General features: G+C 43.3%; 56 protein-coding genes and 2 tRNA genes (2 of these 58 cut by a window edge). 39 read left to right on the top strand and 19 right to left on the bottom strand.

All coding sequences use genetic code 11. The features are described from left to right. The 7 genes from nsrR to rplI form a co-directional block, all read left to right on the top strand. On the top strand, window positions 1-239 hold the 3' portion of the coding sequence (gene nsrR, locus PR833_RS08570) for a nitric oxide-sensing transcriptional repressor NsrR (protein WP_014657306.1). It extends 184 nt beyond the left edge of the window; only the last 239 of its 423 coding nucleotides appear in the window; the start codon falls outside the window, past its left edge; it ends in the stop codon at window positions 237-239. Between the two features lie 42 nt (window positions 240-281). Beyond that, entirely contained in the window at window positions 282-2,756 is a 2,475-nt protein-coding gene (rnr, locus tag PR833_RS08565; RefSeq protein ID WP_040132542.1) for a ribonuclease R, read from the top strand. Between the two features lie 67 nt (window positions 2,757-2,823). Continuing rightward, the gene (rlmB, locus tag PR833_RS08560; RefSeq protein WP_060561485.1) at window positions 2,824-3,573 is read left to right on the top strand and encodes a 23S rRNA (guanosine(2251)-2'-O)-methyltransferase RlmB; all 750 of its coding nucleotides are present in this window, start codon (window positions 2,824-2,826) and stop codon (window positions 3,571-3,573) included. A 156-nt stretch (window positions 3,574-3,729) separates the two neighbouring features. Then, the gene (gene rpsF / locus PR833_RS08555; protein WP_004915670.1) at window positions 3,730-4,125 is read left to right on the top strand and encodes a 30S ribosomal protein S6; all 396 of its coding nucleotides are present in this window, start codon (window positions 3,730-3,732) and stop codon (window positions 4,123-4,125) included. An 8-nt stretch (window positions 4,126-4,133) separates the two neighbouring features. Then, window positions 4,134-4,451, top strand: a complete 318-nt coding sequence (gene priB / locus PR833_RS08550; RefSeq protein WP_071599631.1) for a primosomal replication protein N — start codon at window positions 4,134-4,136, stop codon at window positions 4,449-4,451. Window positions 4,452-4,455: 4 nt separating this feature from the next. Then, on the top strand, window positions 4,456-4,683 hold the full coding sequence (rpsR, locus tag PR833_RS08545; RefSeq protein ID WP_000135199.1) for a 30S ribosomal protein S18: 228 nt from the start codon (window positions 4,456-4,458) through the stop codon (window positions 4,681-4,683). Window positions 4,684-4,721: 38 nt separating this feature from the next. Then, a complete protein-coding gene (gene rplI, locus PR833_RS08540; RefSeq protein ID WP_004915671.1) occupies window positions 4,722-5,171 on the top strand; it encodes a 50S ribosomal protein L9 in 450 nt (149 codons plus the stop codon). Window positions 5,172-5,574: 403 nt separating this feature from the next. Here the strand turns inward: rplI and PR833_RS08535 are convergent, their stop codons facing one another. After that, entirely contained in the window at window positions 5,575-6,216 is a 642-nt protein-coding gene (locus PR833_RS08535; RefSeq protein ID WP_004915675.1) for a LysM-like peptidoglycan-binding domain-containing protein, read from the bottom strand. Between the two features lie 230 nt (window positions 6,217-6,446). Between PR833_RS08535 and fklB the strand changes: the two genes are divergently transcribed. Continuing rightward, the gene (fklB, locus tag PR833_RS08530; RefSeq protein WP_004915679.1) at window positions 6,447-7,067 is read left to right on the top strand and encodes an FKBP-type peptidyl-prolyl cis-trans isomerase; all 621 of its coding nucleotides are present in this window, start codon (window positions 6,447-6,449) and stop codon (window positions 7,065-7,067) included. A 95-nt stretch (window positions 7,068-7,162) separates the two neighbouring features. On the opposite strand, the gene PR833_RS08525 is transcribed toward fklB, so the two are convergent. After that, window positions 7,163-8,131 (bottom strand): hypothetical protein, encoded by a 969-nt coding sequence (locus PR833_RS08525; RefSeq protein ID WP_272526029.1) that lies wholly within the window; start codon window positions 8,129-8,131, stop codon window positions 7,163-7,165. A 586-nt stretch (window positions 8,132-8,717) separates the two neighbouring features. Here PR833_RS08525 and cysQ point away from each other — a divergent pair. Beyond that, the gene (gene cysQ / locus PR833_RS08520) at window positions 8,718-9,458 is read left to right on the top strand and encodes a 3'(2'),5'-bisphosphate nucleotidase CysQ (protein ID WP_004915686.1); all 741 of its coding nucleotides are present in this window, start codon (window positions 8,718-8,720) and stop codon (window positions 9,456-9,458) included. A gap of 53 nt (window positions 9,459-9,511) precedes the next feature. Here the strand turns inward: cysQ and mqo are convergent, their stop codons facing one another. The 4 genes from mqo to PR833_RS08500 form a co-directional block, all read right to left on the bottom strand. After that, window positions 9,512-11,005 (bottom strand): malate dehydrogenase (quinone), encoded by a 1,494-nt coding sequence (gene mqo, locus PR833_RS08515; protein WP_004915691.1) that lies wholly within the window; start codon window positions 11,003-11,005, stop codon window positions 9,512-9,514. A gap of 10 nt (window positions 11,006-11,015) precedes the next feature. Further along, window positions 11,016-11,405, bottom strand: a complete 390-nt coding sequence (locus tag PR833_RS08510; protein ID WP_014657311.1) for a cupin domain-containing protein — start codon at window positions 11,403-11,405, stop codon at window positions 11,016-11,018. A gap of 422 nt (window positions 11,406-11,827) precedes the next feature. Next, window positions 11,828-12,421 (bottom strand): NUDIX domain-containing protein, encoded by a 594-nt coding sequence (locus tag PR833_RS08505; protein WP_102780876.1) that lies wholly within the window; start codon window positions 12,419-12,421, stop codon window positions 11,828-11,830. A gap of 145 nt (window positions 12,422-12,566) precedes the next feature. Continuing rightward, the gene (locus PR833_RS08500) at window positions 12,567-12,971 is read right to left on the bottom strand and encodes a YgiW/YdeI family stress tolerance OB fold protein (protein ID WP_272526027.1); all 405 of its coding nucleotides are present in this window, start codon (window positions 12,969-12,971) and stop codon (window positions 12,567-12,569) included. Between the two features lie 177 nt (window positions 12,972-13,148). On the opposite strand from PR833_RS08500, the gene qseB reads away from it, so the two are divergent. After that, complete coding sequence (gene qseB / locus PR833_RS08495; protein WP_004915700.1) at window positions 13,149-13,811, top strand: quorum sensing response regulator transcription factor QseB; 663 nt, start codon at window positions 13,149-13,151, stop codon at window positions 13,809-13,811. Beyond that, window positions 13,808-15,154: a quorum sensing histidine kinase QseC gene (gene qseC, locus PR833_RS08490; RefSeq protein ID WP_014657314.1), complete on the top strand. Its 1,347-nt coding sequence runs from the start codon at window positions 13,808-13,810 to the stop codon at window positions 15,152-15,154. The genes qseB and qseC overlap by 4 nt, the downstream gene beginning before the upstream one ends. 159 nt (window positions 15,155-15,313) lie before the next feature. Here qseC and PR833_RS08485 read toward each other — a convergent pair whose 3' ends face one another. Further along, window positions 15,314-15,874 carry a YtfJ family protein gene (locus PR833_RS08485; protein WP_004915703.1) on the bottom strand — a complete coding sequence of 187 codons (561 nt, stop codon included), beginning with the start codon at window positions 15,872-15,874 and terminating at the stop codon, window positions 15,314-15,316. Window positions 15,875-16,181: 307 nt separating this feature from the next. Between PR833_RS08485 and PR833_RS08480 the strand changes: the two genes are divergently transcribed. Continuing rightward, window positions 16,182-16,388: a DUF1107 domain-containing protein gene (locus PR833_RS08480; RefSeq protein ID WP_014657315.1), complete on the top strand. Its 207-nt coding sequence runs from the start codon at window positions 16,182-16,184 to the stop codon at window positions 16,386-16,388. Between the two features lie 95 nt (window positions 16,389-16,483). Here the strand turns inward: PR833_RS08480 and PR833_RS08475 are convergent, their stop codons facing one another. Then, a complete protein-coding gene (locus PR833_RS08475) occupies window positions 16,484-17,851 on the bottom strand; it encodes a hemolysin family protein (RefSeq protein ID WP_014657316.1) in 1,368 nt (455 codons plus the stop codon). A gap of 148 nt (window positions 17,852-17,999) precedes the next feature. Beyond that, window positions 18,000-18,641 carry a peptide-methionine (S)-S-oxide reductase MsrA gene (msrA, locus tag PR833_RS08470; protein ID WP_036942667.1) on the bottom strand — a complete coding sequence of 214 codons (642 nt, stop codon included), beginning with the start codon at window positions 18,639-18,641 and terminating at the stop codon, window positions 18,000-18,002. 132 nt (window positions 18,642-18,773) lie between these two features. On the opposite strand from msrA, the gene tamA reads away from it, so the two are divergent. From tamA to PR833_RS08455, 3 genes are read left to right on the top strand one after another with little or no spacing between them, the layout of a single operon-like run. Beyond that, window positions 18,774-20,516, top strand: coding sequence for an autotransporter assembly complex protein TamA (gene tamA, locus PR833_RS08465; RefSeq protein WP_036944083.1), 1,743 nt, complete (start codon window positions 18,774-18,776; stop codon window positions 20,514-20,516). Continuing rightward, window positions 20,513-24,283, top strand: coding sequence for an autotransporter assembly complex protein TamB (gene tamB, locus PR833_RS08460; protein ID WP_272526026.1), 3,771 nt, complete (start codon window positions 20,513-20,515; stop codon window positions 24,281-24,283). Before tamA ends, tamB begins: the two co-directional genes overlap by 4 nt. 3 nt (window positions 24,284-24,286) lie before the next feature. Further along, complete coding sequence (locus PR833_RS08455; protein WP_004915721.1) at window positions 24,287-24,634, top strand: gamma-glutamylcyclotransferase family protein; 348 nt, start codon at window positions 24,287-24,289, stop codon at window positions 24,632-24,634. A 94-nt stretch (window positions 24,635-24,728) separates the two neighbouring features. Here PR833_RS08455 and ppa read toward each other — a convergent pair whose 3' ends face one another. Both ppa and fbp read right to left on the bottom strand, forming a co-directional pair. Beyond that, the gene (ppa, locus tag PR833_RS08450; RefSeq protein WP_004915724.1) at window positions 24,729-25,259 is read right to left on the bottom strand and encodes an inorganic diphosphatase; all 531 of its coding nucleotides are present in this window, start codon (window positions 25,257-25,259) and stop codon (window positions 24,729-24,731) included. Window positions 25,260-25,471: 212 nt separating this feature from the next. Continuing rightward, window positions 25,472-26,479, bottom strand: a complete 1,008-nt coding sequence (gene fbp, locus PR833_RS08445; RefSeq protein ID WP_004915725.1) for a class 1 fructose-bisphosphatase — start codon at window positions 26,477-26,479, stop codon at window positions 25,472-25,474. A 302-nt stretch (window positions 26,480-26,781) separates the two neighbouring features. Between fbp and mpl the strand changes: the two genes are divergently transcribed. Next, window positions 26,782-28,161 (top strand): UDP-N-acetylmuramate:L-alanyl-gamma-D-glutamyl-meso-diaminopimelate ligase, encoded by a 1,380-nt coding sequence (mpl, locus tag PR833_RS08440; RefSeq protein ID WP_014657320.1) that lies wholly within the window; start codon window positions 26,782-26,784, stop codon window positions 28,159-28,161. A 177-nt stretch (window positions 28,162-28,338) separates the two neighbouring features. On the opposite strand, the gene PR833_RS08435 is transcribed toward mpl, so the two are convergent. Together PR833_RS08435 and argR are read right to left on the bottom strand one after the other, a co-directional pair. Beyond that, a complete protein-coding gene (locus PR833_RS08435) occupies window positions 28,339-28,725 on the bottom strand; it encodes a DUF6122 family protein (RefSeq protein WP_004915730.1) in 387 nt (128 codons plus the stop codon). A gap of 77 nt (window positions 28,726-28,802) precedes the next feature. Then, a complete protein-coding gene (gene argR, locus PR833_RS08430; RefSeq protein ID WP_004915733.1) occupies window positions 28,803-29,273 on the bottom strand; it encodes a transcriptional regulator ArgR in 471 nt (156 codons plus the stop codon). Window positions 29,274-29,822: 549 nt separating this feature from the next. On the opposite strand from argR, the gene mdh reads away from it, so the two are divergent. Then, window positions 29,823-30,761: a malate dehydrogenase gene (mdh, locus tag PR833_RS08425; RefSeq protein WP_004915736.1), complete on the top strand. Its 939-nt coding sequence runs from the start codon at window positions 29,823-29,825 to the stop codon at window positions 30,759-30,761. Window positions 30,762-30,839: 78 nt separating this feature from the next. On the opposite strand, the gene PR833_RS08420 is transcribed toward mdh, so the two are convergent. Then, entirely contained in the window at window positions 30,840-31,112 is a 273-nt protein-coding gene (locus PR833_RS08420; protein WP_004915739.1) for a helix-turn-helix domain-containing protein, read from the bottom strand. 515 nt (window positions 31,113-31,627) lie between these two features. Between PR833_RS08420 and PR833_RS08415 the strand changes: the two genes are divergently transcribed. Further along, window positions 31,628-31,975: a DNA-binding protein gene (locus PR833_RS08415; RefSeq protein WP_004915743.1), complete on the top strand. Its 348-nt coding sequence runs from the start codon at window positions 31,628-31,630 to the stop codon at window positions 31,973-31,975. A gap of 133 nt (window positions 31,976-32,108) precedes the next feature. Further along, window positions 32,109-32,471: a DNA-binding protein gene (locus PR833_RS08410; RefSeq protein ID WP_004915746.1), complete on the top strand. Its 363-nt coding sequence runs from the start codon at window positions 32,109-32,111 to the stop codon at window positions 32,469-32,471. A gap of 41 nt (window positions 32,472-32,512) precedes the next feature. On the opposite strand, the gene ispB is transcribed toward PR833_RS08410, so the two are convergent. Continuing rightward, on the bottom strand, window positions 32,513-33,484 hold the full coding sequence (gene ispB / locus PR833_RS08405) for an octaprenyl diphosphate synthase (RefSeq protein ID WP_004915749.1): 972 nt from the start codon (window positions 33,482-33,484) through the stop codon (window positions 32,513-32,515). Between the two features lie 334 nt (window positions 33,485-33,818). On the opposite strand from ispB, the gene rplU reads away from it, so the two are divergent. The 3 genes from rplU (at window position 33,819) to cgtA (ending at window position 35,707) form a co-directional block, all read left to right on the top strand. Next, window positions 33,819-34,127: a 50S ribosomal protein L21 gene (gene rplU / locus PR833_RS08400; RefSeq protein WP_004915752.1), complete on the top strand. Its 309-nt coding sequence runs from the start codon at window positions 33,819-33,821 to the stop codon at window positions 34,125-34,127. A gap of 19 nt (window positions 34,128-34,146) precedes the next feature. Next, a complete protein-coding gene (gene rpmA / locus PR833_RS08395; RefSeq protein ID WP_004915755.1) occupies window positions 34,147-34,404 on the top strand; it encodes a 50S ribosomal protein L27 in 258 nt (85 codons plus the stop codon). Window positions 34,405-34,534: 130 nt separating this feature from the next. After that, complete coding sequence (gene cgtA, locus PR833_RS08390; RefSeq protein WP_272526025.1) at window positions 34,535-35,707, top strand: Obg family GTPase CgtA; 1,173 nt, start codon at window positions 34,535-34,537, stop codon at window positions 35,705-35,707. A gap of 81 nt (window positions 35,708-35,788) precedes the next feature. On the opposite strand, the gene dacB is transcribed toward cgtA, so the two are convergent. Next, window positions 35,789-37,237, bottom strand: coding sequence for a serine-type D-Ala-D-Ala carboxypeptidase (gene dacB, locus PR833_RS08385; RefSeq protein WP_004915760.1), 1,449 nt, complete (start codon window positions 37,235-37,237; stop codon window positions 35,789-35,791). 261 nt (window positions 37,238-37,498) lie between these two features. Here dacB and greA point away from each other — a divergent pair, with 261 nt between their 5' ends. Continuing rightward, complete coding sequence (gene greA / locus PR833_RS08380) at window positions 37,499-37,975, top strand: transcription elongation factor GreA (protein ID WP_004915763.1); 477 nt, start codon at window positions 37,499-37,501, stop codon at window positions 37,973-37,975. A gap of 118 nt (window positions 37,976-38,093) precedes the next feature. On the opposite strand, the gene yhbY is transcribed toward greA, so the two are convergent. Continuing rightward, on the bottom strand, window positions 38,094-38,387 hold the full coding sequence (yhbY, locus tag PR833_RS08375) for a ribosome assembly RNA-binding protein YhbY (RefSeq protein WP_014657324.1): 294 nt from the start codon (window positions 38,385-38,387) through the stop codon (window positions 38,094-38,096). 206 nt (window positions 38,388-38,593) lie between these two features. Here yhbY and rlmE point away from each other — a divergent pair, with 206 nt between their 5' ends. The 16 genes from rlmE to PR833_RS08295 all read left to right on the top strand — a co-directional run bounded on the left by rlmE (window position 38,594) and on the right by PR833_RS08295 (window position 56,656). Further along, window positions 38,594-39,223 (top strand): 23S rRNA (uridine(2552)-2'-O)-methyltransferase RlmE, encoded by a 630-nt coding sequence (gene rlmE / locus PR833_RS08370; protein ID WP_004915770.1) that lies wholly within the window; start codon window positions 38,594-38,596, stop codon window positions 39,221-39,223. Between the two features lie 48 nt (window positions 39,224-39,271). Then, window positions 39,272-41,251: an ATP-dependent zinc metalloprotease FtsH gene (ftsH, locus tag PR833_RS08365; protein WP_127891335.1), complete on the top strand. Its 1,980-nt coding sequence runs from the start codon at window positions 39,272-39,274 to the stop codon at window positions 41,249-41,251. A 66-nt stretch (window positions 41,252-41,317) separates the two neighbouring features. After that, window positions 41,318-42,166 carry a dihydropteroate synthase gene (gene folP / locus PR833_RS08360; RefSeq protein ID WP_004915787.1) on the top strand — a complete coding sequence of 283 codons (849 nt, stop codon included), beginning with the start codon at window positions 41,318-41,320 and terminating at the stop codon, window positions 42,164-42,166. Then, window positions 42,159-43,496, top strand: a complete 1,338-nt coding sequence (gene glmM / locus PR833_RS08355) for a phosphoglucosamine mutase (RefSeq protein WP_004915791.1) — start codon at window positions 42,159-42,161, stop codon at window positions 43,494-43,496. Before folP ends, glmM begins: the two co-directional genes overlap by 8 nt. Before the next feature lie 260 nt (window positions 43,497-43,756). Further along, entirely contained in the window at window positions 43,757-44,095 is a 339-nt protein-coding gene (secG, locus tag PR833_RS08350; RefSeq protein ID WP_004915793.1) for a preprotein translocase subunit SecG, read from the top strand. A 100-nt stretch (window positions 44,096-44,195) separates the two neighbouring features. Further along, window positions 44,196-44,285: transfer RNA gene (locus PR833_RS08345), tRNA-Leu, on the top strand. A gap of 59 nt (window positions 44,286-44,344) precedes the next feature. Further along, window positions 44,345-44,421: transfer RNA gene (locus PR833_RS08340), tRNA-Met, on the top strand. 206 nt (window positions 44,422-44,627) lie between these two features. Continuing rightward, entirely contained in the window at window positions 44,628-45,080 is a 453-nt protein-coding gene (rimP, locus tag PR833_RS08335; RefSeq protein WP_014657325.1) for a ribosome maturation factor RimP, read from the top strand. 23 nt (window positions 45,081-45,103) lie between these two features. Next, a complete protein-coding gene (nusA, locus tag PR833_RS08330) occupies window positions 45,104-46,612 on the top strand; it encodes a transcription termination factor NusA (protein WP_004915799.1) in 1,509 nt (502 codons plus the stop codon). Between the two features lie 23 nt (window positions 46,613-46,635). Next, entirely contained in the window at window positions 46,636-49,368 is a 2,733-nt protein-coding gene (gene infB, locus PR833_RS08325; RefSeq protein WP_004915802.1) for a translation initiation factor IF-2, read from the top strand. 103 nt (window positions 49,369-49,471) lie between these two features. After that, on the top strand, window positions 49,472-49,882 hold the full coding sequence (gene rbfA / locus PR833_RS08320) for a 30S ribosome-binding factor RbfA (protein WP_014657326.1): 411 nt from the start codon (window positions 49,472-49,474) through the stop codon (window positions 49,880-49,882). Continuing rightward, window positions 49,882-50,826, top strand: a complete 945-nt coding sequence (gene truB / locus PR833_RS08315) for a tRNA pseudouridine(55) synthase TruB (protein ID WP_014657327.1) — start codon at window positions 49,882-49,884, stop codon at window positions 50,824-50,826. Before rbfA ends, truB begins: the two co-directional genes overlap by 1 nt. A 122-nt stretch (window positions 50,827-50,948) precedes the next feature. After that, complete coding sequence (gene rpsO / locus PR833_RS08310; RefSeq protein WP_004915813.1) at window positions 50,949-51,218, top strand: 30S ribosomal protein S15; 270 nt, start codon at window positions 50,949-50,951, stop codon at window positions 51,216-51,218. 280 nt (window positions 51,219-51,498) lie between these two features. After that, complete coding sequence (pnp, locus tag PR833_RS08305) at window positions 51,499-53,622, top strand: polyribonucleotide nucleotidyltransferase (protein WP_014657328.1); 2,124 nt, start codon at window positions 51,499-51,501, stop codon at window positions 53,620-53,622. A 78-nt stretch (window positions 53,623-53,700) separates the two neighbouring features. Next, complete coding sequence (nlpI, locus tag PR833_RS08300) at window positions 53,701-54,618, top strand: lipoprotein NlpI (protein WP_004915819.1); 918 nt, start codon at window positions 53,701-53,703, stop codon at window positions 54,616-54,618. A 169-nt stretch (window positions 54,619-54,787) separates the two neighbouring features. Continuing rightward, complete coding sequence (locus PR833_RS08295) at window positions 54,788-56,656, top strand: DEAD/DEAH family ATP-dependent RNA helicase (RefSeq protein WP_272526024.1); 1,869 nt, start codon at window positions 54,788-54,790, stop codon at window positions 56,654-56,656. Between the two features lie 115 nt (window positions 56,657-56,771). On the opposite strand, the gene PR833_RS08290 is transcribed toward PR833_RS08295, so the two are convergent. Next, window positions 56,772-57,146: a YjaA family stress response protein gene (locus PR833_RS08290; RefSeq protein WP_004915826.1), complete on the bottom strand. Its 375-nt coding sequence runs from the start codon at window positions 57,144-57,146 to the stop codon at window positions 56,772-56,774. A 95-nt stretch (window positions 57,147-57,241) separates the two neighbouring features. After that, a protein-coding gene (gene btsR, locus PR833_RS08285) for a two-component system response regulator BtsR (protein ID WP_014657331.1) crosses the window boundary here: on the bottom strand, window positions 57,242-57,671 show its 3' portion. The gene runs 287 nt beyond the window's last position; only the last 430 of its 717 coding nucleotides appear in the window; its start codon lies beyond the right edge, outside the window; its stop codon occupies window positions 57,242-57,244.

Here is a 57,671-nt window from a genome sequence, read left to right as displayed (position 1 = left end):
ATGGCGGGATCACCCTAGGCCAACCCGCGGAAACGATCCGTGTTGGGGATGTAGTAAGAGCTCTGGAACCTCTGACACTGGTGAACTGTAGTGGTGAATTTTGTCATATTACGCCAGCCTGCCGTTTGAAGGGTGTGCTTCATCAGGCAATACAACAATTTTTAAAAGAACTCGATAAACATACGCTGGCTGATATGGTGAAAGACAACAGCCCGCTTTATCAATTACTGCTTGATTAAATGATGCGGTAATTACAAATTCTGATGACAACGGAGGTAACGATGTCACGCGATCCTTTTCAGGAAAGAGAAGCAGAAAAATACGACTCCCCAATTCCTAGCAGAGAATTCATTCTCGAACTCCTCACTAAGCGCTCGGCTCCAGCAAAACGTGAAGAAATTGCACAATTATTAAACCTCTCTTCTGAAGAAGAGTTAGAAGCATTACGCCGTCGCCTGCGTGCAATGGAGCGTGATGGTCAATTGGTGTTTACCCGCCGTCAATGTTACGCACTACCTGAGCGTTTAGACCTCCTCAAAGGAAAAGTAATAGGTCACCGTGATGGTTATGGCTTCTTGCGAGTTGAAGGTAAAAAAGAAGATTACTATTTGTCACAAGACGAAATGAAACGTGCATTGCACGGTGATGTTATTTTAGCACAAGCTTATGGTCAGGACCGTAAAGGGCGTACAGAAGTACGTGTGGTCCGTGTCCTTGAGCCTCGTAATAACCAAATTGTTGGTCGCTATTTTATTGAGTCAGGTATGGGGTTTGTTGTGCCTGATGATAGCCGCTTAAGCTTCGATATTTTGATCCCTAAAGACCAAATTAATGGCGCGCGAATGGGGAACGTGGTGGTGGTTGAATTAATCACGAGACCACAGCGTCGCTCTCAGGCGGTAGGTCATATTATTGAAGTATTAGGGGAAAGTATGGGAACGGGAATGGCAGTCGAAATTGCCTTGCGTACCCATGAAATCCCACATACATGGCCCCCTCAAGTGGAAAAGCAGGTCGCTGACTTAAATGAACAAGTACCAGAGTCTGCTAAAAAAGGCCGCGTCGATTTACGTGATTTGCCACTCGTGACTATCGATGGTGAAGATGCTCGTGACTTTGATGATGCAGTACACTGTGCGCCGAAAAAAGGCGGTGGCTGGCGCTTGTGGGTTGCGATAGCTGATGTTAGCTATTATGTTCGTCAACAAACCGCCCTTGATGATGAGGCGCGTAGCCGCGGTAACTCGGTCTATTTCCCATCACAAGTTGTTCCGATGTTACCGGAAGTGTTATCGAACGGCCTGTGTTCACTGAATCCAGGTGTCGATCGCTTGTGTATGGTATGCGAAATGACCGTGTCGGCATCTGGTCGCTTATCATCATATAAATTCTATGAAGCGGTGATGAACTCTCACGCAAGATTAACCTACACTAAAGTATGGAAAATCTTGCAAGGTGATGAAGAGTTACGCGAACACTACAAAGCATTAGTGCCTCATATTGAACAGCTTCATGCTCTGTATAAAACGTTAGATAATGCACGTATTGACCGCGGGGCCATTTCTTTTGAATCTGAAGAAGCGAAGTTTATCTTTAATGCTGAACGTCGTATTGAGCGTATTGAGCCTGTAGAGCGTAATGATGCTCATAAACTGATTGAAGAGTGTATGATCTTAGCCAACATTGCGGCGGCTCGTTTTGTTGAAAAACATGAAGAGCCTGCATTGTATCGTGTGCATGATCGCCCGAAAGAAGAGAGCGTGATGAATTTACGTTCTGTATTTAGTGAGTTAGGGTTAACCTTGCCGGGTGGAATGAAACCGGAGCCGAAAGATTATGCACAGGTCATGAATGAAGTGGCTGACCGTCCTGATCATGAGTTGCTGCAAACCATGATCTTGCGGTCAATGAAGCAAGCCATTTATGATCCAGAAAACCGAGGTCACTTTGGGCTTGCTTTAAAATCCTACGCTCACTTTACATCGCCAATTCGTCGTTATCCTGATCTAACGTTGCATAGAGGTATCAAGTACTTACTGGCTAAAGAGCAGGGGCATACCGATCATCGTTGGACGCCAACAGGTGGCTGGCACTACGATATGGATAGCATGTTGCAGTTAGGTGAACATTGCTCAATGACTGAGCGCCGTGCCGATGAGGCGACTCGCGATGTGGCGGATTGGTTAAAATGTGACTTTATGCAAGACCAAGTTGGTCAAGTGTTTACTGGGTTGATTACCAGTGTGACAGGCTTTGGCTTCTTTGTACGCCTTAATGATTTGTTCATTGATGGCTTAGTGCATGTTTCGACGCTGGATAACGATTACTATCGCTATGATGCGGTGGGCCAACGTTTAATTGGTGAATCATCGGGAACCACATATCGACTTGGTGATGAAGTTGAAATTCGTGTTGAAGCTGTGCATATGGATGAGCGTACGATAGATTTCGCGTTGATTTCAACGACACGTAAAGCTAAAAATCCGGGTAAAACAGCCCGTGATAAAATGAAAAAAGAAGTCAAAAATGCCACTAAATCCGCGCGTGGTAAACGCGATGTAAGCCGAGATAAAAACTTCGAGCCTGATTCAGCATTCCGTCGCTCAGACAAAAATGGCAAGAAAACGGATAAAAAAGCGGGTAAGAAGGCAGAGACAAAGGCGAAAGGTAAAAAAGCCTCTGACAAAACGAAGAAAATCAGTGCAAAATTAAAAGCAAAACGTGCAGCGAAAAAAGCCCAGAAGCAAGAAGGGTAATTGATCCTGCTGAATCAAATAAGGTGGCGTAATGCCACCTTGAATTCTATCAACAAAAAAGATATTTATGAGCGAAATTATTTACGGCATTCATGCGGTGAAAGCCTTACTTGATCGTGACGCATCACGGTTCAAAGAAGTCTATATTTTAAAAGGGCGTGAAGATCGCCGTCTAATGCCGATTATCCAGGAAATCGAGTCACTGGGTATTGTTGTACAAGTGGCGAATCGTCAATGGATGGATGCACAAACAGAAGGCGCGGTTCATCAAGGGATCATTGCGAAAGTGTTGCCGGGTAAACAGTACCAAGAGGGTGATTTACCTGATTTTCTTGAAAGTACAGACACGCCTTTTTTATTAGTTTTAGATGGTGTTACTGATCCTCATAACTTAGGGGCATGCTTGCGTAGTGCTGATGCCGCCGGTGTTCATGCGGTGATTGTGCCAAAAGATAAGTCTGCACAGTTAAATGCGACAGCAAAAAAAGTGGCATGCGGTGCGGCTGAAAGTGTTCCGCTATTCCGTGTGACAAACTTAGCCAGAACATTGCGTCTGTTAAAAGAGTACAATGTGTGGATTGTTGGTACTGCTGGTGAAGCCGATCATACGCTTTATCAAAGTAAGCTCACAGGGCCAATGGCATTGGTGATGGGAGCGGAAGGTGAAGGTATGCGCCGTTTGACTCGTGAACATTGTGATGAGTTGATCAGCATTCCTATGGCGGGTACGGTTTCGTCACTGAATGTCTCTGTTGCAACAGGGATTTGTTTGTTTGAAGCGGTTCGTCAACGTGCCGAGAAGTCAGCCGTAGAATAAATATTCTCTGATATTTGTCTCCATCCCTTGAGTTTTTTCTCAGGGATGGGTATAGTTACGCGTCAATTTTTTAGCCGCACTCAACAAGTTCCTTGCCTCCGCGGGCCGCGGTTAACCCTGACAGGAGGCTGAATAATCCGTAAGGAGCAACTACTAATGCGTCATTACGAAATCGTTTTTATGGTCCATCCTGACCAAAGCGAACAGGTTCCGGGCATGATCGAGCGTTACAGTGCGACAATCACTAACGCACAAGGTCAGATCCACCGTCTGGAAGACTGGGGCCGTCGTCAACTGGCTTACCCAATCAATAAACTGCACAAAGCTCACTATGTTCTGATGAACGTAGAAGCTCCACAGGAAGCGATTGATGAGCTGGAAACTAACTTCCGCTTCAACGATGCCGTTATCCGCAGCATGGTTATGCGCGTTAAACACGCGGTGACAGAAGCTTCTCCAATGGTTAAAGCTAAAGACGAACGTCGTAGCCGTGACCTGGCTGATGAATATCAGGATGAAGAAGCTGAAGAAGCTGGGGATTCTGAAGAGTAATTGCGCAGGTGTTCACTAATCGTTTGGTGCTCACAGGCACGGTCTGTAAAGCATTAATTCGAAAAGTGAGTCCGTCGGGTATTCCTCACTGCCAGTTTGTTTTAGAACATCGTTCACAACAACAGGAAGCGGGATTGACTCGGCAAGCATGGTGCAGAATGCCCATCATTGTTAGCGGACAAGCCTTACAAGCCCATACTCACAGTATAACGGTCGGCAGTCGAATTACAGTGACAGGTTTTATTAGTACCCATCAAGGGCGCAATGGACTGAGTAAACTGGTTCTTCATGCCGAGCAGATTGATTTGATAGATTCTGGAGACTAGCCATATGGCACGTTATTTCCGTCGTCGCAAGTTCTGCCGTTTCACAGCGGAAGGCGTTCAAGAGATCGACTATAAAGATATCGCAACGCTGAAAAACTATATCACTGAAAGTGGTAAAATTGTACCAAGCCGTATCACCGGTACTCGTGCAAAATATCAGCGTCAGCTCGCTCGTGCTATCAAGCGCGCTCGCTACCTGTCTCTGTTGCCATATACTGATCGTCATCAGTAATTGGTACAGTCCATTAACGACTTTAAGAGGATAAGGTAATGCAAGTTATTCTGCTTGATAAAGTAGCTAACCTAGGTAGCCTGGGTGATCAGGTTAACGTTAAATCGGGCTATGCTCGTAACTACTTAGTTCCACAGGGCAAAGCTGTTCCTGCAACTAAGAAAAACATCGAATTCTTCGAAGCTCGCCGTGCTGAACTAGAAGCTAAATTGGCTGAAGTTCTGGCAGCAGCTCAAGCTCGTGCAGAAGCTGTTAATGCACTGGGCTCTGTGACTATTGCTTCTAAAGCAGGTGACGAAGGTAAACTGTTTGGTTCTATCGGTACTCGTGATATCGCTGATGCAGTCACTGCAGCAGGCGTTGCAATCGCGAAAAGCGAAGTTCGCCTACCAAACGGCGTTCTGCGTACTACTGGTGACCACGAAGTTCACTTCCAGTTACACAGCGATGTTTTTGCTGAGCTGAACGTTATCATCGTTGCTGAGTAATCAAAAATGATGGTAGTACTATCGGACTTATTCGATGGTACAAAAAAACACCGGCTTGTCCGGTGTTTTTTATTGCCTAAAAACCGTTATTTTTACTTAAAAGTCGTGAGCGTTTTACCTATCCTGCTGCTTTCCACGAAATAACCTTATTCACACCACTCCATCCTATATCGAGTACAGTGATACCACTGATTTGCGACTTTGATAGAAAATGGCAATAGCCTAATTTTCTCAAGTGTGAGTTAGAGTCGGAGCAATCGAGCTAAATGCGATTGCGTAATAGCAAATTTACCGCGTAAGGTTGATTGACAGTATGTGGCATAAAGCGAAATGGGATTTTTTGTATAAACATTAATGCCCCAGCTATTGCCTGATAGTGGAGCGTTAATGTTTTAACGAATAACTAAGGTGTACGGTAGTAACTACCATCACTTAAACGGGCAAAACTAACCGTTTTACCTTCCGCAGTTGTCACTTCTAAAAGCTGTACTTCACCTTTGGCATTCGCTTTCAAACGAATTTTCTGCCCTTGGCGCAAGTTACTCAATGGTTTTTCTGGGCCTTCAACGCGTGCCATGATAAATGCATCGTTGGCTTGCAGATGATTATCACGAAATAACTGAGCCAGTGTTTTTCCTTTTTGGACTTGATAATTTTGCCAATTATTAGTGGAAGGACGCGTAGCTGGACGCTTCTCTTGCTCTGTTGGTGTGGTCTGTTTTGGCTCTGATGGTGTGACCGGTTGCTTAGGTTGCTCGACAGTGGTAGGTGGAACGGTTTCAACGGGAGGCTCTTGAATAATTTCAGGCTCATTAGGTAAACGCGTTTGTGTGTCGTCTGTTCCACTACTGATGGTTGGCTCCTCCGAAGGGGCTTGGGTCACAATTTCCGGTGCTGTGGGTGGTGGAACTACAATAGGTTGTGGCTGATTTTGTGCTATTTGCTGATCGCTGTTTTTGTCATCGACAGGTATAAAAAACGCCGCGATGATAATGATCGTTAAAACAGCAATACCAATACGATGAAATATTGAAAGTTTAAACATGACTCCTCCTTGATTGAGGAAACCCTAACAACAGGCAAAATAACTTGTGATAACAAGAATACTAGCACTGATTTGTAGTAATTTGATTACCCTAAGTTATTTTTCAGAGAACACTGAGCGGGATCAAGCCGTCCGAAAGGCTTTTATTCTTGATAGGCATTGTTTAGGTTTACCCATAAGAGAGGGGCTGTTATCCTTGGTTTTTTATCAAAAACCATACAGGTATTTTCATGGCAAACCAAAATTTTGATTCAGTAGAAGCTCAAGCAAGCTACGGTATTGGCCTGCAAGTTGGTCAACAACTATTAGAGTCTGGCTTAGAAGGCCTAGAGCCGGCAGCTATCTTAGCGGGTCTTACTGACGCATTAGAAGGTAATATGCCTTCAGTTCCCGTCGAAGCGCTACATAAAGCGTTACGTGAAATCCATGAGCGTGCAGATGCTGTTCGTGTAGCTCGCCAAGAAGCGATGGCTGCAGAAGGCCGTGCATTCCTTGAAGAAAACCAAAAACGTGAAGGTGTCTCAACCACTGAGTCTGGTTTGCAATTTTCTGTCATTAACCAAGGCGAAGGCGCAATTCCTACACGTACAGACCGTGTTCGCGTACATTATACTGGTCGCTTGATTGATGGTACTGTATTTGACAGCTCAGTGCAGCGCGGTCAACCCGCAGAGTTCCCTGTTAGCGGCGTTATTCAAGGTTGGATTGAAGCATTAACACTGATGCCTGTCGGTTCTAAATGGGAACTTTATATCCCTTCCGAGCTTGCTTATGGCGAACGTGGTGCAGGCGCATCTATTCCGCCATTCAGCACGCTAGTCTTTGAAGTTGAGTTACTCGAAATTCTGTAATCTTGGCGGTCAGTATAACTGACTAAGCTACTATCAGGGCTTTGCAGGTCAGCCTTTTTATTATGAAGGCGAGGCCGCAAAGCCCTTTTTATGTTTTAAGCGGTAGGCGTAATTGTGGGTGAATCTTTTTTCGTTCTAAACACCCGTTTATTTATAAGACGTGCAATGATAATAAAAATCACAATACCAACGATGACGAAGAACTTATCTAAAGTGGCGATTTGTTGATTGGCCTTTATTGATAAATAGAGTAAGAATGCTAACAGGCTCATTATCGCCAGTAGTATAATGGTATTAATGAACGAAAGAAGCATTAAACGTTTTACCTTGAGTTGACTTCCTTGGAAAGGAATTGATCTATATATACTTAAAAGGAAGATAACGATAGCAGCTGCTGTTGCAGGAAATAACATGTCAGACGCTTGGTAACTCAGAAGCAAGAAACCTTTTAATATCAGTTGATTCTCCTTGAATAATGCAATGCTATATACTGTGATAAAGGTAATAACAAGCGTAAAACATAACATGGTTATGGTATAGAGTGCATTGTAAATTAACCCATGATTTTTTTCTGTTAATACGAAATCATGACGCGCTTTTTTACAAAAAAATATTCTTGGTATAAATAGCAAAATAAGTATCAAGACGTTGATAATGCTAACTATAATGGAAAACCTGTAGGCATACACTAAGCTGGGGCGATGATATAATCCTATCCCTCCAAATGTCTTGTTCATGACTATGCCACTTAAGTGTTGCGTAAATTTGAGAATAAAAAAGTAGACAATGGCAATACCCGCAACAATAAGGATATTTTTAAGGTTAGCTTGGTTCAATTTGGTGTAGTAAAAGATAAGGCAAGTGGAAAGTAGGAAGATAAAAATCTTAATGAACCACTCTACCCTTATGCCATATATAATCGAATTTAAATAATGCGGTGGCGCGTATAATAATGGTTGGATTGTCACGCTATAAAACCACAAATATTCAGTGAGGATCCAAACACTCACAAATATGGCGGGTAATCTAAAAAAAGAGAGTTTGGCTGCATTTGATTGACTCATTTTTATTCCTAAATTTTAGAGAATCACATAATTGATAGCGGTGATATATAAATAGAAAATTACATTCCCGTTCAAAAATGCTATCAAGCTTACTGTCATTTTTACTTATTGTTCTGTATGGCATTAAATCATAATGCGTTGTTGCTACTCGAGAATGGATCATAACGTTTGCTATCTTAATGTTGCCATCGGGCATAAATATAGGAATTTTTCTTAGTAGCGTGAGAGCTAAAAACCTAAACTAACTTCGGATATATATTCACAATCTATAATTGCTTTTATTTAAAAGAAGCTCACGGCTCTCGCTTATTTGTTTCTTACGCATACAAAACAATGGATTAAGCAATATCACTATTGCAAATGTCGAGTAATAAATCAAACTTAAAGCAAAATATAAAGCACTATTCTGATATAACGCAACATTTCCCCAAGAACACTATTCTTTTCATTAATTGAAACTACTTAGAAAGAAAATAATGTAGATTGATAAGGTAAGTGTGAACGGTTTCTGTGGCTTCAATTAGCGTGCACTTACTATCTATGGCTGTTAATCTTAAGGTAAAGAGTGATGGAAAAGAGGTGAATCATGCTAAAACAAATTTGTGAACTGGCTATCGATGCAGGCTCTGCCATTATGGAGATCTATCATGCTCAAGAACCGCTACAAGTTGAGCAAAAAAGCGATAAATCTCCGGTGACGGCTGCGGATATTGCCGCTCATCAAATTATTACAGCGGGTTTGACTCGCATTGCACCGGATATTCCTCAGTTATCTGAAGAAGACCCCCCTTCATGGAATGAACGCAAAGGTTGGCAACGGTATTGGTTGGTTGATCCACTTGATGGCACAAAAGAATTTATTCATCGTAATGGGGATTTTACCGTTAACATTGCCTTGATTGAAAAGGGTATGCCCGTTATGGGGGTTATTTATGCGCCCGCCAAAGGCTTGCTCTATTATGCGGAGGGTAATCAAGCGTGGAAAGAAGAGGGTGGGCATAAACAGTCAATCCATGTTAAAGATATAACACCTCCAATCATAGCGATTAGCCGCTCTCATCAAGACGCTGAATTACGTGATTACCTTGCACAATTGGGGAACCATGACACGGTAGAAATTGGCTCATCATTAAAATTTTGCTTGGTAGCGGAAGGGAAAGCGCAGCTCTATCCTCGCTTTGGGCCAACTAACATTTGGGATACAGCAGCAGGGCATGCAATCGCAATGGCAGCTGGGGCTAAGGTGCTTGATTGGAATGGCAAAACATTAGATTACACACCACGTGAATCCTTTTTAAACCCAGGTTTTCGCGTAACGTTATTTTAAACTATGGTGAAATAATGTCGGGTAAATAACTTTATTTACCCGACAGCGCTGAATTAATTATCCAGTTTGAGCACTTTTGCCGTTGCCGCACGGATATCAGAGCAAGCTTTTGCATCGACTTTTAAGTCAATACCATAAGTTGGAATGATCTCTTTTAAGCGTGCTTCCCAGCCATCTGCACTAAGCTGCTCGGCAAAACAAGTTTTCAAAACGTTTAGCGCGATAAAGGCCGCAGTAGAAGCGCCCGGTGATGCTCCCATTAATACGGTGAAGGACTTATCTGCACTGGTAATTAGCTCCGTGCCGAATTCCAAGACCCCTTTCTTATCATGATCTGGCTTAATGATTTGTACACGTTGACCCGCGACAACTTCTTTCCAGTCTTCATGTTGTGCTTCAGGGTAGAACTCTTGTAGCATCGCAAACTGATGTGCTGATGTTTGTAATACTTGTCCAACTAAGTATTCCGCCAGCGACCAGTTATCTTTAGCAACTGCCAGCATCGGTTCGATGTTATTTAAGCGCACAGATTCAAACAAGTCTAAATAAGAGCCATGTTTAAGGAACTTACTGGAAAAACCCGCGTAAGGTCCGAATAGAAGTGAACGTTTGCCGCCAATGATACGTGTATCTAAGTGAGGCACTGACATCGGAGGGGAGCCTTTGCTTGCTTTACCATAAACTTTTGCATGATGGCGATTAGCAATCTCTTCGTTGTCGCAACGTAGCCAGATACCACTTACAGGGAAGCCACCGAAGCCTTTACCTTCTGGGATGCCTGATTTTTGTAGTAGCTCTATTGCACGTCCACCCGCGCCCACAAACACAAATTTCGCTGATGTGATGGTTTTTTCGTGAGTGAGTAGGTTTTTAACCTCAATATTCCATCGACCCTCTGCGGTTTTCTTAACATCAACCACTTCATGTTTGTAATGAACAGTGAAACCCGATTGCTGTGTTAATTGCTCCATCAATAAATGGGTCAATGCACCATAATCTACGTCAGCCCCCGTTACCACGCGTGTGACTGCAATGGCTTCTTTTGGATCACGGCCTTCCATAATCAACGGTGCCCACTCATTGATCTGCTTAGGATCATCACTGTATTCCATGTTTTGGTAGCAGTGGTGAGCAGACATTTGGCGATAGCGTTGCTGGAGGAATTTTACGTTATCATCACCCCAAACAAAGCTCATATGTGGGCAAGGGTGAATGAAGTCACGGGGATCTTTGATTTTACCTTTGGTGACAAGATAGGACCAAAGTTGACGTGATAGGTCAAATTCAGTATTAACTTCAAGCGCTTTGCTGATATCCACTGTACCATCTGGGTTCGGTGGCGTGTAGTTCATTTCACAGTTTGCTGCGTGACCTGTTCCCGCATTATTCCATGGGTGGGAACTTTCTTGAGCACAGTCATTGAGTCTTTCAAATATCGCAATATTTAGCGATGGCTCAAGCTCTTTTAAAAAAGTTGCGAGTGTGGTGCTCATGATACCTGCGCCAATGAGCGCAATATCAACTTGTTCTGAAATAGGCTTACTCATTCAAAAACTCCTAAGACTTAGAGGGTTTAAAACACAGTTCAGTGCCTTCTTGATAAACAACATAAGCACGGCGCCATGGTTCATCACCAATTAAACGCCATTTATGGCCAGTACCTGTGTTGTCTTGTGCGAGTAAAATATCACCAGGCTTGATAATAAAAGTTGAGCCGTCTTTGGTTTCGAATTCTAAAGTGCCTGAAAGTGTGATGACATAACGTGGTACAGGATCTTTATGCCAATCCCAAGACCCACCAGAGGTTGTTTCACGAAATGAAAGTTCACTGACGGCAATAGCAGGCGTTTCTTTATCGCCTCTAGCTTCACCACTTAATTCAATCGTACCTTCTTCAAAAAGAGAATTGCCATCTTCACCGGTCCACATACGAACACAACGTATCATATTATTAACCTCTTACATTTTATATGGCTGAACAAACAACTTAATTGGTAAAAGAGTGAGACTTTCAATAAAGGACTTTCTAAAAAAGACTAAACTGAAAATTAATAATTAACCTACTCGTTATTGTTGTAAATATAAAATATCACATTATTTGATTGTATCGTGTTTTATTTAAAATAAACACTGTAGTTATTAGATTAATAGTTCCTGATAGTATATTTGTGAATAAAAAATTATCGTAACCTATTGATTGTAATTTGGTATTTTTATTTATTTTTTGAGCTGGGATAAGAAATGTCAATATTTCTAGTATAGAGGAAATAAAACGTATTAATGTAAAAATATAAGAAGAAATAAACCCTATTTAATTTTCCTTCTTGGTTCTTATCAAGAAGGAAAATAGAATAATATAAATAGTACTTTTAATGACCCTTTAAAATATTATTTAGGGCAATGTGTTGTATAAGCATAATCGTTTTTCCATCAACAATCTCACCACTTTTTATCGCGGCTAATGCTTTTGGGAATTCCCACTCTAATACTTCAATATCTTCACCTTCCTCGGTAAGCCCACCTCCCGAATTGATGCGGTCGCCATCGTGATATTCGGCAATATAAAAATAGAGTTTTTCAGTGACGGAGCCTGGGCTCATATAGGCTTCATAGACTTTTTCTATTTTTTCGATACGAAAACCTGTTTCTTCTTCTGTTTCGGCAATAATGCGTTCTTCGGGCGATGCATTATCAAGCAACCCAGCCGCAGCTTCGATAAGAAAATGAGGATAGCCGTTGATATACAAAGGAAGGCGGAATTGGCGGATCAGTATAATGGTATTTTTCGCTTGGTTGTAAAGTAGGATAACAGCCCCGTCTCCTCTGTCATATGACTCACGGGTTTGCTGCTGCCAACGACCATCGCGGCGTTGAATTTCATAAGTGTATTTTTTTAAGGTATACCAATTATCAGAGAGTAAAGTTTCACGAATATGACGGATTTGGGGCGTTTTAGCAGACATGATGTTACCTTCGTAATAGGGGTAACGGTTAATTTAGCACTGTGGTCACCATCCTTAAATAAGAGTTTATGCCAGTTTTATCACATCAATCTCTATCAATATAAATAAGGCAGCCGTAGCGGCTACCTTAATTTTTACCAAAAGATTATTTTATAATTTGGATCTGTTTGACTTCCACTTCGCGTGTATTCCAGTCTTTGTCGATTTTACCGCGGATCTCTACTTTATCTTTTGGCGTGACATTAATGCCATTCCAGCGTTTTGGGCTAATTTCGAGATTGATGGTGCCTGTCCCATCGGTAAACTCATAATGTTTTTGATCTAACTGCTTAACAATATTACCACGCAAGGTCACCCAGCTATCATCGGATAAATCGAGAGCTTTAGCGACCGTAGTTTCGCCGCTATTTGGGCCAGAAAAGCCACCAGCTTGGTTTGTTTGATTGGTGGTCGTCTGAGCCGCGCCTGGTCCATCAAAGCCACCATTTGCAGCGAGTACAGGTGCAGAAGCTAATGCAGCAATTAACGCGATTAAGGGTAATTTTTTCATAGTGGTCCTCTCCATTTGTTACCAAAATTTGTTTACGGGAGCTATTAAAACAAGAAATTCTTAACAGGATCTTAAGAACCCACAGAAAAAAAATATATTTTAAATTTAGTTCATAACAACTGGTCATATCCAAATTAATCGGATAAATATAACAATATTCTAATAAAGGAGAAAATCATGCGTATTTTGCTGATCGAAGATGACCGGTTAATTGGAGATGGTTTAAAAGTAGGATTAAGCCAACTTGGCTTTACCATTGATTGGTTTGCCGATGGTAAGCAAGGGCAAGTCGCCTTATTCGATGCGCCTTATGATGCCGTGATACTCGACCTTTCTCTGCCGAGTGTAGATGGTATGGAGATTTTGAAGTTTTGGCGCAAAGAAGGGCGTGATGAGCCTGTTTTAATATTAACCGCAAGAGATGCCTTGGATCAGCGAGTGCAAGGGCTACAACAAGGTGCCGATGACTACCTTTGTAAGCCCTTTGCGCTTGCAGAAGTTGCTGCGCGTTTGCAGGCATTAATTCGTCGGCGTAGCGGGCAATTGTCGCCAATATTAAAGCATGGTCATATTGAAATGGATCCTGTTGCAATGACTGTCACCTGTCACGGTGAACGTATCGAATTAAAAAGTAAGGAGTTATCTCTATTATCCTTGTTTTTACATAATCCAAACAAGGTGCTGTCTCGTGCCTTCATTGAGGAAAAATTGTATAACTGGGATGAAGAGGTATCCAGCAATGCCGTCGAGGTGCATATTCACCATTTACGGCGTAAGTTAGGTACACGTTTTATTCGAACAGTTCATGGTGTCGGCTACCGTTTAGGTGAGGAAGCATGAAAACCTTTAGCTTACGCTTAAAATTGACACTCATGCTGTTGCTACTCGCGCTAATGACGTGGGGAGTGGCGAGTTTACTTGCGTGGCATCAAACATATAAAACGATCAATGAACTGTTTGATACTCAGCAAATGGTATTTGCTAAACGTTTGTCTGTATTACCTTCTGATCTCGATTTTAATGATGTTTCATTAGCAAAAACGAAGAAAATCTTACGTAAAAACCGTGGTAATCAAGATGATGATGCGCTGGCATTCGCCATTTTCACACCTCAAGGGGAGATGGTACTGAATGACGGTGATAATGGGCGCAAAATCCCGTTTAACTTTAGCCGAGAAGGGTTTACCGAAGGCAAAATTAAAGGAAGTGATGATGAATGGCGCTTTGTTTGGCTAAGATCATCGGAAGGGCAATATATTATTGTCGTGGGGCAAGAGTGGGAATATCGGCAAGATATGGCGATGGAGATTATGGTTGCGCAGTTTTTACCTTGGCTAATTGCGCTGCCTATCATGCTAATCCTGTTTTTATGGTTATTAACGCGTGCATTGAGGCCATTACATCAAGTCACAACCCAACTCTATCAACGGCGGCCCGATGAACTGAGTTCAGTGCATGTTGAGCGGCTCCCCTCAGAAGTCAAGCCAATGTTAGATGCACTCAATAGCTTATTTACGCGTATTCAAGCGATGTTTGCTCGTGAACGCCAATTTACCTCGGATGCGGCCCATGAGCTACGTAGTCCGTTGGCAGCACTGAAAGTGCAGGCCGAAGTTGTGCAGATAGCAGGGCATGATCCTACCATTCGAGAACATGCGGTTGCTAACTTATCCGAAGGGATCGATAGAGCCACACGTCTTGTCGATCAGCTATTAACGCTTTCTCGTTTAGAGTCATTGTCACAGCTTGATGATGTGGAGCAACTTTCATGGTTAGCCTTAATTGAGTCTGCACTGCAAGATATCTCATTAGAGGCGAAAGCTGCACAGACGACAATGGATGTTGTAGTGGTTAATGAGCCACCATTATTGACTGGGCAGCGTCTGTTATTAGCTATCCTTTTAAGGAATTTGCTACATAATGCCATTCGCTATGGTAAGGCTGGTGGAAAAGTAGATATTGTACTGAATAAGGATCACCTCACGATCCATGATGATGGGCAAGGGGTAACTCAGGATGTTCTTAAACGGTTAGGTGAACGCTTTTATCGTCCACCGGGGCAAGAGAAAACAGGTAGTGGTTTAGGGTTATCTATTGCGAAACAGATTGCTGAGCTACACCATTTCAGATTGGCTTTTGCAAATGGCGAAAATGGCGGTTTTTGCGTCAAAATCACTTGGTAATAATGCTTGGTTATTAATAAATTCCAAATAATTATTCACCATATAAATTTAGTGGCTAATAAGCCTTTTTAGAATAACTCACTAGTGATAGATAAACTCACACCTCTCTTTTAATATGTGCACGACAGCGATGTTTCCGTGCACAAGAGGTGATGAGCGCTATTGAGCAAGTTCAGATTTAATTAATGTGATCACTTTATCCACTTCAGGGGCAGTGAGTGCACCGTCTTTGAAGTAAAGCACTTTTCCTTGTTTATTCAAGATGATAATCGCTGAACTTTCTGGTGCGAGATGCCATGCTTTTTTAACGACACCATCGCTATCAACGATAAATTGCGAATAAGGAAACTCTTTTTTGCTGTCTTCAACACTGTTACTGACGAAAACACCTGTGCCAAAAATGGCATCATCCGCATTGATAATTGAGGTTGTTTGATAAGCATCATGGGGAAAATTCGCTTTTTTGATCGCTTCAATCAATGGTGCATTCAGCTCTTTAGCGGAAGAGCGCCCCGCAATGTGTTGAACTGTACGGACTTTTCCTGGTAATTGTTGGCTTTTCCACTCTTGATAGGAAAATTTCCCCTCTTGACTTAATAGCATCTCTCCTTTGTCTGTAACAGAAACTGCCGGTACAGGTTGATTTAGTTGGATTTGGCTTGCGAAAGCTGTGGATGATAAGGTGAGTAGGCAAGCAAGTAAAAAATTCTTTTTAATCATTATATTACCTCATTATTACTCGGTTTGAGAGTGTCATGCAATGACTGAAACATGGCAGTCATATTTTGCGCTTACAGTTATAGCATAGCTCATCCGATGAGTTGTGAAACTGAAATTAACATTTTTGCAAAATTTAGCATAACTACAAAGTTTTTGAGGTTATTGACAGAATGTTCCTAGTGTCATTTTCTGTAAATGAATTGAATAAAACTGCAATAATAGAACCAAAGTAAATATTACTGGTCTATTATTAACGAGCGGTATGAGTGAACGAGTATCGTATGACAAAAGGAAAGGAAAAGTTCTAATGAAAATATTTAACCGTTATAACCCATCCAAAATTGCACTCTACGTTAAAACGCTATTCCGTGGTCGTATTTACATCAAAGGCTTTGGTGCATTTGAATTCAATTACGGCAAAATCTTACCACCTAAAGTGGGTGATAAGCGCCACTACAATGTAATGAGTGAGGTGAATAAACAAGTTCTGGTTCTACAATCTGAGTTGGGGTAAATGCTGTTGATTTAATTAAATAGTTGTTCGCTATTTAATTAAAAGCAGCGCCACACAAGGTGGCGCATCAAATGAAACGGCTTCGCTGTAAAGTATTACTCTTTGACTTTTTGTGTTGGTTGTTCTGCGTTAGCCGTTTCTGTGTTGTTTTTACCCGCTTGAACCACGACAGGTGCGGGTGGCGTTGTAATTCGGGTGACAAGCAACTGATCAATCTTATAGTTATCGATATCGACAACTTCAAATTTATAGCCTGCATATTTCACATAATCAGTACGTTTCGGCATTTTCCTTAAACGGTACATCATAAAGCCTGCGATGGTCTCGTAATTACTCACATCAGGGAATTCATCGATATCTAAAATACGCTGTACATCTTCAATCGGAGTACCGCCTTCAACCAGCCATGAGTTTTCATCCCGCGTGATAATCTGCTCTTCTTGGCCCGGCCCAATCAGATCACCCATTAATGTTGTCATAACGTCGTTGATCGTAATAAGCCCCATCACAAGAGCGTACTCGTTGAGAATGACGGCAAAATCGACCCCATTTGTTTTAAAAGCTTCGAGAGTATCGGAAAGCGAGAGGGTATCGGGGATCATCAGCGCATTTTGAATATGAACGCCATCTTGCAAGTTAAGGCTTTGACCATTCAAAACACGATTTAGCAAGACTTTTGAATCAACAAAGCCAATGACATGGTCAATATCACCACTGCAAACTAAAAACTTAGAATGCGGCTCGGTTGAAATTTTATGTTTAATACTCTCCTCTGACTCTTCTTTATCAAAGAAGATAATACTTTCACGTGGCGTCATTGCAGAGGGAACGGTACGTGATTCAAGTTCAAATACGTTTTCGATCAGTTCGTGCTCTTGCTTACGCAGCACACCTGCAACCGCCCCCGCTTCGACCACAGCAAAAATATCATCGGAGGTAATATCTTCATTACGTGCCGTTGGTAACTTGAAAATTTTGAAGATCAGGTTTGCAAGACCATTAAAAAACCAAACTAGAGGGCTTAATACGGTCAAACAAAAACGCATTGGATTGACAATTCGCACTGCGATGGCTTCAGGTTTCACCATTCCAATACGCTTAGGCGTTAGATCCGCCACTAAAATAAATAGGCTGGTGACAATCGTAAATGAAAGAATGGATGCGGTTTGCTGTGCCCAAGTTGGTGATAAGAAATGAATAAATACCTCTTGTAGTGATGGCGCAAAAGCAGATTCGCCGACAATACCTGCTAAGATGGCGACGGCGTTAAGGCCAATTTGCACTACGGTAAAAAACATACCCGGCATTTCTTGTAATTTTAGAACACGAGCGGCATTAACATTGCCCTCATCAGCCATGAGTTTCAATTTAATGCGGCGAGATGCTGCCAATGATATTTCTGACAGCGAAAAAAATGCGCTGATAGCACATAATAAAAGTACGATTAGTAAACTGTTAAGCATAAATTATCCAGACATTACCTTCAGGTATAACGGATCTTGATTTGAGATCACCTGAAGGTAACTCGTTCTACTACATAGGTAAAAATAACGCGGAGTGCGCAAAAATTCGGTTAGTGGCGTTATTATAGCATTAGGTTAAATTTTCTGCCTAGTTTATGTTCTGTGGTGGTAAACAAATGCCGATTCCACCTAAACCACAATAGCCTGCTGGATTTTTGTGAAGATACTGTTGATGGTAATCTTCCGCAAAATAAAACACTTCAAATGGCATGATTTCTGTGGTGATTTGGCGTGGATCACCCTGTGCTGCCATCGCTTGTTGATAAGCGTCCCGCGTCTTTGTGGCTTGCTGTAATTGCGAATCAGAGACGGTGTAGATAGCCGAACGGTATTGGGTACCAATGTCACCCCCTTGGCGCATACCTTGTGCTGGATCGTGGTTTTCCCAAAACAGGGTCAGTAAGTCTGCATAACTAATAGTTTGTGGGTCAAAGACGACTCTCACGATTTCAGTATGCCCGGTGAGACCCGTACACACTTCTTCGTAAGTTGGATTTGGCGTAATCCCGCCACTATAGCCAGCGGATGTTGAGTAAACGCCCGGTTGCTGCCAAAATAAACGCTCAACTCCCCAAAAACAGCCCATCGCAAAATAGGCAATTTCAGCGTTCTTCGGAATATTGTCAATCGAATGATGGTTAACCGCATGGTATGGTGAATGGGGAATAGCACTTTGCCTACCGGGTAGCGCTTGGGAAATATTTATGGGTTGTGACTGATTAGATGACATAACTATTCCTATGAGTAATGTTGTGCACGTTAGGTAAAAATTAGGATAAAAACTTGTATCTAAAATTTATTTTACTCAAAATAAATTGATATGGAGTCTTTAGTCAAACTATCAATGAACTTAGGAGCGGGCGTGTCAAAATACCCTATCATTTGTTTTCTCAGCTTAACGGCGGCGGTTTCTACGGCATATGCTGCAAATCTTCGCCTTAATATTGAAGGGCTTGAGGGGCAACCGAATCAGAACGTCCGAGTTCAATTATCTACGATTTCTCAAGATGAAGTTGTGCCTAATGGCCGCTTCCGCGCTCGGGTAACAAAAGCGATTGAGGATGGTTTAAAGCCGTTAGGCTACTACCAACCAAAAATTGAATTCAGCTATCAAGAAAATAAGCCACCAGCGCGTTCTGTGCTGACAGCGAAAGTGACTTTGGGTGAACCCATTCGAGTACAGGGTGTAAATATTGAATTAGAAGGGGGAGCCAAAAACGACCCTGACTATGCCAAAATGATTAAAAGTAATACACCCAAAATTGGTACGATCCAAAATGATGGTGAATATGAAAGCTTTAAAGGGAAGTTTAGTAGCCTAGCGATCCGTAAAGGTTATTTCGATGCGATAATGGAAAAAAGTCAGTTAGGGATATCGCTAGACCACCACGCGTCTTATTGGGATTTTAATTTTAATAGTGGTGAGCGTTATCGATTTGGTGCTATTTCCTATGAAGGTTCTCAAATTCGCACGGATTACCTAAATAACCTTGCTCCCTTTAAAGAGGGGGAATATTACACGTCAGAGCAATTAGCTGAATTTAACCGCCGATTAGTCGAAACTGGCTGGTTTACTTCGGCTATTGTCACTCCAAACATCGCTAAAGCGCGAGAAGATGATACTGACATATTGCCGATGGAAGGGGTGATGGTGCCTCGGGCAAAAAACTTTGTTGAATTGGGGGGCGGTTATGCGACAGACGTGGGGCCGCGTGTCAAAGCAACATGGAATAAGCCATGGGTCAACTCTCGTGGGCAAAGTATTACATCCAATATTAGCCTATCACAGCCAGAACAAATTATTGATGCAAGCTATAAGATCCCCCTTAAAGCCAATCCACTTGAACAATATTATGCCGTTCAAGGGGGGTATAAACGTACTGATTTAAACGATACGGAGTCTGATACCACAACGTTAAATCTGTCTCGTAACTGGGATTACTCCAGCGGTTGGCAGTATGGCGTCAATATGCGTTGGATGCTCAGTCACTTTACTCAGGCAGATGTCACAAATACCACGATGCTGCTCTATCCAGGGGCAAATGCGAGTCGTATTCGTCAACGCGGAGGGGTGATGCCAAGTTGGGGTGATAGCCAACGTTATTCTGTTGATTACTCAAATGAAATTTGGGGATCAGATATTGATTTTCTCGTGTTACAAACAAAACAGGTCTGGATCCGTTCTCCTTGGGAAGGGCACCGTTTTGTGTTTAGAGGCAACTTAGGTTGGATTGAAACTAATAACTTTGACAAAGTACCGCCAGACTTGCGTTTCTTCGCAGGGGGTGATGGCAGTGTACGTGGTTACGGTTACCAAAAAATCTCTCCAGAGGATAGTAAAGGCAAGCTAACCGGGGCATCTAAACTGGTTGTCGGCTCTATCGAGTATGATTACAACTTCACAGGTAATTGGTGGGGCGCCGCGTTCGTTGATACCGGTGAAGCAGTTAACGATATTAAGAAAAGCGATTTTAAAACAGGGGCCGGTGTTGGCGTCCGTTGGGTTTCTCCTGTAGGGCCAATTAAATTCGATTTGGCCACCCCAATTGGAGATTCGGATAACAATAAAATTCAATTTTACATCGGCTTGGGGACAGAACTATGAAATGGATGAAGTGGTTAAAATGGACAGGTCTCACCATTTTATTAGTCTTGATCTTGGTTTTTGCCGCGCTAGGCTGGGTACTTAGCACACAATCGGGCCTGCATTTTGCCTTGAACAGCGCCACCCGTTTTGTATCGGGGTTAGAAATCCGTTCGATTGAAGGGGATATCAATAATCTCACCTTGACTGACGTAAAATACCAAATGCCAGGTGTTGATGTGAATGCTGGAAAATTACATCTGGCGTTACGTTTAGGCTGTTTGACTAATCGGGAATTATGTATTGATGATCTTTCGACCGAAAATGTGGTCGTTAATGTTGATACATCCAAAATACCACCTTCAGAAGAGACACCACCTTCTGAGCCATTAACAGAGTTAAATGCGCCACTGACTATCAACCTAAATCAACTACAACTGACTTCAACGCAAGTCAATGTGGATGGAATGGCGATTGATTTAGGGAAGTTTAAAACGGGTATTTACTGGCAGAAAAAAGCGTTAACGGTAACGCCAACCGATATTATTGATTTGGCGATTAATTTACCTGAAAACAAAGAGGCACCACCAGAAGAGCCCGTCAAAGAAGTCGCGACTGGCGAAGAAAAATCTATTGGTGAAACGCTAAAAACATTATTCGCCAAACCGTTATTAGCGGAATTGCCGGAAGTGATTTTGCCTGTTGATCTAAATGTTGAAGGTATTAATGGTTCAAACTTGCAACTGACGGGAGCAACCGAAGCGGTTATTAATAGTTTGAATTTAACGCTTTCAAACGATGGGCAAAACGTTTTACTTAAGAAATTTACGATTGATTCACCGCAAGGTAATGTCGCCTTATCAGGCACCGCAACATTACAGGATAAGTGGCCGGTTTCTTTGTCGATAACAGGGGAAAGCCGCCTTGAAGATCTTAATGGACAAAAGATTGATTTATCCCTTAAAGGTGGATTGCTCGAAGAGTTAAAACTGGCACTGAATCTCAGTGGGCCAGTGAATGCGACGTTGAATGCTCAGACCGATCTTGGTCAGGCAGACTTACCTATTCAATTAACGCTAGAGAGCCAAAAATTGAGCTGGCCGCTGGTGGGAGAGGCTCAATATCAGCTTGATGGCACTCGTTTACGCTTAAATGGGCGTCCTTCGGCTTATGATTTATCCCTTCGCTCAGCGATTACAGGACAAGATATTCCACCTTCAACGCTAATGTTGGATGCGAAAGGTAATGAAGAGCAAATTAACCTTACGCGCCTACGTTTAGCGGCGTTGCAAGGTAATGCGGATATTACGGGGGTGGCTGACTGGAGCAAAGCGATCAGTTGGAATGCAGTACTGACGTTATCAGGTATCAATACCGCAAAACAGTGGCCTGAATGGCCAGCAAAAGTCGATGGTAAGATTGCTACTCGCGGTAGTCTTTATGGCGGTAGCTGGCAGTTACAAGTCCCTGAGATTAGCTTAGACGGTAACGTCAAGAATAATCCGCTAAAAGCACGCGGTCAGGCTTCAGGTAATGCGGCAGGGCAATGGAATATACCTGATCTGAAACTGTCATTGGGTAAAAACCACCTTGATGTTAAAGGAAGCCTTGCGGACAAATGGAACCTAGATACTAAAATCAATGCACCGGGCCTTGATGGCATATTGCCGGGGCTAGGTGGTGTGATCATCGGTGATGTAAAACTACGCGGTGATCTCGACGCGCCAGAGGTACAAGCGGATCTTACCGCTCGTGGGGTGAGATGGCAAAAAGACCTATCCATTGATAATGCAGTTATTAAAGGAAAAGTCACATCGGGTGAGCAAATCAAAGGGGATTTATCCGTCGTTGTTCGCCAACTCAAACAGGCTGACTTGGTGATCAGCCAGCTAACATTAGATGCGAATGGGAGCGAGAAAAAACATACCGTAAAATTGGATGTGAAAGGTGAGCCAGTTTCGGGGCGCTTAACGTTAGCAGGTGGTTTCGATCGCCAAACTGAAACATGGAAAGGTAATCTCAGCAATACCTTATTTGAAACGCCAGTGGGTGAATGGCAATTAAGTAAGGTCATGGCGCTGGACTATGCAAACCAAACGCAAGAAGTGACTATTGGTACTCACTGTTGGGTGAATACCAATGCACGCCTTTGTGTTCCCAAACCGATTAAAGCAGGGAAAAGCGGTAGCGCCGATGTTGTGTTAGAACGCTTTGACCTTGCGATGTTAAAACCGTTCCTGACAGATGAGACACGTGTCAAAGGCGTATTTAGCGGTAAAGCCAATGTGGTATGGAAGGATGATGGCAGCTTGCCACAAGCTAAAGTCGATCTTAAAGGTGATGGTGTTAAAGCTGTTCAATTGGTTCAAGGTACACTATTACCGTTAGAGTTTGAGACTCTGACCTTGAATGCCGCATTGAAAAATGGCAAAGCAGACCTGAATTGGTTGTTTAAAATTGCCAACAATGGGCAGTTAAAAGGCAATGTTCATATTGCTGATTTGGAAAAGAGACGGCAGCTTTCAGGTAATGTCGAAATCAATGCGATTACCTTAGCGTTAATTAAGCCGTTATTAGGCGAGAAAGAAGTTGCCAATGGTAACCTAAATGCCAATTTACGTCTTGGCGGAACGGCGAATAACCCATTGCTAAATGGTAATTTATCCCTTTCAGGCTTAGAGCTTAAATCGTCATTGATCCCATTTGATATCAAAAGTGGTCAATTAGGTATTGCCTTTAATGGCGCCAGCTCAGTCATGACGGGGCAAATTAATACGCCAGAAGGTTATCTGAATATTAATGGTGATGCGGATTGGCGTAAGGCAGAGGCATGGCACGCTAAAGTCATGGCCGTGGGTAACAATTTACGTGTATCCATGCCGCCAATGATCAAAGTGGATGTGCAGCCTGATATTGTGTTTGAAGCTTCACCGACCTTACTGACGTTAAACGGAAGTGTGAATATTCCGTGGGCAAGAATTACGGTTCAAGAAATTCCTGAATCAGCGGTAGGGGCTTCTTCCGATGTAGTGATGTTAGACAGTGACCTGAAACCTATTGAGAAGACAAGCACACCAATTCCAATTCAAACCAATCTGGATATTAAGATCGGCAACGATGTGATGTTGGATGCGTTTGGTCTGAAAGCTCGCTTAACAGGCATGTTGAAGGTACTGCAAAATAAACAAGGCCTGAGCTTGAATGGGCAAATCGATATTCCATCAGGGCGTTTCCGTGCTTATGGGCAAGATTTGATCGTGCGTAAAGGGCAAATCCAGTTCTCAGGTCCTCCGGAACAGCCTTTCTTGAACTTAGAAGCGATTCGTAATCCTGAAAACACAGCTGATAATGTGATTGCTGGTGTTAAGGTGACAGGGCTTGCAGACAAACCGAAAGTCGAGATATTCTCTGAGCCAGCCAAAACGCAACAAGAAGCTTTATCCTATTTGCTACGCGGAGAAGGATTAGAAAGCGGAGATGCTAATGGTTCACAAATGACATCAATGCTAATTGGACTCGGGGTGGCTCAAAGTGGGCAACTCGTAGGTAAGATTGGTGAAACATTTGGAGTATCTGATTTAGCCCTCGATACGCAAGGGGTTGGTGATAAATCACAAGTCGTGGTGAGCGGTAAAATTACCAATGACCTTCAAATTAAGTACGGTGTTGGTATATTTGACTCACTGGCAACGCTAACATTGCGTTATCGATTAATGCCTAAATTATATTTGGAAGCGGTGTCTGGTGTGAATCAGGCGCTGGATCTTCTTTATCAATTTGAGTTTTAATATATGCGTGTAATTGTTTATGGCAGTTTAAGGCGCAAGCAAGGAAATCATCACTGGATGACTTACGCTCAGTTGTTAGGCGAACATAGCTTAGAAGGCTATGAGCTTTATGACTTGGGGTATTATCCAGCGGTTATCAAAGGTGAAGGTGTGATTGAGTGCGAAGTGTATCGCATCAATCCCTCTATTTTGACTGAGTTAGATGAGTTAAAGAAAAATTCACAGGACTATGTTCGTGAATTAATCCCTACGCCATATGGCAATGCTTGGATTTATCTTTATCGGCATTCCGTTGAAGGCTTGCGTCGTATCAAATCAGGTGACTGGTTAAAACGTCACGAAGAAGAGTAATAAAGCGCCGGTAGCCAATGGGTTATCGGCGCTTTTTCTATAAAAAAGGCTCTCGTGTTACCACCAGAGCCTTCCCTTCCCGAGTTAGGGGAAATTATTTTTTAGCAGCGCGTTCGAAAGAAGAGATAATTTCAGCTTTAGCCGCTTCAACGTTATCCCAACCGTCTACTTTCACCCACTTACCTTTTTCTAAATCTTTGTAGTGTTCAAAGAAGTGTGTGATTTGTGCGCGTAGCAGCTCTGGCAGGTCGTTCACATCTTTAATGTGATCGTATTCTTTGCTCAGTTTAGTGTGTGGTACTGCAACTAATTTGGCATCTTCACCTGATTCATCAGTCATTTTTAATACGCCGACTGGACGGCAACGAATAACTGAGCCTGGTTGTAATGGGTAAGGTGTTGGTACCAGTACATCAACAGGGTCACCATCTAAAGATAGTGTGTTGTTGATGTAACCATAGTTACATGGATAGAACATCGCTGTAGACATAAAACGGTCTACAAATAGAGCGCCAGAGTCTTTATCAACTTCATATTTGATAGGATCTGCATTAGCAGGGATTTCGATGATAACGTAGATATCTTCTGGCAGATCTTTACCTGCCGGTACATTGTTCAGGCCCATGAAAAAGTATCCTTTATGTTAAAAACTAATATGCCCATCAATAAGTTAAGCCCTATCTAAGCAACTTAAAACGATTTTGGGTACATAACGTGAAAGGTATTATAGCCGTAAAGAGGGGGAAAACTCACTAGTTGGTAGGGCATTCATAAAAAAAAGCTGAGAAAAGGCCACAAAAAAGGCGGGATTAGCCCGCCTTAGCGCGATGAATAACATTATTCAGCGTCAGGGAACTCACGCATAAAGGATTCTGCTTTTTCAACCATAGAAGCTGTACCAACAAAGAAAGGAACGCGTTGGTGAAGTTCAGTTGGGTTGATATCTAAAATACGGTCACGTCCGTTACTCGCTTTACCGCCTGCTTGTTCTGCAAGGAACGCAATTGGGTTGCATTCGTACAGTAAGCGGAGCTTACCATTTGGATGGCTTGCCGTGCTTGGGTAGATATAGATGCCGCCTTTAAGCAAGTTACGGTGGAAATCCGCAACCAGCGAGCCAATATAGCGAGTCGTATAAGGGCGACCTGTCGCTTCATCTTGTTCTTGGCAGTATTTAATGTATTTTTTCACGCCCATAGGGAACTTGATGTAGTTACCTTCGTTGATTGAATACATTTTTCCTTCTGTTGGGAACATCACTTTTTCGTGAGAGAGGCAGAAGACACCAAGTGATGGATCATAGGTAAAGGCATGTACGCCACATCCTGTGGTATACACCAACATGGTGGATGAACCGTAAACGACGTAACCTGCCGCGACTTGACGATGACCCGGTTGCAAGAAGTCAGCTTCAGTCACCGGTTGGCCAATTGGGGTAATACGATGGTAGATAGAGAAGATTGTTCCGACGGAAACGTTTACATCGATATTCGAAGAACCATCCAGTGGATCCATTAATACGACATATTTCGCGTTTTCTGCACGATCGCCTTCGAAAATGACGATTTCATCTTCTTCTTCGGAGGCAATACCAGCTACTTCCCCGCGAGCTTTCAAAGCGGCTTTTAATTTTTCGTTTGCATACAGGTCAAGCTTCATCTGGACTTCACCTTGGACATTCGACACACCGCTTGTGCCAAGAATGTCTACAAGTCCAGCTTTGTTAATATCACGATGGATAATTTTAGCGCCCAGTTTGATTGCTGACAGTAATGCGGTCAGTTCTCCTGTTGCATGAGGAAAATCTTGTTGCTTATCGACGATGAATTCGCCTAATGTTTTCATGACGAAGGTCCTGAATATAATTGACAGAGGTTTGCAGGGGGGAATTGTACCCTTGCGCGTGGAGTTAATCTATACCCTTGATACGTTGTACCGCCGCGATGTGGGTCGTATTTTGTTACCTAAGTCACATACTTGAGCATGTACTCTTGGGATAACAGTAACTGGCTCTTGTTGCCGCGTTTGGATCATTTTGGGAATACTCTGCCTATTTTTCCCTGTATTTAATTCGAATTTTTTGTCTATATAAACCTAACGTTGATGGGTAGAATAGTGACAAACCTCATGCTATTGGATGGAAAATAATGCACATACATATTTTGGGTATCTGCGGTACGTTTATGGGGAGCTTGGCAATACTGGCTCGCTCCCTCGGGCATAAAGTAACAGGCTCCGATACAAACGTGTACCCTCCGATGAGTACCTTACTAGAAAAGCAAGGTATTGAACTCATTCAGGGCTATGACCCTAGTCAGCTAGAACCAGCACCTGATATGGTCGTTATTGGTAATGCGATGACGCGTGGTAACCCTTGTGTTGAAGCGGTATTGGAAAAAGGCCTCACTTATACATCTGGTCCACAATGGCTACATGATCATGTACTTCCTGAACGCTGGGTACTCGCTGTCGCGGGCACCCATGGTAAAACAACCACGGCGGGGATGCTTGCTTGGATCTTAGAAGATTGCGGTTATAAACCAGGGTTTTTAATTGGAGGCGTGCCAGGGAACTTTGAAGTATCAGCCCAATTAGGGGAAAGTCCCTTTTTTGTGATTGAAGCTGATGAGTATGATTGCGCGTTTTTCGATAAGCGTTCGAAATTTGTACACTACAGTCCAAGAACGCTGGTGCTCAATAACCTTGAGTTCGACCATGCCGATATTTTTGAAAATTTAGAAGCCATCCAAAAACAGTTCCACCATCTTGTTCGTATTGTGCCTGCTAGCGGTAAAATTTTCATGCCAGATAGCGATAATAACCTTAAACAGGTTATGACGATGGGCTGCTGGAGTGAGCAAGAGTTCGTCGGTGAACATGGTGAATGGCAAGCGAAAAAGCTGAACCACGATGGCAGCCAGTTCGAAGTCTATTATCAACAACAACGTGTGGGTGAAGTGAATTGGTCACAAGTGGGTAATCACAATATCCAAAATGCGTTGATGGCAATTGCCGCAGCACATCACGTAGGCGTGCCCGCCAAAGAAGCGTGCTTTGCTTTAGGTAAATTTATTAATGCTCGTCGCCGCCTTGAATTACGGGGGGTTGAGTATGGTGTCAGTGTTTATGATGATTTTGCTCATCATCCAACGGCGATCCTCGCAACACTGGAAGCGCTGCGCAGTAAAGTTGGGGGTACTTCCCGCATACTGGCGGTATTAGAGCCACGCTCTAATACTATGAAGTTAGGGGTTAATAAAAGTGATATTGCTCCGGCGTTAGGTCGTGCTGATGAAGTTTTCTTATTCCAGCCAAGCAATATTCCGTGGATGGTCACTGAAATTGCGGAAAAATGTGTTCAACCTGCCCGTTGGAGTGGTGATATTGATGCGTTGGCACAAATGGTCATTGAAACCGCTCAGCCAGGCGATCATATTCTTGTTATGAGTAATGGAGGTTTTGGTGATATCCACGGTAAGTTACTCGCCGGCTTAAAAAATAAAGCAGAGACAGAGTTAGACGACTAAATATAATGGCTGACGCAAAATGCCACTTCCCTTAACAGGACAGTGGCATTTTTTGTTTTTGGATAGTAGAAAACGTCTCGTATGTTATACGACTAAACTCAGTGAATGATATTGGTGAAATGCATTGGGTTAGCGCTGTAAAATCGCGCTCTTGGCGAGGTGTGCCGAGGCTAAATGTTAACTCGCCTCAATAAATTGGCGACTATAACAATAACTATACTGTAGCTCTTGTTTTAGGCTGCCCATGTAGCAATCTAAAGAATCTGTGCAGAGATGGAAAAGACAACCAACAGCGATAGCCTTTAATTTCCACGATGGCATCAAAAAGAGGATACAATAAGCGATTGCCGCCCAGAGAGTATGTAATGGGTGAAAACCAATGCCACAGCGATTAGGATCAAAAATTGGATCCGCAAGAAGATGGTCTAAATCAATCGCCATCGTGGCTATCATAAGCAGTGACGCTAATTTCCAATTTTTGCGCCAAAATAGATAACCGAAGAGAATGGGAACTAAAAAGTGAAATCCATAGTGCACAACGTTTCTGAATATCTCAAATATCACTTTGATAGCCCATCGTTTTTATATTCAATCGCGCACGAATGCGCGAATGGAATAGAAATTAAAAAATAAAAATGGATTTAAAGCTCTTGATCAAAGAGTGAAAGGATCGCTTCGTAAAGCTCTTTAGTTGTAAAATTATTCGCTGGTGTAGAGAAAATGGTATCGTCCCCTGCGATACTGCCTAAGATCCCTTCCGCTTTCCCTAAAGAATCTAGCAAGCGTGCAATCAATTGTGCGGCGCCGGGGCTTGTTCTGATCACCACAACAGAATGGTTGTAATCGATATCCAGTACTAGGTTTTTTAATGGGCTAGTCGCCGTGGGAACGCCAGGCTCTGTGGGTAAGCAGTAGACCATTTCCATTTTTGCGTTGCGAGTGCGCACAGCACCGAACTTAGTCAGCATTCTGGAAATTTTTGATTGGTTGATATTTTCAAAGCCTTGCTCTTGCAGTGCGATAACAATTTCAGCCTGAGAGCTAAATTTTTCTTCTTTAAGCAGCGCTTTGAACGCTTTAACCAAGTCTTCTTGTTTAGACGGTGTACGCATAATTAACCCATCCTATGACAATAAATTGGTCTGTATTATCTGTAAATGTGAATTTTTATGCAACAAAATTGCGTTATGATGGTTTTGTATACGATGAAAAATGAAGGCTATTGTCTTTTTTATGCATAAAAAGAGAACATTGATGAAAGTTTAGTTTAGCAAAAGTTGATAAATAAAAATAATCAATAATCTTAATGATTTATGCCTATATAAGAAGAAAATAGACCCAGTAGCATAGAGAGGTAATGCAATTTGTTGCCAAAAGGTGTAAATTTTTTGTTAATCACTTTGTGAATAACGGGATTATCAGCAGTAAAAACAATTTATTATGCAAAAATCAATAGTGATAAAAACTATTTGTTAAAAAAGTGCCCCTTATCTCATTAACAGATAAGGATTTTGTTTAGAATAGATGAAATCAGTGCGTAAGCCTATACACATTAATATGCTTCAACATCTGTTAATGAATTGTTTTTTATCAGTAATGTGTTTACTACATAACAAGATGAATCAATATACTTTTTTAAGTACAAATAAAGGAGTTTCAGAATGAAAGTTGCAGTCCTAGGCGCAGCAGGTGGTATTGGTCAGGCTCTGGCCCTTCTTCTTAAAAACCAGCTTCCAGCAGGTTCAGAACTCTCACTATATGACATCGCACCAGTAACTCCGGGTGTTGCTGCGGACCTTAGCCATATCCCAACTGACGTTAAAGTAGTTGGTTTCTCAGGTGAAGATGCGACTCCTGCACTGAAAGGCGCTGATGTTGTCCTGATCTCAGCAGGTGTTGCTCGTAAACCAGGTATGGATCGTTCAGACCTATTTAATGTTAACGCGGGTATTATTCGCAATTTGACTCAACAAATCGCTGATACTTGTCCAAAAGCATTAATCGGTATCATTACTAACCCAGTTAACACAACAGTGGCTATTGCGGCTGAAGTGCTGAAAAAAGCAGGCGTTTACGACAAAAACCGTCTATTCGGTGTAACGACTCTGGATATCATCCGTTCTAATACTTTCGTTGCTGAACTGAAAGGTAAGAAACCACACGAAATCGAAGTGCCTGTCATCGGTGGTCACTCAGGTGTTACTATCCTGCCTCTATTGTCTCAGATCCCAGGTGTTAGCTTCACCGATGAAGAAGTTGTTGCTCTGACTAAACGTATCCAAAACGCAGGTACTGAAGTTGTTGAAGCAAAAGCAGGTGGCGGATCTGCAACACTGTCAATGGGCCAAGCAGCAGCACGTCTAGGCCTGTCTCTGATCCGTGGCCTACAAGGTGAGCCAAATGTTATCGAATGTGTTTACACCGAAGGTGAAGGTGAACACGCTCGCTTCTTTGCTCAGCCAGTCCGTTTAGGTAAAAATGGTATCGAAGAGCATATCTCTTACGGCAAACTGAGTGAGTTTGAACAAAAAGCACTGAAAGACATGCTTGATGTACTGAGAAAAGATATCGAACTAGGTGAAAAATTCATTAATGGCTAATTGCTATTAATTTTCACTTATTTCTTAAGAAAACCGCTGTCCTGATATTGTTGGGGCAGCGGTTTTTTTTATATTCTTTCAGCTTGAGGTTGGGGTTTTTTCTCTTACTTTTCTTTCTAATAATTCACCTGTAATTGGATTGAAATAGCGGCTTGGCCATATCTCTGAAGGATGAATTCCGAGATAATTCGCAATAATCCATTCACCTTTAGGCCAAGGACGAGATAAGGCATTCGCCAGTGTGGAGGAGCTTAAACCTGCTTGTCGAGATATTGCTGCTAAAGTCGTTCCGCGTTTACGTAAAGCGGCAATTATATCTGCTGGATGCCAATCCGATTTCCGTAAGATCATTTTTTAGTCCTTTTTTTACTCAGAATCATGTAGAGTTAGTAGTACATCTAACAGGAGATTGTGATACATTCACTGCAATAGCCCTGTTATTGGAAATAAAATAACAGAAATTTTCCAAAATTATTTCTAATTTTTTCTAAAAATTCAGTTTTATGAAAGGAGTTTTATTTTTATGAAATATAAGAAAGATTTGGCATATATATTTGTGATTTTATCTAACATATTGAAAGTAAAAACTAACTAGTTTGGGTTATCTGTAAAAATCACATATTAATGATAGATGTTATAAGTACAGCTAATATATAAAGACGATCGCATGAAAAAAGATAGCTGTGACCTCGTGTATATCCAATCTATTGTTATTAAAAGAAATTAAAATATACTTTACATGTATAACTCATAAATTAATTAATAATAAATATTAATAAAACAAAAAAGAAAAAGGTTATTGAGAAAATAAACACGTTTTTCAGCAATTATTATTAAATTGTAAATCGTGACTAGGAGGGTCAGGCATGCAAAAAGAATGGTTAACGGCGAAAGAGTTAGTTGGCTTAAAAGGACTCCCAATGACTACTCAAGGTATCAATGCGATGGCTCGTCGTGAAAACTGGTTATGCCGCAAGCGGCGGGGGATTCAAGGAAAGGCGTTGGAATATCATATTAATAGTTTGCCTGAAGGTTTATTTGAGCCCCTTTCTGTTTATGAAGCCCCTGCATTATATCAAGCAAAACATCATGATAATGCATTTATTTGGCAGGAAGTTTATCACCAGCTTTCTCCGGAAGAGCGTAACCTTATATTGGCATTTATTATGCGTGAAGGTGTAATAGCATTGGTAGATTTAATAAATAAAAAATAATTTACCTAAAAAATCGGTTTGGGTAATTCAATAATGAAGAATAGGCATATTGGTACTCAACATATTCTTTATTAACAATATTTAGATAGAGCCTCAACGGCAGATTTCATAATATAAGTTCGAAAGAGATAATATGAAAAAAATGTGGTTCACTGCGAAAGAATTAGCAGGTTTAGAAGGCTTACCAACTTCTCCTCAAGGTATTAATTTGATGGCTAGAAGAGAAGGATGGAAAAATCGTCGTAAGCGTGGCGTTCAAGGTAAAGCCGTCGAGTATCATCTAGAGAGCTTACCTGGAGAAATACAGAGTCAATTGAGTCTTTCTGAGCCTTCAGTGGGCTATCAAAGCCAAAGAATGGATGCTTCACAAATTTGGATGGAAGCCTATTACCAACTCACTGAAGCGGAGCGTGATAAAGTGGTGAAATATATTTTGCGTTATGGCCTTTCATCATTGCTCGCTAGGATCGAAAAAGAAGAAAAAGGGGAAGAGTAGTCTCTTTCCCCCTCATCGCATTCAAAACGATACGTTTAACGCTATGAGTGACGTGAAATAGCCACCTCTGCGAGGCTGATTAACGCGTCTTTATAAACTGAATCATCAAGAGTACTCAAAGCATCAATGGCTTTTTGCGATTCCTCTTTTGCGCGAGCGTAGGTGTACTCCAGTGAGCCGCAACGTTTCATAGTTGCCAGCACAGTGTCCAGTAGGTGACGGCCATTGCCCTGCTCGATCGCTTGGCGGATCAAGGCGGCTTCTTCCTCGGTTCCATGGTTCATTGCATGAAGTAGGGGCAGCGTAGGCTTCCCTTCATCAAGGTCATCCCCGGTATTTTTGCCTAATTGCTTATTATCTGCGTCATAATCCAACAAATCATCAATCAATTGAAAGGCAGTGCCGAGATAGCGACCGTAATCTTGCAAGGCTTTCTCTTGCTCGGGGGTTGCTGATGCTAAAATTGCCGATGCATGCGCGGCAGCTTCAAACAAACGAGCGGTTTTACTGTAGATCACTTGCATGTAGTTTTCTTCAGTAATGTTAGGATCATTACAGTTCATTAACTGTAAGACTTCACCTTCAGCGATAACGTTCGTCGCTTCCGACATGAGTTTAAGGACACGCATCGAGTCAAGATCCGTCATCATTTGGAAGGATCGTGTATAAATAAAGTCCCCAACGAGGACACTCGCAGCATTACCAAATACGGCGTTCGCTGTTTGTTTACCGCGGCGCATGTCGGATTCGTCGACAACATCATCATGCAATAAAGTTGCAGTATGGATAAACTCGATCAGCGCAGCAACTTGAATATGTTTTTGCCCTGAATAACCAAGGGATCGTCCTGCCAATACCGCGATCATTGGACGGATCCTTTTCCCACCACCGCTAACAATGTAATAACCAAGTTGGTTAATTAGCGCAACGTCTGAATTCAATTGACTGAGGATTGCTTCGTTTACTGCTGACATATCCTCGCTAGTCAGTTCAACAATAGATTCTAAATTCATCGTAATTTATTCATATTATAGGATTTTAGCCGCCACCCTTTAGTCAAAAAGGTGTCGCCAATAGAACAGTTATAGCCTAAGCATAACATTAATATTTCTAAGATAATTAGTTGTAATGCAAAAAATGTTTAAATAAGTAACAATTCGAGTTATTCATCATAAATCAAAGGCTGACCGGAGTATGGAATAAAAAAGTCGGTTTTTTTGTGATCTAAATGCATTATTGGCTTGTGTTCTGACGCTTTTTTGCGTAGAATTCGCGCCCTATTGTGAATATTTTATAGCGTGCTCAGGAATTAAATTTTTTAGCGGGTACGCGGAAAGCGGAGTTAATATGTACGCGGTTTTCCAAAGTGGTGGTAAACAACACCGAGTTAGCGAAGGTCAAACTGTCCGCCTAGAAAAGCTGGACATCGCAACAGGTGAAACTGTTGAATTTGATCACGTTCTGATGGTTGCTAATGGCGACGATATCAAAATTGGCGCTCCTGTCGTTGAAGGCGTTAAAGTGAAAGCGGAAGTGGTTGCACACGGTCGTGGCGATAAAGTTAAGATTGTCAAATTCCGTCGTCGTAAACACAGCCGTAAACAACAGGGTCACCGTCAGTGGTTCACTGATGTTAAGATCACTGGCATCGCTTAAGATTTAGGAGAGCAGATTAATGGCACACAAAAAGGCTGGCGGCTCGACTCGTAACGGTCGCGATTCAGAAGCAAAACGTCTGGGTGTAAAACGTTTCGGTGGCGAAGCTGTATTAGCAGGTAGCATCATCGTTCGTCAACGTGGTACTAAGTTCCACGCAGGTAACAACGTAGGTTGTGGCCGTGACCACACTCTGTACGCTTTAGCGGACGGAAAAGTTAAATTTGAAGTTAAAGGTCCACAAAACCGTAAATTTATCAGCATCGAAGCTGAATAAGTTTTCTGACTTTTAATTCGAATTAAAGCCCTGCAAAAACTTTTTGCGGGGCTTTTTATATTTAGAATACGCCATCTCTGGGTAACACGGCCATCCAGCACTATAATGGCTATCATACGGAGAAAGAATTATGAAATTTGTAGATGAAGCCAAAATATTGGTTGTGGCGGGGGATGGTGGCAATGGTTGTGTCAGCTTCCGCCGCGAAAAATACATTCCAAAAGGCGGTCCTGACGGTGGTGACGGCGGCGATGGTGGTGATGTCTATCTGCAAGCCGACGAAAACCTGAATACACTCATCGACTACCGTTTTGAAAAATCTTTCCGCGCAGAGCGTGGGCAAAATGGTCAAAGTCGTGACTGTACAGGGAAACGTGGTCAAGATATCACGATCAAGGTGCCTGTCGGAACGCGTATACGCGATCTCGGTACTGGAGAAATACTGGGTGATATGACTCGCCATGAGCAGCGCCAAATGGTCGCGAAGGGCGGTTTCCACGGTTTGGGTAATACACGCTTTAAATCTTCAGTTAACCGCGCTCCACGTCAACGTACGATGGGGACGCCTGGTGAAACTCGTGAGCTGATGTTAGAGCTGATGCTGCTCGCTGATGTGGGTATGCTAGGGATGCCGAACGCGGGTAAATCGACCTTTATTCGTTCGGTATCGGCAGCGAAACCAAAAGTCGCTGATTATCCATTTACTACGCTAGTACCGAGCTTAGGTGTCGTGCGTATGGATAACGAAAAAAGCTTTGTGGTTGCGGATATTCCAGGGTTAATCGAAGGTGCTGCGGAAGGCGCAGGTTTAGGGATCCGTTTCCTTAAACACTTAGAGCGCTGTCGCGTGCTATTGCATCTGATCGACATCTGCCCGATCGATGAATCGGATCCTGTGGAAAATGCCAAGATCATTATTAGCGAACTCGAAAAATACAGCGAAAAACTGGCAGAAAAACCACGTTGGTTAGTGTTTAACAAAGTGGATATTTTAGGCCCTGAAGAGTCCGCAAAACGTGCTGCTGAAATCGCTAAAGCGATGGGCTGGGAAGATAAATACTATATGATCTCCGCGGTGAATCACGAAGGTGTGAAGGCACTGTGTTGGGATATTATGGAGTTTATGGAAACTCAGCCGCGTGATATGGCAGCATCGGAAGATGAAAAACAGCCTGAAAAAGTTGAATTTATGTGGGATGACTACCATAAAAAGCAACTCGAAGGTGCTGAAGATCTGGATGACTGGGATGATGATTGGGACGAAGATGACGACGAAGGTGTCGAAATCATCTATCAGAAATAATCAATCTCAGAAAAACCCCCAATGATTGGGGGTTTTTTCAAATATAAAGATTGTTTTATTTACGGGGAATTGATCGAAGGATCAATTTTTCTGGTAAAGATCTTTATACAACCGACTCTCAAAACGCACGAGAGGAACGCGTCGGCTCCGTTGTTGGTTTTGTGGTACCGCATAGGCAGAGATAAACTGTACGAAAGCAACGCGTTGCCCACTAGCCGTCGTGATAAAGCCTGCTAAGTTATAGACGCCTTGTAAAGCCCCTGTTTTAGCTGAAACTTTGCCATTCACACCGGCTTCATCTAAGCCGCCACGGTAACGTAATGTACCGTCATGTCCTGCAAGAGGCAGCATAGAGATAAAATCAAGTTGCTGATCGTTTTTAGCGATAAATTGTAGAATTTCCATCATTGTCGTCGGCGTGATCAGGTTATGGCGGGATAAACCAGAGCCGTCGACCATAACGGTATTACCTAAATCGATGCCCGCTTTTTGTTTTAAAACCTGCCTAACAGCATCCGACCCCGAGCGCCACGTACCGGGAACACCGTAATAGTCTCGACCAATAGTACGAAAGACAGTATCAGCAATCATATTGTCTGATTTTTTCAACATCACCTTCAATAGGTCATGCAGCGGCTGAGATTCGGTTTTGACGAGGACCTGCGATTGTGCCGTTGGTTGGGTACGCTTTTTGACATGCCCTGTTAGCGCTATGCCCGCATTTTGCAGTTCATTTTTAACAATAGCGCCGGAATAGCTTGCGCCATTTTGTACCGCAAAGGCAAGGGGGAGAGGTTCACTACGTTGTGATAGACAGCCTGTTAACGTGTAGCGATTTAGCTCGCCAGGAACCACATCCAGTTCACAATAACGCCCTTCAGGGTCTCCCTTGGCTAATGTTTTAACCTCACTGAACATATTGACGGGGTAGAAACTGGCTGCCTTGATATAAGCCATATCCCCTATTTTTTGAGCGGGATAGAGTGAAACAGAAAAACAGTTTCTATCGATAATGGCTGCGGCAGGCGGTGCACTAAAGCATTGCGTCATATCGTTCCATACCCAGCCCGGCGCTTTATCATGGCTAGTAAATGCCGAAATATCGACAATTAAATCACCTTCAACTTTGTGGATACCAATCTGTTTCAGCGCATTGACCATATTGCGGATTTGCTGGCGTGTGAGTGTTGGGTCGCCACTAAAGCGGATAACGAGGTCGCCCGTTAGCGTATTGTTGTTTAATTTTGCATTGGTTTCGAAATTCGTCACAAAACGGTAATCAGGACCAAGCTGTAGCAAAGCCGCGAGGGCAGTGACGACTTTTTGGGTACTTGCAGGCAGTGCCATTTGCTGCGCATTGTAATCAATAATGGGGGTGTCACTACCGACTTTTTGCGCAACCAGAGCGAGGTTAGTACCATCGGGTAAATATTGCTTATAATCATCAATTGGAATGGCAAATGCTTGTCCTGTGGTGAAGACAAGTCCTAAAGTGATGATCCATTTTCTGGTAAGTGTTAATAACGGCATAAATTTCACGCATTAGGGTAGACATACTGTACATACTAAAGTGTAATGCCTGAAAAAGTAAACGATGACCCGCTATTAACTCTACGTTAGAATGGTTAGCATTGTGATAAGATAAGTGTGTGAATGGGTTTTAAAGACACATTCACAGCCTGTGTATTGTTTGAGCCTCCCCATTAACCATGGGGCGGTTCAGTGTACTGTTGTTACAAAAATCAGGAAGATACTTATTTTTAGATAGGATTGAAACAGAGGTATTTATCAATGAAACAGATTCCAATGACGGTATTGGGTGCAGATAAGTTACGAGAAGAGCTCGATTATCTTAAATCTGTCCGCCGCCCGGAAATTATTGCAGCGATTGCGGAAGCCCGCGAACACGGTGACTTGAAAGAGAACGCAGAATATCATGCCGCTCGCGAACAACAGGGCTTTTGTGAAGGCCGAATTCAAGAAATTGAATCCAAGCTTTCCCATGCTCAGGTTATTGACGTCACGAAAATGACAAACAATGGTCGTGTGATTTTTGGTGCGACAGTTACTGTGTTGAATGTTGATACGGATGAAGAGCTGACTTATCGCATTGTGGGTGATGATGAAGCAGATATTAAAATCAATCTGATTTCCGTTAACTCACCGATTGCACGCGGCTTGATCGGTAAAGAACAGGATGATGTTGTCACTATCAAAACGCCCGGTGGCGACGTTGAGTTCGAAATTCTTAAAGTTGAGTATATCTGATTCCTATTTGCCTGAATTGGTTATATTATTTTACTGTATTAGCGAAAAAGGCCGCTGGCGGCCTTTTTCTTCATATAAAAGCTGCCTTCAATGGCATTTTTATATAAATTAAGGGTGATTATTTAGGTAAAATAATTTTGCGCTCATCCGATGGACGGTAGAGAACAAGTATCTTGCCTATAATTTGTACATTAACAGCACCTGTTTCGCGAACGATCGCTGCGGCGATCAAATTTTTAGTTTCGCGATCTTCGCCTGCGATTTTGACTTTGATAAGCTCATGATGTGCTAATGAAAGTTCAATCTCAGCTAAAACACCCTCAGTTAACCCATTGTTACCAATCATAACAACTGGGTTGAGGTGATGAGCGAGGCTTTTCAGGTGTTGGATTTGTTTTTTATTAAGATTCATCGATTTTTTGCTTCGTTAGTATTGAAAATGGCTTATTCTACCGCCATCTGATATCTATCACCATCAATTATATTTATCGGATGGTAAAGAAGTAACAATGAACACCCAAAATAATTCGAATTACATGCAGTGGTATCATCAACGTTCATGTAGGCCGAAAAATGATGGGGATAGATGTGCTCTATTTAGTATAGTTGGAAAATGCAATGGCCAATAAAAAACGTTCGGCAAGCTCTAGTCGCTGGTTGCAAGAACATTTTAGTGATAAATATGTTCAACAAGCACAAAAAAAAGGGCTTCGCTCACGTGCATGGTTTAAACTGGATGAAATCCAGCAAAGTGATAAAATTTTTAAACCAGGTATGACCGTTGTTGATTTGGGGGCAGCACCCGGAGGCTGGTCACAGTATGTGGTTAGTCAAATAGGCCATAATGGCCGGGTGATTGCTTGTGATATTTTACCGATGGACCCGATTGTTGGCGTTGATTTCCTTCAAGGAGATTTTCGTGAAGAAGCAGTGCTAGCTGCACTGTTAGAGCGGGTTGGAGATAAAAAAGTCCAGGTGGTCATGTCTGACATGGCTCCCAATATGAGTGGGACTCCCGCGGTCGATATACCTCGGTCGATGTATTTGGTTGAGTTAGCATTGGATATGTGCCGTGCTGTGCTGGCTCCTGGGGGCAGTTTTATTGTTAAAGTGTTTCAGGGGGAAGGCTTTGACGAGTACCTCAGGGATATCCGTTCCCTATTTACGAAAGTAAAAGTTCGTAAACCCGAATCTTCGCGGGCACGATCGCGTGAAGTATACATTGTAGCGACAGGGCTAAAACTGTAGTACCCTGAACGTTATTTGTTAACACAGTTGTAATATGAGGTTAATCCCTTGAGTGACATGGCGAAAAACCTGATTCTCTGGTTAGTCATCGCAGTTGTTCTGATGTCCTTGTTCCAGAGTTTTGGCCCAAGCGATTCGAATAATCGCAGAGTTGATTATTCTACGTTTATCAATGAGTTAGCTCAGGATCAGGTACGTGAAGTTCGTATCACAGGTCGTGAATTAAACGTCAGAAAGGCTGATAATAGCCGTTATACAACTTATCTTCCTATGCAGGATGAGAAGCTGTTAGACACGTTGCTAAATAAGCACGTAACTGTCGTTGGTGAGCCACCAGAAGAACCTAGCTTTCTGCAAACTATCTTTATTTCCTGGTTCCCAATGCTTCTGCTGATCGGTGTCTGGATCTTCTTTATGCGCCAAATGCAAGGCGGTGGCGGTAAAGGAGCAATGTCATTCGGTAAAAGCAAAGCTCGAATGCTAACGGAAGATCAAATCAAAACGACTTTTGCCGATGTTGCTGGCTGTGATGAAGCAAAAGAAGAAGTTGGTGAAATTGTTGATTTTCTACGTGAACCAGCTCGTTTCCAGAAGTTGGGAGGTAAAATACCAAAAGGCGTCCTGATGGTAGGTCCTCCAGGTACAGGTAAAACTTTGCTTGCTAAAGCAATTGCCGGTGAAGCCAAAGTACCATTTTTTACGATTTCAGGTTCTGACTTTGTTGAAATGTTTGTCGGTGTTGGTGCATCGCGTGTTCGTGATATGTTCGAACAAGCGAAAAAAGCAGCACCTTGTATTATCTTTATCGATGAAATCGATGCGGTTGGTCGTCAACGTGGCGCTGGTTTAGGTGGTGGTCACGATGAGCGTGAACAGACTCTGAACCAAATGCTGGTTGAGATGGACGGTTTTGAAGGCAATGAGGGTATTATTGTTATTGCGGCAACAAACCGTGCTGATGTTTTGGACCCTGCATTATTACGTCCAGGCCGTTTTGACCGTCAGGTTATGGTAGGCTTACCAGATGTACGCGGTCGAGAACAAATATTAAAAGTTCACATGCGTCGTGTTCCTATTGATCCTGCTGTTGATACAGCCATCCTTGCTAGAGCAACCCCTGGGTTCTCCGGTGCTGAATTGGCAAACCTAGTGAATGAAGCAGCCCTGTTTGCGGCTCGTGCCAACAAACGCGTTGTTTCAATGGTTGAGTTTGAAAAAGCTAGGGATAAAGTATGGCTGGGGGCTGAACATCGTTCTTTGATGATGACAGAAGAACAAAAAGAAGCTACCGCGTATCACGAAGCAGGCCATGCAATTGTTGGTTATCTGATGCCTGAGCATGACCCTGTGCATAAAGTGACGATTATCCCTCGTGGGGGTGCATTGGGCGTTACTTTCTATCTACCTGAAGGCGACCAAGTCAGTGCAAGCCGTCAGAAATTAGAAGGGAATATCGCTAGCACATACGGTGGTCGTATTGCAGAAGAGTTAATTTATGGTCATGACAAAGTCTCTACAGGGGCGTCAGGCGATATTCAGCAAGCAACCAACACCGCTAGAAAAATGGTGACTCAGTGGGGCTTCTCTGAGAAGTTAGGGCCAGTACTGTATGCTGACGAGGAAGGGCCTGCATTTTTAGGTCGCTCGGGGCACAGCTCGACTTATTCGGATGAAACTGCTCGCATTATTGATGAAGAGATTAAAGCAATTATTGAGCGTGCTTACCAAGTCGCCTATAAAACGCTGACAGACAATATGGATATTCTGCATGCTATGAAAGATGCATTATTGAAATATGAAACCATTGATATGCCAATGATTGATGATTTGATGAATCGTCGTCCTGTACGCGAACCGGCGGGCTGGGATGAAGACAAAAAAGTCAACAATGTAACGGGTTCTTTTGGTGCTGCGGTTAATACATCAAAACCTGAAACAACGACTGAAAAACCTCAATCTGAAGAGCCAAAAAACAGTAATGATGAATCTCATTCATCAGACAATACAAACGATAACAAACCACAATAAGCTATCGTTAAGTGATATGGAAAAACCCCAGTTCTCTGGGGTTTTTTACGTTAAGGTGAAATAACGATGAAAATTAGAGCAAGGGCTTGTGAACTCGATCTATCCACACCAAAAGTGATGGGGATTTTGAATGTTACTCCTGATTCATTTTCAGATGGTGGCACTCATAATCGTTATCATGACGCATTGGAACATGCCGCTAAGATGGTGAATGAAGGGGCATCGATTATTGATATTGGCGGTGAATCGACGCGTCCGGGAGCGGCAGAGGTTTCTGTCAATGAAGAACTCGATAGAGTTATTCCAATTGTGGAAGCCATTGCACAGCGTTTTGATGTGTGGATTTCTGTTGATACTTCAAAAGCGGAAGTGATGTCAGAAGCCGCAAAAGCAGGTATGCACTTAATCAATGATATTCGCTCATTACATGAGCCAGGAGCCATTGAAGTTGCGGCACAAAGTGGCTTACCCGTTTGTATTATGCATATGCAAGGTCAGCCAAGAACCATGCAAGATGCGCCTAATTATGAAAATGTTGTAGCAGATATTAAAGCTTATTTTGATGCTGAAATTGCGCGTTGTGTCGCGGCAGGTATCGATAAACAGCAGATAATACTCGATCCCGGTTTTGGTTTTGGTAAAAACCTGTCACATAATTATCAACTGCTGGCAAATTTGGATCAGTTTCATGATTTCGGACTACCGCTATTGGCAGGAATGTCCCGTAAATCTATGATTGGAAACTTATTGAATGTTCCACCACAAGAAAGGCTTGTGGGAAGTATTGCTTGCGCAACTATTGCAGCGATGCAAGGCGCACAGATTATTCGTGTACATGATGTCAAAGAGACCGTACAAGCAATGCAGATCGTTCAGATGACTCTGTCAGAAAAGGAAAAGTTAGCGTATGAGTAACCGTAAATATTTTGGTACTGATGGTATTCGTGGCAAAGTGGGTGACAGCCCAATCACGCCTGATTTCGTATTAAAATTAGGCTGGGCAGCAGGGAAAGTTCTTGCTCGCCATGGCTCACGAAAAATTATTATTGGTAAAGATACGCGTATCTCCGGTTATATGTTGGAGTCATCTTTAGAAGCGGGTCTAGCGGCTGCGGGTTTATCTGCGTCATTTACTGGCCCAATGCCAACACCTGCCGTAGCTTATCTGACACGTACTTTCCGCGCTGAGGCGGGGATTGTAATTTCTGCGTCTCATAACCCTTATGATGATAATGGGATTAAATTCTTCTCGATTGATGGGACTAAATTGCCTGATGAAGTCGAAGAAGCGATAGAAGCGGAGATGGAAAAACCAATCACATGTGTTGAATCCGCAGAGCTAGGTCGCGCAAACCGTATTGTTGATGCTGCGGGTCGTTATATTGAATTTTGTAAGGGCACTTTCCCTAGTGAACAAAGCCTCTCTAGCCTAAAAGTCGTTATCGACTGTGCTAATGGCGCAACTTACCATATTGCACCGAATGTATTTCGTGAGTTAGGGGCTGAAGTCATCGCGATTGGCTGTGAACCTAATGGGATCAACATAAATGAGAAGTGTGGCGCTACGGATGTTCGCATGCTACAAGAGCGTGTGCTTGCAGAAAAAGCGGATGTGGGGCTAGCCTTTGATGGTGATGGTGACCGTTTGATTATGGTTGACCATGAAGGTAATAAAGTCGATGGTGACCAAATTCTCTATATCATTGCGCGTGAAGCATTACGTCAAGGCCAATTAAAAGGTGGTGTTATCGGCACGCTGATGAGCAATATGGGGTTAGAAATCGCTCTGAAACAACTTGGCATTCCTTTTGAGCGCGCAAAAGTGGGTGACCGCTATGTACTTGAGAAGCTCCAAGAAAAAGGTTGGAGAATGGGGGCTGAAAACTCAGGTCATATTATCTTATTAGATAAAACGACGACGGGTGACGGTATTGTGGCTGGTCTGCAAGTACTCAGTGCGATGGTTCGTAACCAAATGAGTTTGCATGACTTATGCAGTGGCATGAAACTGTTACCGCAAGTATTGGTTAACGTACGCTTTTCTGGCTCACATGACCCATTACAAAGTGAAGCTGTATTGGCCGCGAGTGAGCAAGTCGAGAAAGAGTTGGCAGGCAAAGGTCGTGTTCTGCTGAGAAAATCAGGTACAGAACCTTTGATTCGAGTCATGGTCGAAGGTGAAAATGAAGCTGACGTTTTGGCGATGGCTAACCGCATTGCTGATGCAGTAAAAGCGGCAGGTTAATCATTTTAACGATAGGATCGTTTAAAAATAAGGCACTAACTGAGAGCCTGACAAAATTGCCCATCCCGAGTTCATTTGCTGTTTTTTTCCGCAAATGAACTCAGGAAATGAAATTTGGCTTGCTTGTCGGCTCAGCTTTGGTTAGTATTCGCACCTGCTTAATCCCGTAAAGGTCATACTTAAGCGGCAAATAAGCGGGTGTGCAGTATTATAGGTCATAGTGGTTACACTATGTTCCGCAAACTGAATAGGTAACTCAAATGTACATAGCTCTTTTAATTGTTTTCTTGTTGGTAGCTATCGGCCTGATTGGTCTGATCATGTTACAACAAGGTAAAGGTGCTGACATGGGTGCGTCATTCGGTGCGGGTGCCTCTGCAACACTGTTTGGTTCATCGGGTTCTGGTAACTTCATGACTCGTATGACTGGAATCTTGGCTGCTGTATTTTTCATTATCAGTTTGATCCTTGGCAATATGACTGCCAATAAATATGGAACTGGTAGCAAATGGGAAAATATTAGTGAACCGGCAAAAGTCGAGCAACCAACAGACGTTCCGGCAGCACCAGCAACACCAACGAGCGATATCCCTCGTTAAGTGTTAAAGATTCCGGATGAAGGCATTTAAGCCATCATCAATAAAGTAAAAAAGAATTTGAGGTTATTGTTAAGTTATTCATCAATAACCTCGCCTCAGTGCCGAGGTGGTGAAATTGGTATACACGCTACCTTGAGGTGGTAGTGCCTACAAAACGGGCGTACGGGTTCAAGTCCCGTCCTCGGCACCATTATTTAAGATAACTTGTGCTCTACAGGTTATTTGTGTAGAATATGTCACGTTTTCGAACGCGGGATGGAGCAGCTTGGTAGCTCGTCGGGCTCATAACCCGAAGGTCGTCGGTTCAAATCCGGCTCCCGCAACCAATTCTTAGTCAGCATATCTTATCAGATGTATTTATCGGAAATTCTCATCGATTTATCACGGTTTTAAAGATATACTAAGAACATGGTGAACCCGTTGGCACTACAGGGTCCAGTTTCATAAAGCCCCGAAATTTCGGGGTTTTTTGTTATTTGACAATCGAATTAACTGGGCTTTTATAGCCCTTTTTTTATGTCTGGGGGTGGGCTTGTCCACATTAGAACAAAAATTGACAGAGATGATTTCAGCACCGGTGGAAGCACTTGGCTTTGAATTTGTAGGCTTAGAGTTTGTCCGTGCTCGTACATCGACATTGCGTGTTTTCATTGATAGTGAAGAAGGCATCACTGTTGATGATTGTGCTGATGTCAGCCATCAGGTGAGTGCAGTATTGGATGTCGAAGATCCAATCTCTGTGGTCTATAACCTAGAAATATCGTCACCAGGGCTAGAACGCCCACTGTTCACTGTCGCACATTATGAGCGTTTTGTCGGTGAAGAGGTGGCACTGACTTTACGCATTGCGATGCAGAACCGCCGTAGATGGCAAGGCATTATAAAAGCTGTCGAAGGTGAAATGATAACGGTTACTGTGGATGGTAAGGATGAAGTGTTCGCCCTTGGCAACATCCAGAAAGCTAACTTGGTACCCCACTTTTAATTAAGTTCAATGAGGCAACTAGGATGAACAAAGAAATTCTGGCTGTTGTAGAAGCGGTTTCTAACGAAAAATCCCTCCCTCGTGAAAAAATCTTCGAGGCACTGGAAACGGCACTAGCGACAGCAACCAAAAAGAAATATGAGCAAGAAATTGACGTTCGTGTCGAAATCGATCGCAAATCCGGTGATTTTGATACCTTCCGTCGTTGGCTGATCGTTGAAGATGTAACGATGCCAACACGTGAAATTACGTTAGAAGCAGCACAATTTGAAAACCCAGAGCTAAAACTGGGCGAATACGTTGAAGACCAAATCGAGTCCGTTGCTTTCGACCGTATTACAACCCAAACTGCAAAACAAGTGATCGTACAGAAAGTACGTGAAGCGGAACGTGCGATGGTGGTTGATCAATTCCGTGAGCAACAAGGTGAGATCATCACCGCTCAAGTTAAGAAAGTAAACCGTGAAAATATCACGTTAGATCTTGGTAACAATGCTGAAGCGGTGATCTTACGAGAAGATATGTTACCGCGTGAAAACTTCCGTCCAGGTGACCGCATCCGTGGAGTCCTGTATGATGTTCGTCCGGAAGCACGTGGCGCACAACTTTTTGTTACCCGTTCTCGCCCAGAAATGTTGGTTGAATTATTCCGCATTGAAGTGCCAGAAATTGGTGAAGAAATTATTGAAATCAAAGCCGCTGCTCGTGATCCGGGTTCTCGCGCTAAGATCGCAGTAAAAACTAACGATAAGCGTATTGACCCGGTCGGTGCGTGCGTTGGTATGCGTGGCGCGCGAGTTCAAGCTGTTTCTAGTGAGCTAGGCGGCGAGCGAATTGATATTGTGTTATGGGATGATAACCCAGCTCAATTCGTGATTAATGCAATGGCTCCGGCTGATGTGGCATCTATTGTGGTTGATGAAGACAAATGTACAATGGATGTTGCCGTAGAAAGCAGTAACTTAGCTCAGGCGATTGGTCGTAACGGCCAAAATGTGCGCTTAGCAGCACAGTTACTGAAAAAACACCGTGGTGATGACAAATGGGAATTGAATGTCATGACTGCAGAAGAGCTGAATGCAAAACATCAGGCAGAAGCGCATGCTTCTATTGACACATTCACTAAGCATCTTGACATTGATGAAGAGTTCGCCACTGCACTTGTTGAAGAAGGCTTCTCGACGTTAGAAGAACTGGCCTACGTGCCTATCAAAGAACTTCTGGAAATTGACGGTTTAGATGAAGAAACTGTTGAAGTTCTACGTGAAAGAGCGAAAGCTGCCCTCACTACGATTGAATTGGCTCAAAAAGAGAGTCTAGGTGATAACCAGCCGGCAGAAGATTTATTGAATCTGGATGGTATGGATAATACTCTGGCCTATAATTTGGCTATTCGCGGTATCTGTACACTGGAAGATCTTGCTGAGCAGGGCATCGACGACCTGATTGATATCGAGGGTCTGGATGGTGAGAAGGCAGGTGCACTCATCATGGCCGCACGTAATATTTGCTGGTTCGGTAACGATGCGTAAACACTGTAGCAGGAAGGAACGGCATGACAGAAACTGTAAAATCATTGGCAGCAGAAATTCAAACCACAGTTGAACGCCTGGTACAGCAATTTGCTGAAGCAGGGATCAAAAAAGGTGAGAATGACTCTGTTAGTCAGGCAGAAAAAGAAACATTGCTGGGGCACTTGAATCGTGAGCAAGGCGGTTCAGCGAGCCAGCCAAGTAAGTTAACATTGCAACGTAAAACGCGTAGTACGTTGAGTGTTCCAGTCACCGGTGGTAAGAGCAAATCGGTAAATGTAGAAGTCCGCAAAAAACGCACTTATGTGAACCGCGACGCTGAGCAAGCGCAAGCGGAAGAGCAGGCGAAGCGTGAAGCGGAAGAGCAAGCACGGCGCGAAGCTGAAGAACTGGCTAAACGTGAAGCAGAAGCAAAACGTATCGCAGAAGAAAATGCGAAGCGTGAAGCGGAAGCGAAGCGTGCAGCCGAAGAGAAAGCAAAACGTGAAGCAGCTGAGAAAGCTACGCGCGAAGTAGCGGAAAGAGAAAAAGTGAAATCAAGCGAAAATCATCAAAAAGCTGGCAAAGCCGGTGAGACCAACTCTGAAAAACAGCGCCGTGAAGCTGAAGCAGCAGCTCTGAAGCGTAAAGTTGAAGAAGAAACTCAACGTAAAGTTGAAGCAGAAGCGAGACGTGTCGCAGAAGAGGCTCGCAAAATGGCAGAAGAAAACAACGAAAAATGGAACAATGATTCCAGAATCGACGACGATAGTGACTATCACACGACGACTTCTCGCCATGCTCGTGCAGCGGAAGATGAAAGCGACGAAAAAGAAGAAGGTCGTCGTTCTCGTAACCGTAGTGCGAAAGCGCCTCGCCAAAAGAAAGGCAATAAGCTTTCTGAAAAAGCCGATCGTGAAGAAGAACGCGCTGCTGGCCGCTCTAATCGCGTCAAAGGTAAACAACGTAAAGGTAGTTCACTGCAACAGAGCTTTAACAAGCCTGCGGCAGCAGTAAACCGTGACGTGGTTATCGGTGAAACGATCACTGTTGGTGAACTCGCTAACAAAATGGCGGTGAAAGGTTCACAAGTGATTAAAACAATGATGAAGATGGGCGCGATGGCGACTATCAACCAAGTCATTGACCAAGAAACTGCGCAGCTTGTTGCAGAAGAGATGGGTCACAAAGTTATCCTTCGTCGCGAAAATGAGCTAGAAGAAGCGGTAATGAATGACCGTGATACGGGTTCAGCAGTTGAAGAGCCACGTGCACCGGTTGTTACCATCATGGGGCACGTTGACCATGGTAAAACATCACTGCTTGACTATATTCGTTCAACGAAAGTCGCTTCAGGCGAAGCAGGTGGTATCACTCAGCACATCGGTGCTTACCATGTGAAAACTGATAAAGGGATGATCACCTTCTTAGATACTCCGGGTCACGCCGCGTTTACGTCAATGCGTGCTCGTGGTGCTCAGGCGACGGATATCGTTGTTCTGGTTGTTGCAGCAGACGATGGTGTGATGCCACAAACTATCGAAGCCATCCAACACGCAAAAGCGGCGGGTGTGCCTATCGTTGTTGCTGTGAACAAAATTGATAAACCAGAAGCGGATCCAGATCGTGTAAGAAATGAGCTGTCACAATACGGTGTTATTTCTGAAGATTGGGGTGGTGATACTCAGTTTATTAGCGTATCGGCGAAAAAAGGTACCGGTATCGATGAGCTGCTTGATGCTATCTTGCTACAAGCAGAAGTCCTCGAGCTGAAAGCAGTTTACGCAGGTATGGCAAGCGGTGTTGTTGTTGAATCTTACCTTGATAAAGGTCGTGGTCCAGTTGCAACGATTCTTGTTCAAGAAGGTACGCTCAACAAAGGCGATATTGTTCTTTGTGGTTTTGAATACGGCCGTATTCGTGCAATGCGTAACGAACTCGGTAAAGAAGTTCAATCTGCTGGCCCATCAATGCCTGTTGAGATTTTAGGTCTATCCAATGTTCCATCCGCAGGTGATGAAGCCACCGTTGTTCGTGACGAGAAAAAAGCACGTGAAGTTGCATTGTATCGCCAAGGTAAATTCCGCGATGTGAAATTGGCTCGCCAACAGAAATCTAAACTGGAAAACATGTTTGCTAACATGGAAGAAGGTAAAGTTTCTGAACTGAACATTGTTCTAAAAACCGACGTTCAAGGTACTTGTGAAGCGATTACTGACTCACTGTTAAAACTATCGACTGATGAAGTTAAAATCAAAATCATCGGTTCTGGTGTGGGTGGTATTACCGAAACTGACGCAACTCTGGCTGCGGCATCGAATGCGATCATTCTTGGCTTTAACGTTCGTGCTGACGCATCTGCTCGCCGCGTTATTGAGAGTGAAAGTGTTGACTTACGTTACTACTCCGTCATCTATAGCTTGATTGATGAAATCAAACAAGCGATGAGCGGTATGTTAGCACCTGAATACAAACAGCAAATCATGGGTCTTGCAGAAGTCCGTGACGTCTTTAAATCACCGAAGTTTGGTGCTATCGCTGGTTGTATGGTGACAGAAGGTACTATCAAGCGTAATAACCCAATCCGTGTTCTGCGTGATAACGTGGTTATTTACGAAGGTGAGCTGGAGTCACTGCGTCGCTTTAAAGATGACGTCAACGAAGTCCGTAATGGTATGGAGTGTGGTATCGGTGTTAAGAACTACAACGATGTCCGTGTTGGCGATATGATTGAAGTCTTTGAAGTGATTGAAGTTAAACGTTCGATTGACGGTTAATTTCTTTTATACCCGCGAAGGGGGCATATCGCTTATCGCGGGTATCCATAGCTTTGTATTTATTGGGGGGCAATAGCCCCCCAAAATGTCAGGAGATATAACGATGGCAAGAGAATTTAGTCGTTCTCAGCGCGTAGCCCAAGAAATGCAAAAAGAAATTGCGATTATCTTGCAGCGTGAAGTTAAAGATCCCCGCATTGGCATGGCAACTGTTTCAGGTGTCGAGCTATCAAGAGACTTGGCTTATGGTAAAGTTTTCGTGACTTTCCTTAACATTTCTCATGAAGAACATGAGTCTCAAATGGTTCAAGATGGCATTAAAGCGCTCAATGAAGCTTCTGGCTTTATTCGTTCTTTGCTAGGAAAAGCGATGCGTTTACGCGTTATTCCAGAGTTAACGTTCTCTTACGATAGCTCATTGGTTGACGGTATGCGTATGTCTAACTTAGTTTCCAATGTTATTCGTAATGATGAAATGCGTCGTGCGAACGCGGATGATAAAGAGGAAAAATAATGGGGCGTCGTCGTAGCGGCCGTGACATACATGGCGTTTTGCTGCTGGATAAACCCACTGATATTTCTTCAAACGATGCGCTGCAAAAAGTGCGGCGCTTCTTCAATGCAAATAAAGCGGGTCACACGGGAGCGTTAGATCCACTTGCAACAGGGATGCTCCCTGTTTGTCTCGGTGAAGCAACCAAGTTTTCTCAATTTTTACTCGACTCAGACAAGCGTTATCGTGTGATTGCCCGTCTAGGACAACGTACTGACACTTCGGATTCCCATGGTCAAATCATCAGTGAGCGTAACGTTGAGTTTACACAAGCTCAGCTTGATGAGGCATTAGCGCATTTTCGTGGTGATACATTGCAAGTGCCATCAATGTATTCGGCACTAAAACATCAAGGGAAACCTTTGTATGAGTATGCGCGTAAAGGGATCACCGTTGAGCGGGAAGCACGGCCTATCACAGTGTATGAGTTACAGTTTATTCGTTTAGAAAATAATGAACTGGAACTGGAAATTCACTGCTCTAAAGGTACTTATATTCGTACCATTATTGACGATTTAGGTGAGATGTTAGGTTGTGGTGCACATGTCATTTACCTACGACGCTTGCAGGTAGCAAACTACCCTTATGCGCGGATGGTGACATTAGAGCAGCTCGCCGCATTAAGAGCGCAAGTTGATGAAGGCAATGGCACTTTTGAATCGCTGCTCGACCCTTTATTGTTGCCGATGGATACTGCGGTGGTGCATTTTCCTGCCGTTAATTTGACAGAAGAAACGGCGGCATACTTTAAGCAGGGCCAGCCTGTTAGGGCGAATATTGGTCAATTAGCGGAAGGCACCATGGTTCGCGTGACTTGTGGTACTGCTGAACGTTTTATTGGCATTGCGTTGATCAGTGAAGATATGCGGGTTGCTCCTCGGCGTTTAGTTGTTGAAAATGAATAATCCGCATGGCGGCACTTATTGCTTTGCGACTATAAGCAGCGTAGAATAGCGGCGCTTAATCTGTGAGATGCTAAATTAGAGATTGGCTCTCATTACATACATTTATACATTTGGAGTTTAATATGTCTCTAAGTACTGAAGCTAAAGCAAAAATCGTTGCTGAATTCGGCCGCGATGCTAACGACACTGGTTCAAGCGAAGTGCAAATCGCTTTGTTGACCGCTCAAATCAACCATCTGCAAAGCCACTTTGCAGAGCACAAAAAAGATCACCACAGCCGTCGTGGTCTGCTGCGTATGGTTGCTCAGCGTCGTAGATTGCAAGCTTATCTGAAAAGCAAAGATATCGCGCGTTACACCGCTCTTATCGAGCGTCTGGGTCTGCGTCGTTAATCGAGTCAGTTTCAGTGGAAAGGGGCCTAATGGCCCCTTTTCTTCTAAAAGTTATATTTAAAGTTGAAGTAAGACTCGAATTATACTTAACTTAAATGCTAAGCTATGATTCGTAATTAATTGTTTTATTAACGCCTCTTCAGCTACACCGATTCGCGCGGCTAATGAGAAAATTGATCATTTGAATATCTGTCTTCTCATTAGTCGCGAGGCTGTAGTTAGGAAGAGAAAGCCAATGCCACGAGAGAGAGTCGAGTGGCCTAAAATAAAGGGTACTATTTTGTTAAATCCTATCGTACGCAAATTTCAATACGGTCAACATACCGTATCCATTGAAACCGGCATGATAGCGCGTCAAGCGACTGCCGCTGTTATGGTAAACATGGATGATACAGCCGTTTTCGTGACCGCGGTTGCTCAGAAAAAAGTTAAAGAAGGCCAAGACTTCTTCCCTCTGACCGTTAACTACCAAGAGCGCTCTTATGCTGCTGGTCGTATTCCAGGCAGTTTCTTCCGTCGTGAAGGCCGCCCTGGTGAAGGTGAAACGCTGATCGCGCGTCTTATTGACCGCCCATTACGCCCTCTGTTCCCAGAAGGTTTCCTGAACGAAATCCAAATCATCGCAACCGTTGTTTCTGTTAACCCACAAGTTAACCCAGATATTGTTGCTATGATCGGTGCATCGGCTGCATTGGCGTTGTCTGGTGTTCCTTTTAATGGCCCAATTGGTGCGGCACGTGTTGGTTTTATCAATGACCAATATGTTCTGAACCCAACAGCAGATGAGCTAAAATTAAGCCGCCTTGATTTAGTGGTAGCAGGAACAGAAAGTGCAGTTCTGATGGTTGAGTCAGAAGCGGATCTGTTAAGCGAAGAGCAAATGCTGGGTGCCGTTGTTTTTGGTCATGATCAACAACAAATCGTGATTCAAGAAATCAATGAGTTAGTTAAAGAAGCAGGTAAAGAAAAATGGGATTGGCAACCAGAGCCAGTTAACCAAGCTTTACGTGATAAAGTTGCAGCGCTGGCTGAAAGCCGTATGGGTGATGCTTATCGTATCACTGAAAAACAAGAGCGTTATGAGCAAGTTGACCTGATCAAAGAAGAAGTCACAGCAGCAATCGTGGCTGAAGATGAAAATGTCGACGTAGCTGAAGTTGCTGACATTCTAGCGAACCTAGAAAAACAAGTTGTTCGTAGCCGTGTCATTCGTGGTGAGCCACGTATTGATGGTCGTGAAAAAGACATGGTTCGTGCGCTGGATGTACGCACTAGCGTTCTGCCACGTACTCACGGTTCTGCGCTATTTACCCGTGGTGAAACTCAGGCATTAGTCACTGCAACACTGGGTACTGAACGTGATGCACAGGTTATTGACCAGTTAATGGGCGAATATACTGATCGCTTCTTGTTCCACTATAACTTCCCTCCATACTCTGTTGGTGAAACAGGTATGGTTGGTTCGCCTAAGCGTCGTGAAATTGGTCATGGTCGTTTAGCGAAACGCGGTGTGATGGCGGTCATGCCTGATCATGCTGATTTCCCATACACTGTTCGTGTTGTATCTGAAATCACTGAATCAAACGGTTCATCATCAATGGCGTCGGTTTGTGGTGCTTCTTTAGCACTGATGGATGCAGGTGTACCAATTAAAGCAGCGGTTGCTGGTATTGCTATGGGTCTGGTTAAAGAAGGCGATGATTTCGTCGTACTTTCTGACATCCTTGGTGATGAAGACCATTTAGGCGATATGGACTTTAAAGTCGCAGGTAGCCGTGATGGTATCAGCGCACTGCAAATGGATATTAAAATCGAAGGTATTACTCGCGAAATCATGCAAGTTGCATTGAACCAAGCAAAAGGTGCTCGTCTGCACATCCTAGGTACAATGGAACAAGCGATTAACAGCCCTCGTGATGATATTTCTGAATTTGCACCACGTATTCACACTATCCGCATTAATCCAGATAAGATTAAAGATGTTATCGGTAAAGGTGGTTCGGTTATCCGTGCGCTGACAGAAGAAACTGGCACTACAATCGAAATTGAAGATGATGGTACAGTGAAAATTGCTGCAACTGATGGCTTGAAAGCAAAAGAAGCTATCCGTCGTATCGAAGAAATTACTGCTGAAGTCGAAGTCGGCCGTGTTTACCAAGGTAAAGTTACTCGTATCGTTGACTTTGGTGCGTTCGTTGCTATCGGTGGTGGTAAAGAAGGCTTAGTGCATATTTCTCAAATCGCCGATAAGCGTGTTGAGAAAGTGACTGACTATCTGCAAATGGGTCAAGAAGTTCCTGTTAAGGTGTTGGAAATCGACCGTCAAGGCCGTATCCGCCTGAGCATGAAAGAAGCTGTTGCGACTGAAGAAACTCCAGCACAGCAGCAGGACTCAGCAGAATAGGCTGAATCTAAGCAGCGCCCTATAAGTTAGGGCGCATAGCCGTAATTTGCTGAAATAGTGGTAATGTAAGGGCGGAGTATGCTGAATAGTATCTGTCTTCGGTTTAGGGGCTTAAGCACGTTTACTCGTGTGGTCTCTGCGCTTATCTTTTTTGTGCTCATTGGATGCAGCAGTAAAGATTGGCGTAAAAACGAGGTATTTGCTGTTCCTCTGCAACCTTCATTACAACAAGAAGTAATATTGGCTCGTATGGAACAAATCCTTGCGAGCCGATCTTTAACCGATGACGAATACGCTCAGCTTTTATATGAGCGCGGAGTGTTGTATGATAGTCTCGGTTTGAGGGCGTTAGCGCGCAATGATTTTTCAACGGCGTTAGCGATTCGCCCTGATATTCCTGAAATTTTTAACTTTTTAGGAATATATTTTACGCAGGCTGGCAACTATGATGCCGCCTATGAAGCGTTTGATTCTGTATTAGAGCTTGATCCAACTTACACTTTCGCGCGTATGAACCGCGGCATCGCATTATATTACGGTGGTCGGTACAAACTAGCGCAAGATGATCTGCTGGCGTATTATCAGATAGATCCAAATGATCCTTTTCGCACGCTATGGCTTTATCTCGTTGAGAAAGACATAGACCCGCGAGTGGCGCAAGATAATCTTGCAGCTCGTTATGACCGTGCGGAGAAAGGGCTATGGGGCTGGAATATCGTAGAGTTTTACCTTGGCAAAATCAGTGAAAACACATTGATGGAGCGCTTGAAAGAAACTTCTACGGATAACACTTCGCTCGCTGAGCATCTCAGTGAAACTAACTTCTATTTAGGTAAGCATTACCTAAGTCTGGGGGATAAGGATAGCGCAACTGCGTTATTCAAACTGACGGTGGCTAACAACGCTCATAGCTTTGTTGAACACCGCTATGCATTGTTGGAATTGGCGCTGTTAGGCCAAGAACAAGACGACCTTTTAGAATCGGGCCAGCAATAGCTGACGAACATTTCATCACTATTTTTTGAGTCATCATCCTTCGGGGTGACGGCCTATTTGTTCGTTTAATAACACAATTTGAGCCAGTTCACATTTTAAATGAAAATGACCGAAATGATTTTCGCACGGTTATGTAAACTGGCCGCCATTAAGTATGAGGCACCTTTACATGACCACCGAGACTGATATCTCTTTCGCTGATTTAGGTTTATCAGCGTCTATTTTGACTGCACTAAACGACCTGGGATATGAAAAACCTTCTCCGATCCAAAAACAATGTATTCCATTGTTAATGGACGGTAATGATGTGTTGGGTATGGCACAGACGGGGAGCGGTAAAACCGCAGCCTTTAGTCTGCCGCTACTGCACAACATTGATCCAGATTTAAAAGCTCCGCAAATTCTAGTCCTAGCCCCAACACGTGAGTTGGCGGTTCAGGTTGCTGAAGCGATGGGCGATTTTTCTAAACACATGAGCCGTGTTAACGTGGTGGCCCTATATGGTGGCCAGCGTTACGACGTGCAATTGCGTGCTTTGCGCCAAGGGCCACAAGTTGTTGTGGGAACGCCTGGGCGTCTGCTTGATCATCTGAAACGCGGTACATTAGACCTGTCTAAATTGAAAGGCTTAGTACTGGATGAAGCTGATGAAATGCTGCGTATGGGCTTTATTGAAGATGTTGAAAACATCATGAGCCAAATCCCAGCAGAGCATCAAACAGCGCTGTTTTCAGCGACGATGCCAGAACCAATTCGTCGTATAACACGCCGTTTCATGAAAGAGCCTAAAGAAATTCGTATTCAGGCTAGCATTACAACACGTCCAGATATTGCTCAAAGCTATTGGACTGTTTACGGCATGCGCAAAAATGAGGCTCTGGTTCGTTTCTTAGAAGCCGAAGATTTTGACGCAGCAATTATTTTTGTTCGTACAAAGAATGCAACGCTGGAAGTGGCAGAAGCGCTCGAGCGCAACGGTTATAACAGTGCTGCATTGAACGGTGATATGAACCAAGCGCTACGTGAACAAACGCTAGAACGTTTAAAAGACGGTCGTTTGGATATTTTGATCGCCACTGACGTTGCTGCTCGTGGTCTTGATGTTGACCGTATTAGCTTAGTCGTTAACTATGACATCCCAATGGATGCAGAGTCTTATGTTCACCGTATCGGTCGTACTGGCCGTGCAGGGCGTGCTGGCCGTGCACTCTTGTTCGTAGAGAACCGTGAGCGTCGTTTGCTGCGTAACGTTGAACGCACCATGAAGCTAACGATCCCTGAAGTTGAACTGCCAGATTCACAATTGCTAAGTGAACGTCGTCAGGCGAAATTTGCTGAAAAAATCCAACAGCAATTTGAAAGCAGTGACTTAGACCAATACCGCGCGCTGTTAAAGAAACTGTCACCGTCAGAAGATGTTGATATGGAAACATTGGCCGCCGCATTGCTAAAAATGGCTCAAGGTGAGCGTGCACTTATTCTGCCACCAGATGCACCGCGTCGCCCACGTCGTGAATTCAATGACCGTGATGATCGCCGTCGTGATCGTAATGGCAATGGCTTTGACCGTGCAGAGCGTGGTGATCGTAGTGGTCGTCGTGAGCGCCGTGATGTTGGCGATATGGAAATGTATCGCATCGAAGTCGGCCGTGATGATGGCGTAGAAGTGCGCCACATTGTAGGGGCGATTGCCAATGAAGCGGATATTAGCAGCCGTTATATTGGTAATATCAAGCTGTTTGGCTCTCACTCAACGATTGAGCTACCAAAAGGCATGCCAACCGAAGTGTTAACTCACTTAAGCCGTGCACGCATTTTGAATAAACCAATGCAAATGCAATTAATTGGTGATGCACAGCCGTTTGACCGTCGTGAGCGTCGTGGTGGTTCACGCCGTGACGGTGGCTTTAATGGTGAGCGTCGCAACGACCGTGAGGGTGGCAATCGTCGTGGTGGCCATCGTGGTAACGGACGTGGTCGTAATGAAGATCACAACTCGGCAGCTCCGCGCCGCCGTAGCACCAGCCATAATGCTTAATTACACACATTTACCGAGTGTTTCTATTTAGGAAGCACGACTTAAATTGTGAAAAAACCGCTTCAAATTAATGGAGCGGTTTTTTTATGCTGTTCTAACACGGTAGGTAATAACACTATTTATTATCTAATAATTCTTCCGCTTGCCTTTGTGGCATGGGTAATTCGTCATGGCTGACAATCACTTTTTTCAGTTTATGATTAAACGCCGTAACGGTAATTTCTTCTAATAACCTGACTTCAACGGGGCTTAGTCCACCTTCATTTTTTTCTAAGGCTTGTATAACAATGCGGTGATGAGGGGTTAAAGGAAGGCGAATACTGAGTTTCATTGCATCAATAAGCTGTATTAGGAGGCTTTGGGCGACGTAGAAATCTCCGACAATTAACCGAGAAGATGAGAACTCCCCTTCGGCGGTGTACTCCTCATGGGTCTTTAGGTTTTTTAAAGTCATTGAGTTAGTGCGAAGTTGTAAATAGAAGTCCGCCATGTGTGATCTCCTTATAAACTCGTTATCCGCCAAGTTGCAGTATGTTGACTTGTCGCCTAGCGACAACGCAAATTATTTAGAGTCAGTATGGCACATTAAATGATCCCCAGCGCTTCTTTTAGTGGTTTTAAGTAACGACGGCTGACAGGAATATGTTCGCCCGACCTTAAAACGAGCTCTGCTTGCCCATTGTCACCAAACAAAATCTCACTTAATTCTGTCATGTTCACCAAATACTGGCGATGGCAACGGACCAAAGGTGTGCGTAACTCTAGCGTTCTCAGTGTCAGTTCGGTGAAGCCCTCTTGACCTTGCGTGCTCATCACATAAACACCACTCATCCGCGAGGTCACATACTGCACTTCGTCCAACTTCATCAGCCAAATACGACTGTGACCAGTACAAGGAATAAATTTGAGTGGTTCATGGTCACTTAGGATCTCGAGATCTTGTTTTTGCTTGCCTTGGCGTAGACGGGTTAGTGTTTTATTTAGCCTTTCACTCTCTAATGGTTTTAATAAGTAA

The organism is Providencia sp. PROV189 (genome assembly GCF_028480065.1).
In the GTDB taxonomy this organism is placed as follows: Bacteria; Pseudomonadota; Gammaproteobacteria; order Enterobacterales; family Enterobacteriaceae; genus Providencia; species Providencia stuartii.
Note: the sequence above shows the minus strand (reverse complement) of the source record. Positions and strands in the feature narration are given on the sequence as shown.

What these genes read in the sequence shown, in the direction of transcription:
- rnr (WP_040132542.1), top strand. Translation starts at nt 282, where the DNA reads ATGTCACGCGATCCTTTTCAGGAAAGAGAAGCAGAAAAATACGACTCC.
- rlmB (WP_060561485.1), top strand. Translation starts at nt 2,824, where the DNA reads ATGAGCGAAATTATTTACGGCATTCATGCGGTGAAAGCCTTACTTGAT.
- rpsF (WP_004915670.1), top strand. Translation starts at nt 3,730, where the DNA reads ATGCGTCATTACGAAATCGTTTTTATGGTCCATCCTGACCAAAGCGAA.
- rpsR (WP_000135199.1), top strand. Translation starts at nt 4,456, where the DNA reads ATGGCACGTTATTTCCGTCGTCGCAAGTTCTGCCGTTTCACAGCGGAA.
- rplI (WP_004915671.1), top strand. Translation starts at nt 4,722, where the DNA reads ATGCAAGTTATTCTGCTTGATAAAGTAGCTAACCTAGGTAGCCTGGGT.
- PR833_RS08535 (WP_004915675.1), bottom strand. Translation starts at nt 6,216, where the DNA reads ATGTTTAAACTTTCAATATTTCATCGTATTGGTATTGCTGTTTTAACG.
- fklB (WP_004915679.1), top strand. Translation starts at nt 6,447, where the DNA reads ATGGCAAACCAAAATTTTGATTCAGTAGAAGCTCAAGCAAGCTACGGT.
- PR833_RS08525 (WP_272526029.1), bottom strand. Translation starts at nt 8,131, where the DNA reads ATGAGTCAATCAAATGCAGCCAAACTCTCTTTTTTTAGATTACCCGCC.
- cysQ (WP_004915686.1), top strand. Translation starts at nt 8,718, where the DNA reads ATGCTAAAACAAATTTGTGAACTGGCTATCGATGCAGGCTCTGCCATT.
- mqo (WP_004915691.1), bottom strand. Translation starts at nt 11,005, where the DNA reads ATGAGTAAGCCTATTTCAGAACAAGTTGATATTGCGCTCATTGGCGCA.
- PR833_RS08510 (WP_014657311.1), bottom strand. Translation starts at nt 11,405, where the DNA reads ATGATACGTTGTGTTCGTATGTGGACCGGTGAAGATGGCAATTCTCTT.
- PR833_RS08505 (WP_102780876.1), bottom strand. Translation starts at nt 12,421, where the DNA reads ATGTCTGCTAAAACGCCCCAAATCCGTCATATTCGTGAAACTTTACTC.
- PR833_RS08500 (WP_272526027.1), bottom strand. Translation starts at nt 12,971, where the DNA reads ATGAAAAAATTACCCTTAATCGCGTTAATTGCTGCATTAGCTTCTGCA.
- qseB (WP_004915700.1), top strand. Translation starts at nt 13,149, where the DNA reads ATGCGTATTTTGCTGATCGAAGATGACCGGTTAATTGGAGATGGTTTA.
- qseC (WP_014657314.1), top strand. Translation starts at nt 13,808, where the DNA reads ATGAAAACCTTTAGCTTACGCTTAAAATTGACACTCATGCTGTTGCTA.
- PR833_RS08485 (WP_004915703.1), bottom strand. Translation starts at nt 15,874, where the DNA reads ATGATTAAAAAGAATTTTTTACTTGCTTGCCTACTCACCTTATCATCC.
- PR833_RS08480 (WP_014657315.1), top strand. Translation starts at nt 16,182, where the DNA reads ATGAAAATATTTAACCGTTATAACCCATCCAAAATTGCACTCTACGTT.
- PR833_RS08475 (WP_014657316.1), bottom strand. Translation starts at nt 17,851, where the DNA reads ATGCTTAACAGTTTACTAATCGTACTTTTATTATGTGCTATCAGCGCA.
- msrA (WP_036942667.1), bottom strand. Translation starts at nt 18,641, where the DNA reads ATGTCATCTAATCAGTCACAACCCATAAATATTTCCCAAGCGCTACCC.
- tamB (WP_272526026.1), top strand. Translation starts at nt 20,513, where the DNA reads ATGAAATGGATGAAGTGGTTAAAATGGACAGGTCTCACCATTTTATTA.
- PR833_RS08455 (WP_004915721.1), top strand. Translation starts at nt 24,287, where the DNA reads ATGCGTGTAATTGTTTATGGCAGTTTAAGGCGCAAGCAAGGAAATCAT.
- ppa (WP_004915724.1), bottom strand. Translation starts at nt 25,259, where the DNA reads ATGGGCCTGAACAATGTACCGGCAGGTAAAGATCTGCCAGAAGATATC.
- fbp (WP_004915725.1), bottom strand. Translation starts at nt 26,479, where the DNA reads ATGAAAACATTAGGCGAATTCATCGTCGATAAGCAACAAGATTTTCCT.
- mpl (WP_014657320.1), top strand. Translation starts at nt 26,782, where the DNA reads ATGCACATACATATTTTGGGTATCTGCGGTACGTTTATGGGGAGCTTG.
- argR (WP_004915733.1), bottom strand. Translation starts at nt 29,273, where the DNA reads ATGCGTACACCGTCTAAACAAGAAGACTTGGTTAAAGCGTTCAAAGCG.
- mdh (WP_004915736.1), top strand. Translation starts at nt 29,823, where the DNA reads ATGAAAGTTGCAGTCCTAGGCGCAGCAGGTGGTATTGGTCAGGCTCTG.
- PR833_RS08420 (WP_004915739.1), bottom strand. Translation starts at nt 31,112, where the DNA reads ATGATCTTACGGAAATCGGATTGGCATCCAGCAGATATAATTGCCGCT.
- PR833_RS08415 (WP_004915743.1), top strand. Translation starts at nt 31,628, where the DNA reads ATGCAAAAAGAATGGTTAACGGCGAAAGAGTTAGTTGGCTTAAAAGGA.
- PR833_RS08410 (WP_004915746.1), top strand. Translation starts at nt 32,109, where the DNA reads ATGAAAAAAATGTGGTTCACTGCGAAAGAATTAGCAGGTTTAGAAGGC.
- ispB (WP_004915749.1), bottom strand. Translation starts at nt 33,484, where the DNA reads ATGAATTTAGAATCTATTGTTGAACTGACTAGCGAGGATATGTCAGCA.
- rplU (WP_004915752.1), top strand. Translation starts at nt 33,819, where the DNA reads ATGTACGCGGTTTTCCAAAGTGGTGGTAAACAACACCGAGTTAGCGAA.
- rpmA (WP_004915755.1), top strand. Translation starts at nt 34,147, where the DNA reads ATGGCACACAAAAAGGCTGGCGGCTCGACTCGTAACGGTCGCGATTCA.
- cgtA (WP_272526025.1), top strand. Translation starts at nt 34,535, where the DNA reads ATGAAATTTGTAGATGAAGCCAAAATATTGGTTGTGGCGGGGGATGGT.
- dacB (WP_004915760.1), bottom strand. Translation starts at nt 37,237, where the DNA reads ATGCCGTTATTAACACTTACCAGAAAATGGATCATCACTTTAGGACTT.
- greA (WP_004915763.1), top strand. Translation starts at nt 37,499, where the DNA reads ATGAAACAGATTCCAATGACGGTATTGGGTGCAGATAAGTTACGAGAA.
- yhbY (WP_014657324.1), bottom strand. Translation starts at nt 38,387, where the DNA reads ATGAATCTTAATAAAAAACAAATCCAACACCTGAAAAGCCTCGCTCAT.
- rlmE (WP_004915770.1), top strand. Translation starts at nt 38,594, where the DNA reads ATGGCCAATAAAAAACGTTCGGCAAGCTCTAGTCGCTGGTTGCAAGAA.
- folP (WP_004915787.1), top strand. Translation starts at nt 41,318, where the DNA reads ATGAAAATTAGAGCAAGGGCTTGTGAACTCGATCTATCCACACCAAAA.
- glmM (WP_004915791.1), top strand. Translation starts at nt 42,159, where the DNA reads ATGAGTAACCGTAAATATTTTGGTACTGATGGTATTCGTGGCAAAGTG.
- secG (WP_004915793.1), top strand. Translation starts at nt 43,757, where the DNA reads ATGTACATAGCTCTTTTAATTGTTTTCTTGTTGGTAGCTATCGGCCTG.
- nusA (WP_004915799.1), top strand. Translation starts at nt 45,104, where the DNA reads ATGAACAAAGAAATTCTGGCTGTTGTAGAAGCGGTTTCTAACGAAAAA.
- infB (WP_004915802.1), top strand. Translation starts at nt 46,636, where the DNA reads ATGACAGAAACTGTAAAATCATTGGCAGCAGAAATTCAAACCACAGTT.
- rbfA (WP_014657326.1), top strand. Translation starts at nt 49,472, where the DNA reads ATGGCAAGAGAATTTAGTCGTTCTCAGCGCGTAGCCCAAGAAATGCAA.
- truB (WP_014657327.1), top strand. Translation starts at nt 49,882, where the DNA reads ATGGGGCGTCGTCGTAGCGGCCGTGACATACATGGCGTTTTGCTGCTG.
- rpsO (WP_004915813.1), top strand. Translation starts at nt 50,949, where the DNA reads ATGTCTCTAAGTACTGAAGCTAAAGCAAAAATCGTTGCTGAATTCGGC.
- nlpI (WP_004915819.1), top strand. Translation starts at nt 53,701, where the DNA reads ATGCTGAATAGTATCTGTCTTCGGTTTAGGGGCTTAAGCACGTTTACT.
- PR833_RS08295 (WP_272526024.1), top strand. Translation starts at nt 54,788, where the DNA reads ATGACCACCGAGACTGATATCTCTTTCGCTGATTTAGGTTTATCAGCG.
- PR833_RS08290 (WP_004915826.1), bottom strand. Translation starts at nt 57,146, where the DNA reads ATGGCGGACTTCTATTTACAACTTCGCACTAACTCAATGACTTTAAAA.